54 protein-coding genes (2 of these 54 cut by a window edge) are annotated in these 57,671 nt (G+C 51.4%); 5 read left to right on the top strand and 49 right to left on the bottom strand.

The window, feature by feature from the left end; translation table 11 throughout:
* The 10 genes from ACFOLF_RS01535 to pdhA form a co-directional block, all read right to left on the bottom strand.
* A protein-coding gene (locus ACFOLF_RS01535; RefSeq protein WP_210040613.1) for a glucosaminidase domain-containing protein crosses the window boundary here: on the bottom strand, positions 1 to 842 show its 5' portion. 289 nt of this gene lie to the left of the window's left edge; only the first 842 of its 1,131 coding nucleotides appear in the window; the start codon lies at positions 840 to 842; its stop codon lies off the left edge, out of view.
* A 47-nt stretch (positions 843 to 889) separates the two neighbouring features.
* A complete protein-coding gene (locus ACFOLF_RS01540) occupies positions 890 to 1,210 on the bottom strand; it encodes a hypothetical protein (RefSeq protein ID WP_210040611.1) in 321 nt (106 codons plus the stop codon).
* A gap of 305 nt (positions 1,211 to 1,515) precedes the next feature.
* Complete coding sequence (locus ACFOLF_RS01545) at positions 1,516 to 3,003, bottom strand: glutamate synthase subunit beta (RefSeq protein ID WP_210040609.1); 1,488 nt, start codon at positions 3,001 to 3,003, stop codon at positions 1,516 to 1,518.
* Between the two features lie 371 nt (positions 3,004 to 3,374).
* The gene (locus tag ACFOLF_RS01550; protein ID WP_210040607.1) at positions 3,375 to 3,881 is read right to left on the bottom strand and encodes a dihydrofolate reductase; all 507 of its coding nucleotides are present in this window, start codon (positions 3,879 to 3,881) and stop codon (positions 3,375 to 3,377) included.
* 21 nt (positions 3,882 to 3,902) lie between these two features.
* On the bottom strand, positions 3,903 to 4,697 hold the full coding sequence (thyA, locus tag ACFOLF_RS01555) for a thymidylate synthase (RefSeq protein WP_379113859.1): 795 nt from the start codon (positions 4,695 to 4,697) through the stop codon (positions 3,903 to 3,905).
* A 49-nt stretch (positions 4,698 to 4,746) separates the two neighbouring features.
* Positions 4,747 to 5,235, bottom strand: coding sequence for an acyl-CoA thioesterase (locus ACFOLF_RS01560; RefSeq protein WP_210040603.1), 489 nt, complete (start codon positions 5,233 to 5,235; stop codon positions 4,747 to 4,749).
* A gap of 283 nt (positions 5,236 to 5,518) precedes the next feature.
* Positions 5,519 to 6,940, bottom strand: a complete 1,422-nt coding sequence (gene lpdA / locus ACFOLF_RS01565) for a dihydrolipoyl dehydrogenase (protein ID WP_210040601.1) — start codon at positions 6,938 to 6,940, stop codon at positions 5,519 to 5,521.
* A 3-nt stretch (positions 6,941 to 6,943) separates the two neighbouring features.
* Positions 6,944 to 8,299: a dihydrolipoamide acetyltransferase family protein gene (locus ACFOLF_RS01570; RefSeq protein WP_210040599.1), complete on the bottom strand. Its 1,356-nt coding sequence runs from the start codon at positions 8,297 to 8,299 to the stop codon at positions 6,944 to 6,946.
* A gap of 69 nt (positions 8,300 to 8,368) precedes the next feature.
* Positions 8,369 to 9,346, bottom strand: coding sequence for an alpha-ketoacid dehydrogenase subunit beta (locus ACFOLF_RS01575; RefSeq protein ID WP_210040597.1), 978 nt, complete (start codon positions 9,344 to 9,346; stop codon positions 8,369 to 8,371).
* Between the two features lie 136 nt (positions 9,347 to 9,482).
* Positions 9,483 to 10,547: a pyruvate dehydrogenase (acetyl-transferring) E1 component subunit alpha gene (gene pdhA, locus ACFOLF_RS01580; RefSeq protein ID WP_210040595.1), complete on the bottom strand. Its 1,065-nt coding sequence runs from the start codon at positions 10,545 to 10,547 to the stop codon at positions 9,483 to 9,485.
* A 319-nt stretch (positions 10,548 to 10,866) separates the two neighbouring features.
* Here pdhA and ACFOLF_RS01585 point away from each other — a divergent pair, with 319 nt between their 5' ends.
* Positions 10,867 to 11,604 (top strand): alpha/beta hydrolase, encoded by a 738-nt coding sequence (locus tag ACFOLF_RS01585; protein WP_210040593.1) that lies wholly within the window; start codon positions 10,867 to 10,869, stop codon positions 11,602 to 11,604.
* A 67-nt stretch (positions 11,605 to 11,671) separates the two neighbouring features.
* Here the strand turns inward: ACFOLF_RS01585 and ACFOLF_RS01590 are convergent, their stop codons facing one another.
* On the bottom strand, positions 11,672 to 12,154 hold the full coding sequence (locus tag ACFOLF_RS01590; RefSeq protein WP_210040591.1) for a low molecular weight protein-tyrosine-phosphatase: 483 nt from the start codon (positions 12,152 to 12,154) through the stop codon (positions 11,672 to 11,674).
* Complete coding sequence (locus ACFOLF_RS01595) at positions 12,151 to 12,840, bottom strand: trimeric intracellular cation channel family protein (RefSeq protein WP_210041007.1); 690 nt, start codon at positions 12,838 to 12,840, stop codon at positions 12,151 to 12,153. Before ACFOLF_RS01595 ends, ACFOLF_RS01590 begins: the two co-directional genes overlap by 4 nt.
* A 230-nt stretch (positions 12,841 to 13,070) precedes the next feature.
* Here ACFOLF_RS01595 and ACFOLF_RS01600 point away from each other — a divergent pair, with 230 nt between their 5' ends.
* On the top strand, positions 13,071 to 13,712 hold the full coding sequence (locus ACFOLF_RS01600; protein WP_210040589.1) for a thiamine diphosphokinase: 642 nt from the start codon (positions 13,071 to 13,073) through the stop codon (positions 13,710 to 13,712).
* Positions 13,713 to 13,729: 17 nt separating this feature from the next.
* On the opposite strand, the gene ACFOLF_RS01605 is transcribed toward ACFOLF_RS01600, so the two are convergent.
* The 4 genes from ACFOLF_RS01605 to ACFOLF_RS01620 form a co-directional block, all read right to left on the bottom strand.
* On the bottom strand, positions 13,730 to 15,694 hold the full coding sequence (locus ACFOLF_RS01605) for an endonuclease MutS2 (protein ID WP_210040587.1): 1,965 nt from the start codon (positions 15,692 to 15,694) through the stop codon (positions 13,730 to 13,732).
* A gap of 585 nt (positions 15,695 to 16,279) precedes the next feature.
* Positions 16,280 to 17,068 (bottom strand): MBL fold metallo-hydrolase, encoded by a 789-nt coding sequence (locus tag ACFOLF_RS01610; protein ID WP_379113861.1) that lies wholly within the window; start codon positions 17,066 to 17,068, stop codon positions 16,280 to 16,282.
* Positions 17,069 to 17,133: 65 nt separating this feature from the next.
* Positions 17,134 to 17,802, bottom strand: coding sequence for a GNAT family N-acetyltransferase (locus tag ACFOLF_RS01615; RefSeq protein WP_210040585.1), 669 nt, complete (start codon positions 17,800 to 17,802; stop codon positions 17,134 to 17,136).
* A gap of 18 nt (positions 17,803 to 17,820) precedes the next feature.
* Positions 17,821 to 18,492 (bottom strand): GNAT family N-acetyltransferase, encoded by a 672-nt coding sequence (locus tag ACFOLF_RS01620; protein ID WP_210040583.1) that lies wholly within the window; start codon positions 18,490 to 18,492, stop codon positions 17,821 to 17,823.
* A gap of 171 nt (positions 18,493 to 18,663) precedes the next feature.
* Between ACFOLF_RS01620 and ACFOLF_RS01625 the strand changes: the two genes are divergently transcribed.
* Entirely contained in the window at positions 18,664 to 19,152 is a 489-nt protein-coding gene (locus ACFOLF_RS01625) for a C40 family peptidase (RefSeq protein WP_210040581.1), read from the top strand.
* Between the two features lie 104 nt (positions 19,153 to 19,256).
* Here the strand turns inward: ACFOLF_RS01625 and ACFOLF_RS01630 are convergent, their stop codons facing one another.
* The 15 genes from ACFOLF_RS01630 to metH form a co-directional block, all read right to left on the bottom strand.
* A complete protein-coding gene (locus ACFOLF_RS01630) occupies positions 19,257 to 20,612 on the bottom strand; it encodes a HAMP domain-containing sensor histidine kinase (RefSeq protein ID WP_210040579.1) in 1,356 nt (451 codons plus the stop codon).
* The gene (locus tag ACFOLF_RS01635; protein WP_210040577.1) at positions 20,609 to 21,307 is read right to left on the bottom strand and encodes a response regulator transcription factor; all 699 of its coding nucleotides are present in this window, start codon (positions 21,305 to 21,307) and stop codon (positions 20,609 to 20,611) included. The genes ACFOLF_RS01630 and ACFOLF_RS01635 overlap by 4 nt, the downstream gene beginning before the upstream one ends.
* Positions 21,308 to 21,520: 213 nt before the next feature.
* A complete protein-coding gene (locus ACFOLF_RS01640; RefSeq protein WP_210040575.1) occupies positions 21,521 to 23,083 on the bottom strand; it encodes an ABC-F family ATP-binding cassette domain-containing protein in 1,563 nt (520 codons plus the stop codon).
* Between the two features lie 163 nt (positions 23,084 to 23,246).
* Positions 23,247 to 24,848, bottom strand: a complete 1,602-nt coding sequence (locus ACFOLF_RS01645) for a serine/threonine-protein kinase (protein ID WP_210040573.1) — start codon at positions 24,846 to 24,848, stop codon at positions 23,247 to 23,249.
* A gap of 238 nt (positions 24,849 to 25,086) precedes the next feature.
* Positions 25,087 to 26,103, bottom strand: coding sequence for an SAM-dependent methyltransferase (locus ACFOLF_RS01650; protein WP_379113863.1), 1,017 nt, complete (start codon positions 26,101 to 26,103; stop codon positions 25,087 to 25,089).
* A complete protein-coding gene (locus tag ACFOLF_RS01655; RefSeq protein ID WP_210040571.1) occupies positions 26,100 to 26,888 on the bottom strand; it encodes an ABC transporter ATP-binding protein in 789 nt (262 codons plus the stop codon). Before ACFOLF_RS01655 ends, ACFOLF_RS01650 begins: the two co-directional genes overlap by 4 nt.
* Positions 26,889 to 26,906: 18 nt before the next feature.
* Positions 26,907 to 27,212, bottom strand: a complete 306-nt coding sequence (locus ACFOLF_RS01660) for a cyclic-phosphate processing receiver domain-containing protein (RefSeq protein WP_210040569.1) — start codon at positions 27,210 to 27,212, stop codon at positions 26,907 to 26,909.
* Positions 27,209 to 28,045, bottom strand: a complete 837-nt coding sequence (locus ACFOLF_RS01665) for a deoxyribonuclease IV (RefSeq protein ID WP_210040567.1) — start codon at positions 28,043 to 28,045, stop codon at positions 27,209 to 27,211. The genes ACFOLF_RS01660 and ACFOLF_RS01665 overlap by 4 nt, the downstream gene beginning before the upstream one ends.
* Before the next feature lie 4 nt (positions 28,046 to 28,049).
* The gene (locus ACFOLF_RS01670) at positions 28,050 to 28,865 is read right to left on the bottom strand and encodes an Fpg/Nei family DNA glycosylase (protein WP_210040565.1); all 816 of its coding nucleotides are present in this window, start codon (positions 28,863 to 28,865) and stop codon (positions 28,050 to 28,052) included.
* Between the two features lie 31 nt (positions 28,866 to 28,896).
* A complete protein-coding gene (locus tag ACFOLF_RS01675; RefSeq protein WP_210040563.1) occupies positions 28,897 to 29,709 on the bottom strand; it encodes a TIGR01457 family HAD-type hydrolase in 813 nt (270 codons plus the stop codon).
* Entirely contained in the window at positions 29,710 to 30,801 is a 1,092-nt protein-coding gene (locus tag ACFOLF_RS01680) for a Gfo/Idh/MocA family protein (RefSeq protein ID WP_210040561.1), read from the bottom strand.
* Positions 30,798 to 32,288, bottom strand: a complete 1,491-nt coding sequence (locus tag ACFOLF_RS01685; protein WP_210040559.1) for a ribonuclease H-like domain-containing protein — start codon at positions 32,286 to 32,288, stop codon at positions 30,798 to 30,800. The genes ACFOLF_RS01680 and ACFOLF_RS01685 overlap by 4 nt, the downstream gene beginning before the upstream one ends.
* Positions 32,285 to 34,570 (bottom strand): DEAD/DEAH box helicase, encoded by a 2,286-nt coding sequence (locus ACFOLF_RS01690; protein ID WP_210040557.1) that lies wholly within the window; start codon positions 34,568 to 34,570, stop codon positions 32,285 to 32,287. The genes ACFOLF_RS01685 and ACFOLF_RS01690 overlap by 4 nt, the downstream gene beginning before the upstream one ends.
* Positions 34,571 to 34,803: 233 nt before the next feature.
* Positions 34,804 to 35,751 (bottom strand): ribonuclease Z, encoded by a 948-nt coding sequence (gene rnz / locus ACFOLF_RS01695; protein ID WP_210040555.1) that lies wholly within the window; start codon positions 35,749 to 35,751, stop codon positions 34,804 to 34,806.
* A gap of 295 nt (positions 35,752 to 36,046) precedes the next feature.
* Entirely contained in the window at positions 36,047 to 39,487 is a 3,441-nt protein-coding gene (metH, locus tag ACFOLF_RS01700) for a methionine synthase (protein WP_210040553.1), read from the bottom strand.
* Between the two features lie 188 nt (positions 39,488 to 39,675).
* On the opposite strand from metH, the gene ACFOLF_RS01705 reads away from it, so the two are divergent.
* Positions 39,676 to 40,218 carry a 1,2-dihydroxy-3-keto-5-methylthiopentene dioxygenase gene (locus tag ACFOLF_RS01705; RefSeq protein ID WP_210040551.1) on the top strand — a complete coding sequence of 181 codons (543 nt, stop codon included), beginning with the start codon at positions 39,676 to 39,678 and terminating at the stop codon, positions 40,216 to 40,218.
* A gap of 98 nt (positions 40,219 to 40,316) precedes the next feature.
* Here the strand turns inward: ACFOLF_RS01705 and ACFOLF_RS01710 are convergent, their stop codons facing one another.
* The 6 genes from ACFOLF_RS01710 to ACFOLF_RS01735 all read right to left on the bottom strand — a co-directional run bounded on the left by ACFOLF_RS01710 (position 40,317) and on the right by ACFOLF_RS01735 (position 43,920).
* Positions 40,317 to 41,102, bottom strand: coding sequence for an HAD family hydrolase (locus ACFOLF_RS01710; RefSeq protein WP_210040549.1), 786 nt, complete (start codon positions 41,100 to 41,102; stop codon positions 40,317 to 40,319).
* A 24-nt stretch (positions 41,103 to 41,126) separates the two neighbouring features.
* Entirely contained in the window at positions 41,127 to 41,645 is a 519-nt protein-coding gene (locus ACFOLF_RS01715; RefSeq protein WP_210040547.1) for a hypothetical protein, read from the bottom strand.
* Positions 41,646 to 41,779: 134 nt separating this feature from the next.
* Positions 41,780 to 42,130: a glyoxalase superfamily protein gene (locus ACFOLF_RS01720; RefSeq protein ID WP_210040545.1), complete on the bottom strand. Its 351-nt coding sequence runs from the start codon at positions 42,128 to 42,130 to the stop codon at positions 41,780 to 41,782.
* A gap of 56 nt (positions 42,131 to 42,186) precedes the next feature.
* A complete protein-coding gene (locus ACFOLF_RS01725; protein WP_210040543.1) occupies positions 42,187 to 43,173 on the bottom strand; it encodes an aldo/keto reductase in 987 nt (328 codons plus the stop codon).
* A 56-nt stretch (positions 43,174 to 43,229) separates the two neighbouring features.
* On the bottom strand, positions 43,230 to 43,421 hold the full coding sequence (locus ACFOLF_RS01730; RefSeq protein WP_379113865.1) for a DUF896 domain-containing protein: 192 nt from the start codon (positions 43,419 to 43,421) through the stop codon (positions 43,230 to 43,232).
* Between the two features lie 121 nt (positions 43,422 to 43,542).
* The gene (locus tag ACFOLF_RS01735; RefSeq protein WP_210040541.1) at positions 43,543 to 43,920 is read right to left on the bottom strand and encodes a LysM peptidoglycan-binding domain-containing protein; all 378 of its coding nucleotides are present in this window, start codon (positions 43,918 to 43,920) and stop codon (positions 43,543 to 43,545) included.
* 189 nt (positions 43,921 to 44,109) lie between these two features.
* Here ACFOLF_RS01735 and lexA point away from each other — a divergent pair, with 189 nt between their 5' ends.
* A complete protein-coding gene (gene lexA, locus ACFOLF_RS01740) occupies positions 44,110 to 44,730 on the top strand; it encodes a transcriptional repressor LexA (RefSeq protein WP_210040539.1) in 621 nt (206 codons plus the stop codon).
* 111 nt (positions 44,731 to 44,841) lie between these two features.
* Here lexA and cdaS read toward each other — a convergent pair whose 3' ends face one another.
* The 12 genes from cdaS to miaA form a co-directional block, all read right to left on the bottom strand.
* Positions 44,842 to 45,471, bottom strand: coding sequence for a sporulation-specific diadenylate cyclase CdaS (gene cdaS / locus ACFOLF_RS01745; protein WP_210040537.1), 630 nt, complete (start codon positions 45,469 to 45,471; stop codon positions 44,842 to 44,844).
* Between the two features lie 152 nt (positions 45,472 to 45,623).
* Complete coding sequence (locus ACFOLF_RS01750; protein WP_210040535.1) at positions 45,624 to 45,995, bottom strand: hypothetical protein; 372 nt, start codon at positions 45,993 to 45,995, stop codon at positions 45,624 to 45,626.
* 268 nt (positions 45,996 to 46,263) lie between these two features.
* Positions 46,264 to 47,592 (bottom strand): type I glutamate--ammonia ligase, encoded by a 1,329-nt coding sequence (gene glnA / locus ACFOLF_RS01755; RefSeq protein WP_210040533.1) that lies wholly within the window; start codon positions 47,590 to 47,592, stop codon positions 46,264 to 46,266.
* 34 nt (positions 47,593 to 47,626) lie between these two features.
* Positions 47,627 to 48,037: a MerR family transcriptional regulator gene (locus ACFOLF_RS01760; RefSeq protein ID WP_210040531.1), complete on the bottom strand. Its 411-nt coding sequence runs from the start codon at positions 48,035 to 48,037 to the stop codon at positions 47,627 to 47,629.
* 61 nt (positions 48,038 to 48,098) lie between these two features.
* A complete protein-coding gene (locus ACFOLF_RS01765) occupies positions 48,099 to 49,409 on the bottom strand; it encodes a methionine gamma-lyase family protein (protein WP_210040529.1) in 1,311 nt (436 codons plus the stop codon).
* 29 nt (positions 49,410 to 49,438) lie between these two features.
* Positions 49,439 to 50,728: a GTPase HflX gene (gene hflX, locus ACFOLF_RS01770; RefSeq protein ID WP_210040526.1), complete on the bottom strand. Its 1,290-nt coding sequence runs from the start codon at positions 50,726 to 50,728 to the stop codon at positions 49,439 to 49,441.
* 25 nt (positions 50,729 to 50,753) lie between these two features.
* Positions 50,754 to 51,740 (bottom strand): AAA family ATPase, encoded by a 987-nt coding sequence (locus ACFOLF_RS01775; protein ID WP_210040524.1) that lies wholly within the window; start codon positions 51,738 to 51,740, stop codon positions 50,754 to 50,756.
* A gap of 168 nt (positions 51,741 to 51,908) precedes the next feature.
* Positions 51,909 to 52,577, bottom strand: a complete 669-nt coding sequence (locus ACFOLF_RS01780; protein ID WP_379219391.1) for a YdcF family protein — start codon at positions 52,575 to 52,577, stop codon at positions 51,909 to 51,911.
* An 11-nt stretch (positions 52,578 to 52,588) separates the two neighbouring features.
* A complete protein-coding gene (locus tag ACFOLF_RS01785; RefSeq protein ID WP_210040522.1) occupies positions 52,589 to 53,146 on the bottom strand; it encodes a DUF402 domain-containing protein in 558 nt (185 codons plus the stop codon).
* A gap of 376 nt (positions 53,147 to 53,522) precedes the next feature.
* Positions 53,523 to 56,282: a transglycosylase domain-containing protein gene (locus tag ACFOLF_RS01790; RefSeq protein ID WP_210040520.1), complete on the bottom strand. Its 2,760-nt coding sequence runs from the start codon at positions 56,280 to 56,282 to the stop codon at positions 53,523 to 53,525.
* A 265-nt stretch (positions 56,283 to 56,547) separates the two neighbouring features.
* On the bottom strand, positions 56,548 to 56,790 hold the full coding sequence (gene hfq / locus ACFOLF_RS01795) for an RNA chaperone Hfq (protein ID WP_210040518.1): 243 nt from the start codon (positions 56,788 to 56,790) through the stop codon (positions 56,548 to 56,550).
* 18 nt (positions 56,791 to 56,808) lie between these two features.
* Positions 56,809 to 57,671, bottom strand: the 3' portion of a protein-coding gene (gene miaA / locus ACFOLF_RS01800; RefSeq protein ID WP_210040516.1) for a tRNA (adenosine(37)-N6)-dimethylallyltransferase MiaA. 124 nt of this gene lie beyond the right edge of the window; only the last 863 of its 987 coding nucleotides appear in the window; its start codon lies beyond the right edge, outside the window; it ends in the stop codon at positions 56,809 to 56,811.

A 57,671-nucleotide genomic window follows, 5' to 3' on the forward strand; every position in this document is an offset into this window, starting at 1 on the left:
AAAAGCAGCAGCGGATGAATGTTATTCTCCCTGGCTGCCGACATAATGGCATCATAATAGGGCTGCTCCGCAAGCAGAGAAGATTTGTTGTGCAGATATTGTTTCAATCGGCTCTCATTCAGTTCCGTATAGCGCAGTTCAGCGGGCAAACTATTGCTTGCCGGAACTTCCACAGATCTTGCCGGCTGTATGTCTGCTTTCTGCTGCGGCTTGTCCGGCGCTGCAGCCGGCTGCAGCAGGATTCCCCCATAAATCAGGCTGGACATGACCAGAAGCGCCGACAGAAGAGCGTAGAGCATCGCTTTGACCCTGGGCGGCTTCACAGCCGCAGGCAGATGGACAATATCTCCTGCACGCTCTTGCTCCAGCCCGGTCGAGGGACTCCGCTCCTGAAGGAGCAGAGCTTGATTGGCAAAAAGCGACCAAGCCGAAGCTTCCTCTCCTGCAGCGGCTTCTGTCGCCTGCGCAGCCGTGATCAGCAGCTTGTTGAACGGCTCAAGCGGCAGTGAGCATGCCAACCTTTGCTGGGTCCACATATGCAGCGGTTCATACACCGCCCTGTCCGCCAGATTCAAGGCCAGACAGCTTTGAAAGACATGCTCCGGCCCTACAGGCTTCTGCTGCCTGGCTACTACTTGAAGAAGCAGCTCCGCTGTCAGCTTCAGCTTGATTTCTTCGGCAAAATCCGGAAGCTGGCGCATGACAATACGCTGCATTGCATCTGCTACGATTTCCGCCCGGCGCTCGGTCGGCAAATCCGCGTATTTATGCTGTACATAATGGCGAATACTCGATATCTCTGACTTCGTAAGCACACTTGCCGCATTGGATGACATCATCATTCCCCCATGCTTGGCTTATTGGTCTCTCGATTTTATCACAACTTCCTTTATTTGGGGACGGCGGATTCCAATATCGCTTTCTGCACGTCCTCTTGTTCGATGTAGGCTTGTATTTGCTCCTTCTCATCGATTGTAAACTGGAATTCACAATCACAGCCCTCATCCAGAGGCACGATTTGTATAATTGTGCCATTCGTTGTGCAGATGACCAGCGCAGTCAGCTGCGTGATTTCCTCCGGACACGGTGTTGCCGGGGATAACACAAGTCCGAGCTCGATATCGACCCACTGCTCGTCACGCCGTTCAATACGCGGCTCAAACGCCAGAATTTGCAGCTGCGTCACCCGTTCCGACCCATATTGAATCATCGTTTCCCACACTCCATTCCAAGAAAATCGAATTCTTTCCGATATCGTAAGAAGAAACGGCTTCGTCGTCCTTTGGCGGCAAAGTTAGTTTCTTCCCTCAAACCTTATAGAAATTTATAGGCATGAAACTTATAAATTCTATAAGGTCAAGAAGAAACGGCTTCGCCGTCCTTTGGCGGCACAACAAGTTTCTTCCCTCAGAAATATAAGCAAAAGTAGAGGTCAAATTGTATACTTTCTTATATTTAAATAAAAGCGCCCGAAGGCGCTCTTATCGGTAAAACATTATTAATAGCCGCAGCTGCTTATGGCAGCATTGTCGTTCCCATCAGGAAACGGTCAACCTCACGGGCAGCCTCTCGGCCTTCATTGATCGCCCAGACGACCAGACTTTGTCCGCGACGCATATCGCCGGCAGCGAATACTTTGTCAACACTTGTGCTGTAATCGCCATAAGCTGCTTTGACATTGGAGCGGCGGTCCTGTGCAAGACCCAATTGATCAATAATCGTTGTTTCCGGTCCTTCGAAACCGACTGCGATCATAACCAGATCAGCCGGCCATACTTGCTCGGTGCCGGGAATTTCCTTGTAAATCCGGCGTCCGGACTCATCGACAGTACGTTCGATCTGGACGGTGTGCAGCTCCTTCACATTCCCGTACTCATCGCCTACGAATTTCGTGGTCAGGACGGAGAATGCACGCGGATCCTTGCCAAACAATGCGCGCGCTTCTTCCTGTGCATAATCGAGCGTATATACATTCGGAAATTGCGGCCAAGGATTTTTCACAGGATCACGCTCAAGCGGCGCTTTGGATACGGTACCGAATTGAGTGATGGACTTGCAGCCATGACGAAGCGCCGTTGCCACGCAGTCTGTTCCTGTATCGCCGCCGCCGATCACAATAACATTCTTGCCTTTGGCGGAAACGTAGTTGCCATCCTCCAGATTGGAATCTAGATAGCTTTTGATCGTACCGTTCAAATAATCCATGGCTTTATGAATGCCTTTCAAGTGACGGCCTTCAATGTCAACCTCACGGGCTTTTGTAGCGCCGCCGCATAATACAACGGCATCAAATTCGTCCATGAGCTGCTGGGAGGAAATATCGGTGCCGATTTCAGTATTCGTAACGAACTGGACACCTTCGGCTTCAAGCAAATCCACCCGGCGTTGAACGACTCCTTTGTCCAGCTTCATCGTCGGAATGCCATATACCAGCAATCCGCCAATACGATCGGCACGCTCATACACGGTTACCGTGTGACCCGCTTTATTCAATTGGGCTGCGCATGCCATTCCGGCCGGACCCGAACCAACCACAGCAATTTTCTTCGAGGTGCGCACTTTGGGAGGTTGAGGAACAACCCAGCCTTCCTCGAAGCCTTTATCGATGATGGCTTGCTCAATGGACTTGATGGTTACTGCATCGCCAATCAGGCCTACTGTACAGGAACCTTCGCAAGGAGCAGGACATACACGCCCCGTGAACTCCGGAAAATTATTTGTTTTATGCAAACGGTCAAGCGCTTCACGCCACAAACCGCGGTAGATCAGATTGTTCCACTCGGGGATGAGATTATTTACAGGACAGCCTGAAGCGCCGCCCGGGAGCTCAATGCCCGTATGACAGTACGGAGTGCCGCAATCCATGCAGCGCGCACCCTGCGTACGAAGCTGATCTTCATTGAAGTGCTTATGAAATTCTTCCCAATCCTTGATGCGCTCCAGCGGATCGCGATCTGCAGGCAGCTCGCGCTTGTAATCCATAAATCCAGTAGGTGTAGACATATCGCTTATCCTCCATCTCTTTATCCCCTTGCAGTAAGAAGAACCGGCAGGCTTCTTCAAGGCATGCCCGGATCTCTTCCCCCCTGAAAATATAAGCCAGGCATACAGGAACGTATCCGGATATCCTCTCTTATACCGTATTGAATATCAGAATGAAAGCAGATGCCTTAAGTAACGCAGCTGCGGATATTTATTCACTCTTATCCTAAAAATATATCGGGATTTCAGTCAACATTCAATATCAAACTTTCCCATTCACATGGGACTTATTTATCATATCGTAGCAATTGGCACCCATACGTTAAATGGATTTTCCGTACAATCATTTGCACTAAATGACAGAATGTTCGTCATATAACGAAAGCAGGATATCAGGAACGCGGCGTTTTTCGGATATAGGTGCGGATGCAGAAATCATAGGCATTCTTCTCATCCCTCTGAAACGGCTCACTGCCCGTCAGTTCCCATTCCACCTCATTAATGGCTGGAAAATAAGCATCTCCCTCAACCTCAGCGTCCACTTCAGTGAGAAGCAGCTTGTCCGCATATGGTAGAAACAACTTGTACACTTCTGCGCCGCCCATGATCACAAGCTCCTCGCCGGAATTTGCATTGTAGCGTGTCATAGCTTCCTGAGCGGTATGAACAACCTCACAGCCGTCATGCGAAAAACCGCTGCTTCGTGTGAGTATAACATTAAGCCGGTTCTTGAGGGGCCTGCTGCCTAGCGATTCAAAGGTCTTGCGCCCCATCAACACGGTTCTTCCTGTCGTGGAACGCCTAAAATGAGCGCTCTCGGCAGGCAGGCGCCAAGGCATGGCATTGCCGATGCCAATTACCCGGTTATGCGCCATGGCGGCGATCATCGTAATAGACATACTGATTCAAGCCGCTCCTTCCTATATGGCAACTTCCGCTTTGATTGTCGGATGGTGCTGATAATTCGCAATTTCAAAATCCTCATACGTGTAATCGAATATCGAATCCGGCTTGCGTTTGATAATCAACTGCGGCAGGGGCAGCGGCTCACGGGTCAACTGCAGCTTAACCTGCTCGATGTGATTGCTGTATATGTGAACATCGCCGCCGGAATATATAAAATCCCCTACGCCCAAATCACATTGCTGTGCGATCATGTGCGTTAACAGCGCGTATTGTGCAATATTAAAAGGCAGCCCGAGGAACGTATCCGAGGAGCGCATGGTCAGCATGCAGGAGAGCTTGCCGTCAGCCACATAAAACTGAAAGACAAAATGGCAGGGCGGCAGCTTCATATGCTCGATCTCCGCTACATTCCATGCACTGACAATATGCCGGCGTGAATCGGGATTACGCTTGATGGATTCCACCACCTGGGCAATTTGATCAATTTTCCGGCCGTCCGGCGTTTCCCAGGCACGCCACTGCGAGCCATACACGGGACCAAGATCACCATTCTCATCCGCCCATTCATTCCAGATACGGACGCCATTCTCCTGCAAATAGCGAACATTCGTCTCGCCCTTCAGAAACCACAGCAGCTCATAGATAATGGATTTCACATGCATACGCTTCGTTGTCACGAGCGGAAACCCTTTATTTAAATCGAACCGGATCTGCCGGCCGAACACCGATGTCGTTCCCGTTCCGGTCCGGTCTTCTTTCACCGTTCCGTGATCCAGTACATCCTGCAATAAATCCAAATAAGCTCTCAAAGCAGATTTATCCCCCTTCTGCATTTGTGTCATCCTTCTATTTTAGCATTTATTGAGGGTTCTGTCTTTCCCGTTTTCTCTGCATCCTAAGATCGTAACGCCCTGGAGCAGAAGCATGCAGCGCCTTTTCTTCATCCGTCTCCGGTATGACAACCGGCACTCCGGTTGGTTTTCCGGTCTCATCCAGAGCAACAAAAGAGAAAAATGCGGTGACTGCCGTTTTCCGCTCGCCCGTGTACACATTCTCCGTCTGGACCTTCACGAAAACCTCCATCGAGCTTTTATGCGTCCAGGTTATGAATGCCTCGACTTCAATCACTTCCCCGACCCGGATCGGCGCTACAAAATCAAGGCTGTCCGTTGAAGCGGTGACGACCGGCTTGCGGGCATGGCGCATACTTGTAATAGCTGCGATTTTGTCCATATACTCCATGACCTTGCCGCCGAACATGGTGCCGTGATAGTTCGTATCCGATGGAAAAATCAACTGCATCATTGTCGACCTTGATTCACTTGACAGTTTGCTTGCTTCACTCATAAAGCCGCCTCCGGAATAGGATTGTTCCAATAGTTTCGATCAGAAAATGGCTCAAGCCGTACGATACCGCCGAGTACGATACTTCCATTGAAATATATGCAGCGTATCATGAAGAAACGACTGCATCCATATTTTGTAATATAACTAAATTTATCCCCAATAAATCATAGAAATTTAACGATGTAAAATATTATACATTTCTATAAGTTGAACAAAAGAGGCCACGCGCTCGTGCAGCGGCTCGTGACCTCTTCTTTATATGCTATAAAACTGCTCAAGAATATTATTTCTTGCTCGCAATGGCATGAATCGGATGTCCCAGTGCCAGTTCGACAGCGTCGAGAACAATTTCACCCAGTGTCGGATGCGCATGAATCGTGAGTGCGATGTCTTCAAGCGTTGCGCCCATTTCAATGGCAAGACCAAGCTCAGCAATCATATTGGAAGCTTCCACACCGGCGATTTGCGCGCCAAGCACAAGCTCGTTGTCCGCATCGGCAATGATTTTGACAAAGCCTTCTTTCACGCCGAGCGACAATGCGCGTCCATTGATGTTGAACGGGAATTTGCCGACTTTCACGTTGTGGCCTTTTTCTTTGGCTTCCTTCTCGGTGTATCCTACGCTGGAAAGCTCAGGATCGGAGAAGACAACAAGCGGAATGCATTTGTAATCAACGGCGCTTGCTTGTCCCGCGATCGCTTCAGCCGCAACACGGCCTTCATACATGGCTTTGTGGGCAAGCGCCGGTCCTGCAGTGATATCGCCGATCGCATAGATGTGCGGAATGCTGGTGCGGCACTGCTCATCAATCTCAATCAGACCGCGGTCGGTCATTTTAAGGTTGATCAGATCAAGGCCAAGCTCTCCATCCGTGTTTGGACGGCGTCCAACCGTAACGAGCAGATAATCAGCCGTTACTTGCTTTTCTTCTCCGCCGACGGTGTACGTAACCGTTACGTCCTTGTCGGTTTGTTCCGCGCCTTTGGCCTGAGCGCCAGTTACGATTTCCGCATTGGCACCCTTCAATTTCTTCGCAACAAGCGAAGACATGTCAGTATCAAAGCCAGGCAGAATGGTTTCGGTACCCTCGATAATCGTTACCTTCGTTCCGAAGCGCGCATACATTTGGCTGAGCTCGATTCCGATGTAGCCGCCGCCGATTACAACGAGGCTTTTCGGAATTTCCGGCAAAGACAAGGCGCCGGTCGAGGATACGATACGTCCGCCGTAAGGGAATGCTTTGAGCTCGATAGGACGGGAGCCTGTCGCGATAATGCAGTTCTTGAAACGGTAGCGCGGAGCTTCGTTATCATTAAACACGCGGGCTTCTGTTTCATTGATGAACATAACCTCGCCGTTGAAATATTCGATCTTGTTGGCTTTAAGCAAGGAAGCAACGCCGCCGGTTAATTTCTTGACGACACTGTTTTTGAATTCCTGTACTTTGCTCCATTCCACTTTGACGTCCGAAGCGGTAATTCCGAATTCCGAAGCATGACCGATGGAATCGTATTGATGGGATGCGGAGATCAGTGCCTTGGAAGGAATACATCCGACGTTCAGGCATACGCCGCCCACATATTCTTTATCCACAACAAGCACGTTTTGTCCAAGCTGGGCGGCACGTATAGCCGCGACGTAACCGCCAGGACCTGCACCGACGACTAACAAATCAATATCTAGTGAAGCGTCACCTACTACCATGGGTTATACCTCCATTACAAGCAATTGGGGATCGGCGAGCAGCTGCTTGATGTAATTCAAGAAATTCTGAGCTGTCGCGCCGTCAATGAGCCGATGATCAAAACTGAGTGATAGAGCCATAACCGATGCCGCGACGATTTCGCCGTTTTTGACAACCGGTTTTTCAGAAATGCGGCCTGTGCCAAGAATAGCCACTTCCGGGAAGTTAATCACCGGCGTGAAGAACATGCCGCCTGCAGAGCCAATGTTGGTGATGGAGATTGTGCCGCCTTTCATCTCTTGAGCGGCAAGCTTGCCGTCGCGGGCGCGACCGGCGAGTTCCTTGATCTCATCGGCGATCATCCACACGTTCTTGCGGTCAGCATCATGGATGACAGGTACGACAAGGCCGTTGTCCGTATCCGTCGCGATGCCGATATTATAATATTTCTTAAAGACAATTTCCTGCGCTTCTTCGTCCAGCATGGAATTCAGCTGCGGGAACTGACGGCAAGCAGCGACAAGCGCCTTGACGATGAAAGGAAGATAGGTCAGCTTGACGCCCTTCTTCTCTGCAACCGGCTTAGCTTTCGTACGCAGTGCGACAAGCTCTGTAACATCAACCTCATCCATCAACGTTACATGCGGAGCTGTATAGACGGATTTGGCCATGGCTCCTGCAATGATTTTGCGGATGCCTCTAAACGGAATGCGCTCTTCGATGCGATCGCCGGCCGGAACGGCTGCCGCTTGCGGCTTGGATGCCGCTGCGCCTTGAGCTGCTGTTGTTTCCTGCGCGCCTGCTTGCTGGCCTGCAGCCGGCTTGCCCCCGCCTGCCGCGAAAGCTTCAACATCTTCACGGGTGATACGGCCATTCTTGCCGGAGCCGGAAATATCACCGATGGCAGCGCCCTTCTCACGGGCGAACTTGCGTACGCTTGGCGTAGCCAGAACGAGACTGTTTGCAGCTTTTGCCGGCTTGGCAGGCTCGCCTGATTTGGCAGTTTCTGCTGCTTCCGGAGCCGCGTCCTTGGCAGTCTCGGAAGCGCTCGTGTCCGGAAGCTCGGTTTTCGCAGGCTCTTTGGCAGCTGCGGTATCCTGACTTTCCGTTTCCCGCTCTTCCTGATGAGGCAGCTCGCCTTCCGCATCAATGATTGCAACGACATCGCCGACATGGCATACTTGCCCGTCCTTCACGAGAACTTCAAGCACTTTGCCGTTAACCGGGCAAGGAACCTCCACGATTGCTTTATCGTTCTGCACTTCCATTATGATATCTTCGTCTGTTACCGTGTCGCCGGCTTTAATATGCATCTTGACGATTTCGCCTTCATGCAGCCCTTCGCCCAGCTCCGGGAACCGATACTCAAATTTCGCCACGTCCCGTGACCTCCTTCCAGGTCTTCACGACCTGCTTGTCTGTTTAATCTGGATTATGGGATAAGACAATTAAAAGTTTCTCACGTCGTTAACCGCCTTGATAATGCGTTCAGGCGTAGGAAGCCAGGTCTTCTCAATTTGTGCGAATGGATAAACCGTATCCGGCCCGGCGACACGCAGGACCGGGGCTTCCAAATGAAGAATCGCTTTTTCATTGATTTGGGCAATGATTTCCGCAGCGGCTCCGGACGTTTTTTGCGCTTCCTGAACAACGATAGCGCGGTTGGTTTTTTGAATCGAAGCCACGATGGTATCAATATCAAGCGGCATTAAGGTTCTCAGATCGATAACCTCCGCCTGAACGCCATCCTTCTCCAGCTGCTCAGCTGCTTTAACCGCCGTATGAACCATTGCTCCGTAAGCGATAATGGTCACGTCGCTGCCTTCACGCACGATGTTGGCCTTGCCAATCGGAACGGTATATGCGTCTTCAGGCACATCTTGGCGGAAAGCATGATACAGGTTCAAGTGCTCCATGAAGAATACAGGATCATTGTCGCGAATGGCCGAGACCAGCAGGCCTTTAGCGTCATAAGGGTTGGAAGGTACAATAACCTTAATGCCCGGCGTTTGAATCGCGATGCCCTCCAGAGAATCGGTATGCAGCTCAGCAGCGCTGACGCCGCCGCCAAAAGGGGTACGGAATACGATTGGCGCGTTGTAGCGGCCGCCTGAGCGGTAACGCATACGTGCCGCCTGGACTAGCATTTGGTCAAGCGCTTCATAGATAAAACCGACGAACTGGATTTCCGCTACCGGACGAAAGCCTTGAATGCCCATCCCGACCGCCATGCCGGCAATTGCGGATTCAGCAAGAGGGGTATCGAATACACGGTCTTCGCCGAATTCGCCCTGCAGGCCTTCCGTCGCACGGAAAACGCCGCCGACCTTCCCGACATCCTCTCCGAATACAAGCACATTCGGATCATTTCTCAATTCGACGCGCATCGCGTCGCGAATCGCTTCTTTCATATTCATTTGCGCCATCGCTGAAGTTTCCTCCTAAGAGTTTTTCTGTGATACATCTCGCATATTCATCCTTGTGGAGCAGAAAGACTCACTTCGAAAGCATACACTGAGTTTTTCTGTGATCCTCTTGCAAATCTATATTTACAATTCCTTATTAAAAATCCACTTTTTGCTCTTCCAGATGCTGCGGAGTGTTTTCAAACATCGAATCGATCAAGCCGTTGACAGTCATTTTCTCCGTTGCTTCGGCTTTTTTGATATTCTCGTTGACTGCAGCTTTGGCTTCTTCCTTGACGCGGGCTGTTTCTTCCTCCGACCACAGACCTTTTTGCTCCAGGTATTTACCGAAGCGTACGAGCGGATCCTTCAGACTCCATTCGCCCTCTTCTTCCTTGGTGCGGTATTTGGACGTATCATCAGCCATGGAATGCGGGCGGTAACGGTAAGTCAGCAGCTCGATCAATGTCGCGCCTTCGCCATTGCGGCCCCGTTCAGCTGCTTCTGATACGGCTTTGTAAACAGCCAGAACATCCATCCCGTCTACTTGAACGCCTTTGATGCCGGCAGCCAATGCTTTGTGGGCAATGGAGTGCGCTGCAGTTTGTTTCTCAAATGGTGTCGTGATCGCATAGCCGTTGTTCTGAACGACATAAATGACCGGAAGCTTGAATACGCCGGCAAAGTTCATGCCTTCATAGAAATCGCCTTCCGAAGAACCGCCATCGCCTGTATACGTAATGGCAACGCGCTTCTCATTGCGTTTCTTGAATGCCATTGCTACTCCGGTGGCATGCAGAATTTGAGCGCCGATAATGATTTGGGGCATCAGCACATTGACGCCTTCCGGAATCTGACCTCCGTGCTGATGACCGCGGGAATACAGGAATGCCTGATAAAGCGGCAAACCATGCCATACGATCTGCGGCATGTCACGATAGCCGGGGCAAACAAAATCCTCTTTGTTCAAAGCATATTCGCTGCCGATCATGGATGCCTCTTGTCCGGATACCGGTGCGTAGAAGCCCAAACGGCCTTGTCTGCCGAGATTAACCGCACGCTCATCCCAAGTGCGAGTGAATACCATACGGTACATAATTTCTTTCAGCTGATCGTCGGACAGCTCGGGCAGGTAATCTTTGTTAACGATTTCACCATCTGGCGATAATACGGATAGCGGTTGAACCGGTTCTGTCTGAACTTCATAAGGAACCTTACTCATATCGTTCACCTCAGTTAAATATTTGATAAACCGTGAGTCTCTGTTATAGAATGATTATAACCCTGTTTAAGCTGGATGGTCAAAGTATAAAATAGATAAAACCTTCTATTTTTCTAAGTTTCGGACTATTTACTCATGTCATTGTATATGTAACAGATTGAATTTTCTACTGGTACAGAATAGTACACTATCATCAAAAACAGAGCCCGAATGATCATTCCGGCACTAAGGGAGCTTGAACGTTATTCCGTGGATCTCACTTCCTTTTGTTTACCCACAACGATGACAATCCATGCAATTCGAGAGGAGTTATTTATTTATGACGGATCAACGCTATTTAAAAAGAACGATTGTAAAAGAGGTTGTCAGCAGCCAGCACCTGCCGGAGGGGTCACGGGAACTGCGCGTTTATCTGCCGCCGGGTTATAACGAGCTGTTGTCCTATCCGGTCGTCTATTGCCAGGACGGCGAAGACTTTTTCAATTTCGGCAGAATCGCCACACTTGCCAACCAGCTCATTCTCGATGAGGGAGTAGAGCCATTCCTCATTGTCGGCGTGGATGTGGACAAGCAGAAGCGCACGGCGGAATATTCACCCGATGGTGAGCTTTATGACGGATATGTCGCTTTCTTCGCCGAGGAGCTGATTCCTTTTATCGAGGACAAGTACCCTGCTCGCAGGGAGCCCTCGCACCGGATTCTGGCAGGAGACTCGCTCGGAGGTACGGTGTCCCTTCATATTGCGCTCGCTTATCCGGAGCTGTTCCATCAGGTTATTTCGTTCTCGGGGGCTTATTACCCTGAATCCCGGTCCATAGCTTCCCAAGAAATCGATCTGAAGCGGCTGACTCTCTATATGATTGTAGGTTTGCAGGAGACCGATTACCAGACTGACAGAGGCATCTATAACTTCGTGGAAATCAACCGGGAGATGAAGCAGGTCCTGGAGGAAAGAGGGGCCCGTATTCACTATGGTGAACATGAAGGGCGGCATGTGTGGGGTTTCTGGCAGAAATATATTCCGGAAGCGCTGCACACCTTCCTGCGCAGCGAATGATTTTTTATAAAATAAAGACCGCAGCTGTGTGGCCGATTCGTAAATCGGACAACAGCTGCGGTCTTTTTTACACCTGCGTTAACTTTTCTTCCTTTATCCGCTCCAGCAGGCGGGCGCAGCCCAGCGCAACCAGCTCATAAACCTCATCAAAATTACCTGTATAGTACGGATCCGGAACATCGCATGTTTTGCGGTCCGGCAGCAGATCCATAAATTTGAACACCTTGGAGTGGCCATCCGATCTGCTTCCGAATAATTGTCTCACATCGCGCTCATTATTATTGTCCATGCATACGATATAATCATTATTGCTGTAATCATCCAGTCTTACCTGCCTTGCGCGAATGCCTTCGTATGAGATCCCATACCGGTCCAATAGCCCCCTTGTTCCCTCGTGAGGGGGTTTTCCCAAATGCCAGTCCCCGGTACCTGCGGAATCAACGGCGATAACACCTTCCAGCCCAGCCTGAACCAATTGATGGCGAAAAACGGCTTCTGCCATGGGCGACCGGCATATATTGCCTAAACATACGAATAATACGGAAATCATAGATGACCTTCTTTCTCCTTGTTGTCCTTTGCTTCCGCGGCCCGTTCTTCCTGAAGCTCCTCGGCGTAAACAGATTGAGCCAGTACAAATTTAAGTGACCGGCGCGGAAGTCTCCATCTGTAGTGTACCGATAACATTCTGAAAACAATCACGATCACGAAAAGAAACAGCAGATCCAGAGTGGTAGTAAACCAGCCCAGTCCAATTGCCGCCCCTGCCGCCATTGCCCATACCGCATAAATTTCATCTCTGAGCACAAGCGGCTTCCGGCCGGCAAGCACATCGCGGATCATCCCCCCGCCAATTCCCGTAAGCATGGCGGCTACGATTACCGCACTGAGCGGATGCTTCCCGGTTGCGTACAGCGCCCCTTGAATGGCGAAGGCCGACAGCCCGATCGCATCGAAAAACGCTTCGCTGCGTTTCCAGTGCTTGATCCATTTGACGGGCAGAATAAAAGCGATTGTCATGGCTATGACAGCTGTTTTCAGCAGCATTCCCTGTGTCCACAGCATCGTTACCGGCACATCAATGAGCAAATTCCGGATGACGCCTCCGCCAAATGCGGTCACCAAGCCAAGCACATAGACGCCAAGGATGTCGTATTCCTCTTCCATGGCCACAATGGCTCCGCTGACTGCAAAGGCGATCGTACCGATAATGCTGAACACTGTGAAAATGTCCATGTTGAGTTGATAATTCACGTCATACTGCCTCCGATTGCCAACACGGCAGCCAAAGCATTCACCAAAGCGAATGCCTCTTCGCCAGGAGTGACTCGTTTTAATCCTCTCTCATTTTATCCGCGGTCAGCTCAATCGGCAATAGCCATTTGATATTTTTAATACTGGTCAATCTTGGTGCAGCCCGGGTATACTGACAAAAGAATTATTTTGGAGAGGAACGATCCATAGCCGTGCAAATTAATCGCATTCTTATTTTCACCGGAGGCACCCTTGACTTGTGGGCGCTTGATCATATCCAGCATAATGATTATATCATTGGCGCCGATGCCGGTGCGCTTTTTCTCATTACACATGGGATAAAACCCAATATTTCACTGGGCGATTTTGACTCCGTGACCGCAGAGCAGCTGGAGAGGATTCAGGCTGAGAGCGGCGAAACCCTGCCTTGCGACCCCATCGACAAAAATTATACGGATACCGAGCTCGCCTGGAATCTTGCGGTAAGCAAGCGTCCCCGACAGATTATTTTGCTTGGCGCGCTCGGTACCCGTTTTGACCATACCCTTGCCAATGTCCATCTTCTGCGCTTGGCCCACAGTGCGAATATAGACGCTGTCATTATTGATAAACACAATCGTATTTCTTTAACCTCAGATGAGAAGATAATACTGGCCAAGGAATATCCGTATGTGTCCCTGCTCCCGCTCACCGCTGAGGTAACAGGCATCACGCTGACCGGCTTCCAATATCCGCTTTATGAAGCCACCCTGGAAATTGGACAGTCGCTTGGAATCAGCAATGCCATGACCGGCGAGCAGGCCGTCATACGGATCAGAGAAGGGCTGCTGCTCGTTATTGAAAGCCGTGACTGAGAACGGCGGGCGTATGCTTACGACTTTGGTTCATCTGGAGGAGTCACGATCTTCAGTCCTGGGACATATTTGCGGCTCATGGTTTTTCTCGTTTTACGGTTTCCCTTGGAATCAAACACAATATCCATATCATATTCACTGCCCGGATAGAGCTGATTCCCGGATATATATAAAGATAATCGTTTGTGATTAAAGGTCAATTTATTCTTCTGCACCTGAACCACTACGTCTCCGCGCTCATCAGCCGGCTTGTAGACTATCCCTGTTCGCTTCAAGGGGCTGATCCAAACGCAGTCACCTACCGCAAATGGCTGCTTGGCGTCCTCGCCGGCATTGATTTCGTTTGTGGCGCTCTTCTTGGGCTCAATGACCGGGAAAAAGTTTGTCTCCTCCGTTTTTGCTTCTTCTTTGATTTCCACATCTGCTGATTCCGAATGCTGAACCATTCCCGTCCGATAGGCGGCGGCTCTCTCTTCAGCCCTGCTCACCACCCGCTCCGGCAGGCCATATCGTCTGGCTATGGCAAACGCATAGCTGTCGCCGGCCTCCCCAATCTCGAGCTTATACAACGGCTTCAGTGTGTTCGCATCGAATGCCATCCGCGCATTGGTACAGCCTTGCGTACGGGCGGCAAAACGCTTGATTTCATTGAAATGCGTCGTTGCGGCAACCAGCGAATGCTTGGCCAGAAATTCCTCCAATACGGCAATGGATAACGCGATCCCCTCATCCGGGTTAGTGCCGGCAGCCAGCTCATCGAGGAGGATCAGTGTACGCCCGTTTGCGGTCATGAGCATTTCGCGCAGGCTTTCCATATGGGCGGAGAAGGTGCTGAGCGACTGCTCTATACTTTGTCCATCGCCCACATCGGCCATGATATGAGCAAAGACGCCAAATTCGCAGCCCTTCCCGGCCGGAATCATTAAGCCTGCCTGGACCATCAATGTGAGCAGCCCGATCGTCTTAAGCGTAACCGTCTTGCCTCCTGTATTCGGCCCAGTGATGATGATCTGTCTGAAATCCCTGCCAATCTCCACGTTCAGCGGAATACAATCCGTTCCGAGCAGAGGATGTCTGGCATCTGTCAGCTTGACGGAAGGCCGATCCGTGAGCGTTGGCGCAACGCCTTCATAAGACCGCGACAGCTTTGCCCTGGCGAAAATAAAATCAAGCGACGCCATGGCCTCGACATTCCACCGCAAGCGGTCCGTCTCCTGTTCGGCCAGCTCCGATAGTCCGGATAATATCACTGTCCGCTCGCGCTCCTCCGCACTCTTCCACATTTGCCACTCCGCCTGCAGATCCGCCACGTCAACCGGTTCGACAAAAAGTGTCTGTCCGCTTGCTGATTCATCCCACACCGTTCCAGGCACCTGCTTGCGCAAATCCCGCTTGACAGCAATGACATAATGGCCGTTGCGCTTGCTCACGATCTGCTCCTGCAGAGCGTTCTTATATTTGCCCAGGGAATGGTCCAGCTTGCGCCGGGTTCGCTCTTCCGCAGCCTCAAGATGCCGGCGGATATCGGCAAGTCCCGGACTTGCCTGATCTGTCAGCAATCCATGCCTGATGCATCGCTCCAGCTCCTTGCGAAGCTCAGGACAGTCATGCATGGAGTCGGCATAACCGCTAATTGTCGGTGCGGCATCACGCTTGGCATCCATGTACCTTTTCATCTGGGAGACTGCTGTAAGCCACAGCGCCAGCTGCCCCAGCTCAAGCTCGGAGTAGATCTTGCCTTTACCCAGCAAAGCCATAAACGGCACCATTCCCTCCATGGCTGAGAGTGGAACGCTCGCTCCTGCAGCAAGCAGTCCTGCTGCTTCCCCCGTCTCGCGGAGCCACGACCGGACCTGAGCAGGATTTGTGCTAGGGATATGACGCTGTGCAAGCTCCCTCCCCGAATCGGATACTGTGTAGTGGATCAATTTGTCTTTCATTTTGTTGAATTCCAGTTTGTTCATACTCGTCTCGTTCATCATTGCAGGATACCTCCTATTGGATAGTGTGAAAAAGTGAATAAAAAAAACAGGAACAGAACGCATCCGCGTTCCATTCCTGTTTGTGGTGAACGGCTGTACGAATAAAGCAAGCCCTCCTGGCTTCCTGCTGCATCACTGGAAACAGGAGCATCGGCTTAAGCTTATCGTGACAATGAAAAAGCGTGCTCATAAAGAGCACGCTGATTCGCCGTTTAAGCAGGCGGAAATCGTCATGTTCTTAACTCATGGCGATACCCCACTTAACAAGCATTCAAGAACGAACAAACCTGCCTTTTGATCCGGCACGCCCATTCATGCTCAAAGCTTACTAACTGATAACTGAGCAATTCCATCTGTTATTGCTAACAGTTACAGTTGCTGCTAACCAAGCAATCGAATACACGATTGCTAACGGTTACAGTTGCTGCAGCCGAGTCATCGAATACTCGATTCCTAACGGTTGCAGTGTGAGGTATCAATATCCAATTACGAGTTAAGAATCCCGACCGTCATTAAAATTTCCCCCTGCTATTTGAGATTAGCTTTATCATAACTTCCAGAAATGTGTCCGTCAAGCGCATAAGCCTATCCCTGAAGCGTCAATTTGAGCCCGGTAGTGGCATAGGAAACATGATCAGGCAGGCCATAGTCACGCCTTAAATCGATATCGTGTGACATATGGGTGAAAATCGCCTGCTTCGCTTTCCAATCCCTTACAAGCTCGAGCGCTTCCGTCACATCATAGACCGACCTCGAATCAAACGGAAAGGGCTCGTGATAAAAGCTAGTTCCCAGGACCAGCAGATCCAGATTTTGCAGCGGTATGACCTGTTCATCTGTAAGAGCGATGGCATCTGAGCAATACGCCCAGGACGTACCGCTTCTTCCATGCGTGAACCGGAAGGCATAGGCGTAGCCATTTTTGCCATGATTGATTTTCCAGCAGTCCACATCCCAGGAGCCGAATTGGAGCCGTGCCGTAATCGGCCGGAAATCTATATTACGTTGAATCCAGGGGAAACGCTGGTTGATCTCGGCAATCACATCCTCCATCGCATAAGCTTCTCCGCGATAGTTTAACCATCGGCACATGTCCGCCCATTCCGCTAAACCGCCGATATGGTCGAAATGAGCATGCGTAATCAGAATGCGGTCTATGCGCTTCAAGCCGGCCGATTCCATCTGAACCCGCCAATCCGGTCCGCAGTCAATCAGCATCGTGCCGTATTCAGAATCATCCAGATGGACAAGAGAACGATATCTGCGATTTAGTCCGCCCTCCCGGCGGGCTTCGTCGCACACCTCACAGCTGCAATACACGCGAGGGACACCCATGGAATCCCCCGTCCCCCAGAAAGTAATGGTTGTAGACAACGATCGTTTCCTCCTTAGTCACTGCTGGAACGTTAGCTTACTTAAGACCGATGGTTCGTTTGGAATCAGAATACTTTCAGGGCAATGGTTTCATGCTTCTTAAGGCCTTCGATCATTTCATGCCAAGATTCCGGTTTATCCGGAAGCGCGGAATAATAAGTGGTGAGAAAATCAGCGACCAACGAAGAAGGCAGAACATTCAAATCCTCGTCTTTTGGCAAAAAACAAAGATCCAATCCGCCAACCGCTTCCCCGTTCTCCTGCCAGGAAGGATGGAGATAAGAAAAATCAAGCCTCTTGTAGCCGATATGTGAGAGTACTTCGCGGCGAATATGCGGATTCATCGGCGCTACGCCGCCAAAATGATAGTCTACAGTCTGCGGATTGTAAATTTCGGCGAACATCCCGATCGGCTCTGTGCCGCTCCCCCTGGCAAGCTGGGCAATATGCTTCTCCCGGCTGCGCAGCAGAAAGCGACCAATCCCCAGATTCGCCCGACCAATGATCGTAAAGTCCGTCATCGCTACGCGCATATCGGGATAATAACGGTACTCGGTAGCTCCTACCACATCTTCACCGTCTACGGCGACATACACGTGAATGCCGCCATCCTGAAGCGGTCCCTCCCATTTTTCAAAAGCGTAAACCTCTTCCGGCGGGAACACCACCTGCATGAGCTGATGCATCTTAACAAATAACGGATCTTTGATTGATTGCACGCGAACATAGTCCATCTACGATCACTCCATTCTTCATGATTTATGGGACATGAACGGATTACGCCACTCCATAAGCGCCGCATAATGGCAGGATTCCTCATCCTCGAGGTAATTCTCCATGATGCCCACAGGAAGACGCCCGCAGCGCAGCAGGAAGGAAATCACAGGATCACTGCGAACGCCCGCTGCCACATCTGTCAAATATTGTTCAGCGGACTTCTCAGCGGACACCACATGATAGCCAGGCATGCGGCCGCCGCCCAGCAGCCTTTTCAACTTCAAATGAACGACAACCTCATAAAGAGACTGCATCAGCCATTTGCCTATCCCTGTTTTTCTATAGTTAGGGATAACTCCCAGATCAACCACATACAGGGTATCGCCAAAAGAGTCATGGTTGCGAATGTAGCCGCTGTCCGTGATGGACTCCCAGCTGTGACTGCCTGACAAGGATGCGTCCTGAAGCAGCAGCGAGGTCATTGAACCGATTAACTGGCCGTCCGCCTCCGCACATATCGCTCCTTCGGGAAAACGAGTTACATGCTCTCTAAGCTGCTCTTCATTCCACCACAGGTCCGAAGGAAACGGAGGAGGAAAACAAGCCTTCTGGATAGCGATCATGCCGTCTGTGTCATCCAGCGTATAATTGCGGATCACGACTTTTACCGGACGCCCCGAAGCAAATACGATCAATTCTTTATACATGGCCTCTCCCCCATATATATTAAGGAATTCTAATGATTTTTTAATAAATTCACTGCAACCTTTGGTAACTCTATCCTTTTTCTCTCAATGGTAAAAATTGAGATGTTTTTCATCTGCTATAGTAAGCAAGTGACTTTCAACCAGAGAGATTCGAGAGGTGCAACCAACAAAATGATAAAAGCTATTCTGTTTCGCAAATTGGCTGTCGTAGGTATCAGTGCAGTTATAGGTATTTCTTCTCTGGCAGCGGGTCATGTCCCCAAAGCAGAGGCGGCAACGGCTTCCACCGGAAGCAAAGTAATCAAATTGGGCGACAATTACTTGGGCGTCAAATATAAACTGGGCGCTGCCAGCGGAATCAGCACTGCATTCGATTGTTCATCCTTCACCCAATATGTATTCAAGAAAGTCGGCATTACACTGCCCCGCACTTCATCGGCCCAATCCAAAAAAGGAACATATGTTGCGCGCAAGAACTTGAAAGTTGGCGATCTTGTTTTCTTCTCCACTCCCAGCTCCGGTAAAAAAGTGGGACATGCGGCTATATACGCCGGCAACAACAAAGTACTTCATACATACGGCACCGGAGGCGTGAAATTTACAAGTCTCAGCAATTCCTACTGGAACTCCCATTATGTAACCGCTAGACGCGTTCTTTAGCTCTACTGCAGTACGTACAAGTGAAAAATACTGCCGGTCAAAACGGGAACGGCTTCGCATTCAGCACATTGAATTTGCGAGGCGGTTGTCGCTTAAAGACCGGCTTATTTTTTTTGCGGTAAAATAATGGTAATCGTGGTCCCCTGCTCATGCTTGCTGGAGACGTCGATTTGACCGTCGTGCAGCTCTACAATCCGCTTGGCAATGGATAGCCCGAGTCCGACTCCGCCGGTGGAACGGCTTCTTGCTCCATCCACCCGGAAGAAGCGTTCAAATAAATATGGCATTTCATCCTCGGGTATACCGATCCCTTTGTCGGAAACCGCGATGCGGACGGAGGATTTGGTTAACGTGAAGGTTATGTCTATCGGCTCTTTGCTGTATTTGATGGCATTGTCCAGCAGGATGACCATCAGCTGACGGACTTTCTCCTTATCCGCAGTAATCCTAAGCTCCGGCTTGGGCGAATGCACGCGTATCAGGCGCTGGAAGGTCATATACAGCATATCGGCCGTTTCATCGGCCAGCTGGACCACATTGAAGGTCTCCATGTTCAGCCAGGCCTCCTGCTCCGCCTGTGCCAGCATCAGCATGGATTTTGTCAGGTTTTGCAGCCGCTGCGATTCTTTGCTGATCGCTTCAATCGCTTCGTCGCGGATTTTCTCGTCGTCCCTTCCCCACCGCTTCAGCATGTTTGCATAGCTGCTGATCACCGTAATCGGGGTTTTCAATTCATGGGAGGCATCCGCCACAAACTGCTTCTGATGCTCGAAAGTCCGGTCCAGCCGGTTAATCATCTGGTTAAAGGCTCTGGCAAGCTGCAGCAGCTCCGCCGATTGATCCTTCTGATTCAGTTCAATCAGACGAAGCTTGCCGCTGCGGTCGATCTCCCGCATCGTCTGGACCATATGCTGGATCGGCGAAGTCAGCCTGGAGGTAAACCAGTAGGTCCCCAATATAGCAAACAAAACCGCACCGATGCTGGTAATCGAAAGTGCGATAACCAGAACCTGCAGGTAGCTGTCCAACAATGTAAGCTTGCGGTAAAGCTCGAGTGTCCCGATCACCTGAGTTTCCTGGTAAAGCGGAACCTTCATATACAGCGCTCTGCGCCCATCGATAAAAATCATGCCGGTGTCATGCTGTGTGGTAAACACCGGCTTCAAATCCAAAAGCTGCGGGTCGGAGCCCTGTACATTAATGACCTTGCCCTGCGGGTCGACAATGCGGATCAATTCGCTTACATTGTAATAGTCCCGCAGAAGATCATATTCCTTCAGTCTCAGCGGGTCGTTGATCCGCTTGTCCTCCAGCAGAATATTCACTTTGTTCGTCAGCAGCTGATCTTCACTGCGCATCGATATCTTGATTACAAACAGATAGACGAAAATGTTAAACAAAATCAGGATGAAAATTAACCAGAAAATCGTAAAGAATGTGAACCTTCTCCGTAAGGTCATGCGTCCGGCTCCTTAAGCATATAACCTACCCCGCGGACCGTATGAATCAGCTTATGCCGGTAGCCTTTATCGATTTTCTGGCGCAGATATCGGATATACACGTCGACAAGGTTGGTCTCTCCGATGAAATCATATCCCCAAACCTCGGACAGGATGTCCTCCCGCGATTTCTCTTCATTCTTATGCTCGGCCAAATAAACCAGCAGCTCGAACTCCCGCGGCGTCAGTTCAATCGGGATATCTTTGCGGAAGACCTTCCTGGAGCGCAGCTCAATGGAAAGATCCGCAGTCTTGAGAATATCCGGACTTTCCGTCTCCTTCGGCTGCTGCTGAAATATGCGAAGTAAATTACGAACCCGCGCAAGCAATTCCTCCATTGCAAACGGCTTCGTAATATAGTCATTGGCGCCATGCTCGAAGCCGCTGACCTTATCCGGTATCGTGTCCCGTGCGGTCAGCAGGATGATCGGTATCGGATTGCCCGCGTTCCGCAGACGGCGCAATACCTCAATGCCGTTGAGCTCCGGCAGCATGACATCCAGCAGGACCAGGTCCCACTCATTCGATTCCGCTTGTGTTATTCCGCTCCTGCCGTCTGCGGCACGGCCTACGGAATAGCCTTCGTGCTCAAGCTCAAGCTGCAGAATGCGGGCGATGCCATCTTCATCTTCTATAACAAGGATGCGTTCGTTCATCTGGTTGTCCTCCTACTTCTTTGCGATCAATTAGAGGCCATTATTTCCCCTATCATAATGAAGCAAAGCGTTGAATGCAAGTGGGAGTCCATGGTGACCGCAAGCAGCAGTTTACTTGTATATGCAGCGAACAGCATCGCCGGCCGGAGAGCTTCCTGGAATGGAAGGTCCGAAACATTGATTTATCATCATCAAATTGTGGATATTAGAAAATTATCGTTGACTGCTGCTCTGCATGGACCATGCCTCGACATCCCACACCTTTGTGACCCAATCCTCATAGAATTCCGGTTCATGAGAGACCAGGATGATCGTGCCTTTGAATGCTTTAAGGGCCCGTTTGAGCTCTTCTTTGGCTACTACGTCCAAATGGTTGGTTGGCTCATCAAATGCGATCCAGTTGCTCTCGCGCATCATCAGCTTGCACAGGCGGACTTTCGCCTGCTCGCCGCCGCTAAGATGACTCAGCGCCCGTGTAATATGCTCATTCTTCAGTCCGCAGCGGGCCAGCGCGCCCCGTACTTCGCTCTGGGTCATATGGGAAAACTCGTTCCAGACATCATCCAGCGGAGTCAGGCTAGGCGCTTTGGCCTCCTGTTCAAAATAAGCGGGAAACAGGAAATCCCCGCGGTAGGTCTTCCCGTCAAGCGGTGGAATGACCCCAAGTATCGTCTTGAGAAGCGTGGACTTGCCGACGCCGTTGCAGCCGACAATCGCAATCTTGTCTCCTCGCTCAATCAGCATGTTCATCTCCGGCAGCAGCGGCTTGGAGTATCCGATGGCAAGTCCTGTCGCCTCAAATACGGTTTTGCCGCTTGAACGGGATTCCTTGAAGCTGAAGGTCGGTTTCATGGCTTCATCAGGACGGTCGATCCGGTCTATGCGGTCAAGCTGCTTCTCGCGGCTTTTAGCCCGTCCGCTTGTGGAAGCTCGCGCTTTATTGCGTTGAATGAAATCTTCCTGCTTCTTGATGTATTCCTGCTGCTTCTCATAAGCATCTATATGCTGCGCTTTATTCAGATCCGCCATCTGCAGAAACTTCTCGTAGTTCGCCGTGTAGCGGGTGAGCTTGGCAAACTCAAGATGGTAAATGATATTGACGACTTCATTCATAAAGCCCGTTTCGTGGGATATGAGCACAAAGGCGTACGGGTAGTTCTTCAAATAATTCGTCAACCAGGTAATATGCTCTTCGTCCAAATAGTTCGTAGGCTCATCCAATAATAAGACCGTCGGTTTCTCCAGCAGCAGCTTGGCAAGGAGCACCTTCGTACGCTGGCCCCCGCTTAATGAGGAAACGTCGCGGTCCAGACCTATGGCATTCAGCCCCAGACCGTTTGCCATTTCCTCCACCTTGACATCCAGCAGGTAGAAATCGCCGATTTCCAGCTCCTCCTGAATCTCGCCCATCCGGACAAGCAGCTCTTCCAATTTGTCCGCGTCCGCGTCCGCCATTTGAGCGGCGATTTCATTGAGCTCCTTCTCGAGCTCCAGCAGCGGGAGATATGCGTCCTTCAGCACATCGCGAATGGTTTTGCCCGGCGTCAGCTGGGTGTGCTGATCCAGGTAGCCGTAACGCACCCGCGGCGTCCATTCCACTTTGCCGCTATCCTTCAGCAGCTTGCCTGTCAAAATATTCATCATGGTTGATTTGCCGGTACCATTGGCGCCGACAAGTCCGACATGCTCTCCTGCGAGCAAACGGAAGGAAACGTTTCTGAATAAGGTGCGGTCACCAAAATTATGGGATAAATCTTCAACTGTCAGTAAACTCATGTTCATGTGCTCCGTTTCTGTATGGTCGTTTAACGATCGGCATGCTTCCCGCATCCGTAGAAATAAGCACTGAGCCAAATTGCGGCATTAGTGCATTAACCGGCAGAATATCCATACCGCTCGCGTACCATTGTATCACAGGAGCTTGTCAATTGTGTCAACTTCAAGCAAAAAGGTTGCTTATAAAGGGCTGAAAGGCCTTCTCAAGCGCTTTCATCCAAGCCTTGCGGGCGGTTGCCCACCCACCGCTCCACATCAGCTCTGCCCATGCTTCAGCCGGCAGCAGCGGGATGGATATTGCAGGCTTGCCTGGAATCATCGACAGCCACTCTGTGCGGTAATTGAATTTCATATCCTTGTTGGCGATCCACTTCGTCGCAAAACCCTGCTTATCGCGCTCGAAGCATAGGACTTGCGCCGCCTTAATCCGCGAAGGCGTCCATTTGAAGGGAAGAGGGTCCACCACGAACAATAATATATCGGCGCTCAGAAGCTGCTCCTCCGCTTCCCGCTCAGTCCATTTGCTGGATACATCGGTTATGACCACTGACTGGTTGAGAGATTCCATCATCAATCTGTATTTCAGCGCATCATCCGCACTCTCCCGGGGAAGCTCAGGAAGAAGCGTGTGCCAGACGATATGATTCTCGCTGCTTGTTCGCGTCCGCGTAAAGCGTGAATCCAGCGGCCTGTCCGAATCGGGGATGGATGAGGCTGCCTCCAAATTCAACAAGGCATGCCATTCAGGCTCAAGCAGCGGATGCTCCACCGCCGCACAGTCTATACCATGCTGCTGCATCAAACGGGCAAGCGTGATGGACGTGAAGGTGGATCCGGCACCGGGTGACAACGAGGCAACGGTAATATGCACGACAGCTTTGTCTGCTTTAAGACTATACCGCTGTCCAGCGCGAGCAGACGGTCCATGAATACTTATGGCCTGCGCGCCGGCCCTGCCGTTCTTCAGGCAGTCTTCCAGTGCGCTCCTAGCTTCGAGCATGGAGGGATAACGGCAGTTGGGCCGCGGATCGACCATCTGACCGATCACACCCCGGACCGAAGCTGAGATATGCGCAAGCATACCGCTTCCCGTCATTCCGCTGCTTTGCAGTTTTGTCCCTCCGCTGAGGAGATAGAACAACAGCGCTCCAAGCCCGAACACATCCGTTCGCGCATCGCTTTGCCTCTCCCCTTCCTGCTCCGGAGCTGCGAAGCCAGGCGTTCCCAGCTTGACTGTGTCGTGCTCCTGACCGGATTTATACCTTCTGGCGATTCCGAAATCAATCAGACGCACGTATCCGCTATGGTCAAGCATCACATTGGTCGGCTTGAGGTCGCGGTGAATAATAGGCGGATTTTGCATATGCAGATAATGAAGGGCGTCACTAAGCTGAATGCCTGTCTCGAGCGCATCTACTTCAGACATAATCCCCGTTCTGCTGCTTCTTAAACGCGATTGCAGCGTTTCGCCGTCAATATAATCCATGACCAGTATTTCCCTCCCCTCATCAGGAGGGTAATAATCGACGATCAGCGGAAGTCGCGGATGATTGAGCCTCATCAATAGGGCAGCCTCTTCAGCGCTGTACAAACCATCCGCAGTAGGAGGCTTATTCACTTTCAGGGCGCGCAGCTTTCCCTGCAGCCGGAGATCTTCTGCCGCATACACATCCCCCATCCCTCCCTGGCCGATCAATCCTGCAATCCGATACCGCTCCCCGATTACAGCTCCAATTTCGTACCCGTAATTCCCTTCCATGTCCATCTTCCGGTCCTCCCGCTGCTATCATTTATACAAACCCACCTAACTAAAAAACAAGAAACAAGAAGAAACAGCTTCCTCCATTCCCTGGCGGCAAAAGCAACGCTTCTCCATTTGGACCTTAAAGACACCAACAGGAGCAAGCTTGATTGGTATAAGATCAAAAAAAGCACCCCGAAAATACAGACTCTTGGTCTGTACGATCGGGATGCTTTCCCAAACATTAGCATATAGGTTTTGTTTACCGTTTAATCAAGTATAACGTAATTTCATCACGGTTGTGAAACAATTGTTTTGCTTTGATCAGCACGAATGCGGACTCCAGCTTGGCAATAACGTCACGGATCGTTTGAAGCGGTTTTTTGTGCATCAGCTTGAGGGTAATGATCGCTGTTGCACCAGGTGAAAGGGCATCGATCTGCTCCAGCACCAGCTTCGCCATTTGCATGGGGCTCCAGCTCATGTCGCAGACCAGCAAATCAAATGTTTCCGGGTTGAACTTCACATCCGAAGCATTTTTCTTCAAATAGGTCAGCCGGTGATAGCTGGCCAGTGAAGGATGCAGATCGGCGGGATCGACAGAAGTGACACGAAGACCGCGGTCAAGCAGCAAATGGGTCCACCCTCCAGGGGCCGCACCGATGTCGAGAGCTTCGCCATATTCGGCAAAATCAAGCTTGAAGGTCCGCTCCGCTTCCAGCAGCTTGAACTTTGCCCTGGAGATCTGGCCATCTTCACGCTGAAATCGGATTGCTCCGCCCGGCCAGTCCGACAGCTGCTCCTCGGGTGTGCCCCAGCCGACATAGAACTCCTCCGGACCCGCATAAATGGAAAGAATCAAATCCGGCGACTGCATTGCCGGCTCGCTGCCAAGCTCAGTCAGCACCGCATCCAGCACAGCCTTCGTATCGGCTGCCGAATAAATAAAAGGCGTACGCTCGGCACGCCGCAGATGCACGGCAGCAGAGCGGCCTTCACAGCGAATGCGCGCACTGCGCACCAGATCGGACAGAGCCTCCAGATCATCGGCATTCCCATGAATGGGAAGCGCACGATCGATCGGCTGGATATGGCGCAGAAAAATCGGCTCCTTGGCTTGCAATACGGCCAATACCTCTTCACGGCTTTGCGGGAGCTCCATGCGAAAAATCTCCCCGGCAGCCAGCTGGGTAAATTTAATCCCATCAAATAAACGCCGCAGCTCTTCCATTGCATAACTGGCAAAGCCATGATTAGCCGTTCCGATCCACTGCGTCAACGCTCCATTCCTCCCTGCCTTGCGACAGCCCGAATCCACGGCCTGCCATCTACCCACTCCACTTCAACCGGCCAGTCATAAGCCTGACTAAGCGCCTCCGCGCTCAACACCAGTTCTTTGGGACCCGCTGCCGTCAGCCGTCCTTCATGCAGAAGGGCAACATGGGTGAACAACGGGATAATCTCCTCCAGATGATGGGTCACATAAACCACCATCAACCCCCGGTCGCTCAATCTGCCCAGATCAACCAGAAGCTTCTCCCGTTCATGCAGATCAAGACCCGCACACGGCTCGTCCATAATGAGAAGCTTGGGATTCGACATCAGAGACCGCGCAAGGAGTATTTTTTTGCGTTCCCCTTGGGATAGCGTTCCAAGCGGCTGATAGGCCATATGGCCGAGCCCTACTTCTTCAACAAGGCGTATCGCCTTCAGGCGGACTTCCTCATCAATAGCCTGATAGAAACGCAAAAATGCGTATTCTCCTGTTGCAACAATTTCCCAAACCGGATCGGTTAGCGATAGCTTCTCGATAACGGATTGGCTGATATATCCGATTTCCTTGCGCACCTCACGCACGTCGCAAGCGCCGTAACGGTTGCCCAACACATCGACCGTACCGGAGGATGGAAACATATAACCGGTCATCATTTCCATCAGCGTCGTTTTGCCCGAGCCATTGCGCCCCAGAATAACCCAGTGCTGGCCTTTTTCCATATGTAAATTAACACCGGTCAAGATATCACGCTCTTCACGGCGCAGTGTTATTTCATTCAAATGAATCATTTCGTATTCCCCCTGTTATTACACCAGCATTGGTCCATTATGAATTACAATATGGGATGGCGCATGCTGAAGCAGTAATTCCATCATCTGCGCTCGGCCTGCGGGACTGGATGTATGAAAATAAATCGCAAGCGGGTATCGGCCGCTCTCCACGATGTACCTGGCTACTTCAAGGCCTGTGGGCTGACCCCATCCAAGATCGTAGTCAAGCGATAGAATATTCACTTCTTCATGCCCCAGAAGCTGCTTGCAATCCTCGGCATTTTTGACAAGTGTGAAGCCCGCCGGACAAGCCCGGTAATCATCGAGATACACATTAATCATCGGCTTCCTCCCATACTCCGAACAAGCCTGAGCTGTTCCATGTGTGTACCGTCCGCGCCAGACGGCGTCTCCAAAATAAAGGGGATCTGTGCAAGTGCAGGGTGGTTGAGCAGCCATCTGAAGCCTGCTTCGGCGATGTACCCTTCGCCGATAACCGCATGGCGATCACGCTTCTCGCCGGAAGGGTATACCGAATCATTCAAATGGATGGCAATCAGATGCGGGAGAACGCCAAGCTGCCCCGCCTTCTCCATCCATGGCGCATCTGGGCTTCCATTCCACACTCCGCTCGCAAACAAATGACAGGTATCGAGGCAAAAGCCGATTTTCTCCTTATCGGCACATAAGCTTCGCACCTGGGCAAGCTCCTCAATCGTCGTTCCCATAAACGTATGGTCGCCCGCCTGATTCTCGATGAGCAGCTTTGCACGGCCGCTCCATTGCGTCGTTACACTGCTTAAAGTATGAACGGCATTGCGGTAACCTTCCAGAGGCTCCTTGCCCTTATATACTCCAAAATGAACCACCACGCCAAGCGATCCGCACGCCTCCGCAATGTCCAGGTCATTCAGCAGCGACAGGACCGTACGCTTACGCTGGTCCTCGCTCTCCGCTGCCACATTCGTGGGATAAGGAGTATGGCCAACGGAGACGATCCCCTGCTTCCGGCAAAATTCCGCACAGCGGGCGCCATCGCTGGCATCAAATGCCTTGATGCTCAAGCTTCTCGGGTTTTTCGGAAAATATTGAAAGGCATTGGCCCCCAGCGCTGCCGCGCGCTTGGCCGCTTCAAGGTAACCGCCTCTTGTCGACACATGAGAACCGGCGAGCATAGGCTTACCGGTCCTTTTGGCAGGATGGGCAATAAAACATTTTGCGGGAGTTGATCTCCCCCTGCTCAATCGTCCCATCGCACCGAACGCACGGCTCCCCGCCACGATCATACACAAGGCAGTGGTCGTTGTAGCCGCCGGTTAATGTATCGTCAGCCGTCAATGGCATTTCCATATATCCGCCGAGGGAGGCAGCATTCAGCAGCACTTTATGCATGGAATGGTACAGATTCTCCCAGGTTGCCGGCTCCAGATCGGATATGTGGGCGTCTGGACGGACAGCGGCGTCGAATACGATTTCGTCGGCATAGCAATTGCCAATACCGGAGACGACCTGTTGATTCACAAGTGCGGTCTTCAGCGATCCTCTTTTTCCGGCAAAACGTTTCTTGAACTGCTCGAGCGTCAATCGTTTATCCAGCGGGTCCGGTCCTAATTTGGCCAGATGAGCTTCCACTTCCTTGACCTTGTATAGGTGGATATAACCGAGCCGGAGACCGATAAAACATAATTCTCCGTTCGGAAATTCTAGCGCCACCTGGACACTGCGGTCCGGACGCTCTGCCGGCGGTCCAAAATGAATCAGGCCTCCCAGCATCAAATGAAGCAGCAGCCGCTTGCCGTTGTCCAGATGAAACAGGAGCATTTTGCCCCTTCGCTCGACAAACAGCACCGTTGCGCCAACCAGCTCCTGGGTAAAAACCTCAACGGGCACATTGATTGATTTCTCGCGGGTGACTTCAACTTTCGTAATCGGCTGCCCCGAGATGCGTTCAGCGAGCATTTTACGATAGTTTTCCATTTCCGGCCATTCAGGCATCGGGTTCTCTTCCTTTCTCATATGCGGTGCTTTAGGATTCTAGTTTGTCAGAAATGTAAGCCATTAGGGTATGTAAGTCTTCAATTACAGCTCCAGCTTCACAGCCGGCTGCTTGCAGAAGCGCAGCGTAATTCTCCTGAGTGGCAAGTCCCGTGAGAACCAGAATGGTCGGGCAGCCGGCAGCATGACCAGCCGCGATATCCGTTGCCGGGTTATCTCCAATCACCCAGGTCTCTTCGGCTGAAAGCGCCAATCGCTCCAACGCCACATTCATTAATACATCGGACGGCTTGCCGATAAGCACTGGCTCAATTCCTGTCGCAGTTCTCAGCATGGCTGCGATCGTGCCGGCACCCGGCAGCAGCTCGCCATCAGAAGGAAGCAGCACATCCGGATTAGTCAGCACGTAGCCGGCTCCGCTCCGGATATGACGGACTGCCGCAGACAGTCGGGCATAAGTAAGCTTGCGGTCGATTCCCTGAACCACAAAATCCGGATTCTCCTCCACAACCTGCAGACCTGCCTCGGCAGCAGCCGACTGAAGACCCTCTTCTCCAAGCACAAATACACGCGCGCCCTGCCGCCGCTCCGCAATATAAGATGCAGCCGCCTGGGCAGAGGTGCATACCTCGGAGGATTCTGCAGGAATTCCCATGCCGGTCAGACGGCTGGCAACCACATCAGGCGCTGCTGTTGAATTGTTGGTCACAAAAAGATAAGGAACCTGATTTTCACGCAGCATGCGAATGAGAGCATCAGCGCCTTCAATCATCTTCTGGCCGTTATAGAGAGTTCCATCCAGATCAATCAGAAAACCCCGCATGGAGCTTACCGCGCCGGGCATTCAGGTCAACCCCTTATTCTCGGCAAGTACCCGATCTATCCAGTATTCCGCACGCACGCCATCCTCAATCGTCGGAGCCAGACCATTCCAGTTATCTTCTCCGGCATAACGCCGGATAAAATGATGAAGCGCGGCAAAATGGGTATCAACAGAGATGCCCATGGTCGCTTTTTCATCCGGAAGCAGACTTAAGGAATCAGGTGCAGGCAAAGCGGAACGGCTGCCGCTGAGCAAATGAACGACGGGGACGGAATCGCGCTCCAGATCGCAGGTGATGGAGCCCTTCGTGCCGACGATCTGAATATCATAGGCATCGGATCCAAGAGCAATGCGCGATACCTCCGCCGTTCCGCTTACCCCCGAGGCTGTCGAATACGTCATCATGGCCCAGTCATCCACATCCACGGTCACAATTTCGCCGGTGTCCGCGCTTGGACGCTTCTGGACATAAGTATTCGTTCGGCCGCTTACATCCGTAAGCTCGCCAAACCAGTGATGCAGCAGATCTATCACATGCACGCCAAGATCGCTGATGGCGCCGCCGCCGGACATCCCGCTCTGCAGACGCCAGCTTACAGGGCGCTCCGGATTCAGATAGCCCGAGCGGCGGTAGGATATTTTGCATTGCAGCACATTGCCGATAATCTCCTCCGACAGCCAGTGTTTGATCCGCATGACGGCAGGATGATAACGAAACGTAAAGGCGAGCTGCTGCCTGAGATCCGGCTTCCCTTTCACTTCAGTGAGCAGTGCCCGGGACCGGCTGTAGGATTCTGTTACCGGTTTCTCGCAGTAGATGGATTTGCCGCCCTTGAGGGCAGTCAAAACATCGTCGTAATGGTTCGCATTAGGCGTACAAATATCAAAGATGTCCACTCTATCGTCAGCCGCCGCTTCGGCAGAGGATGCAGTCACATGGCGGAACCCAATGGCTTGCGCCTGGGCAAGGTGGAGATCAGGACGTCTGGTTACCAGTGTATCGAGCACCGGTATCAGCGGCGGGTTCTTGATTATAGGCATCGCACGAAGTGCGGTCATATGCGTTTTTGCGATATTTCCAAAGCCAAGCATGGCAAATCGCAGTTCTTTCATCCGTAAAGCCTCCCTGTCTTATTCCTGAGCCGTTCAATACGTTTGCGGATATTGTCGATCTCGGCGCGGCGTTTCGCGTCCAACCGCAGTCCCGAATACCGGTGCTGAACCAGCGATAAAGCCTCTTCGGCCAGAATCAGCGCTTCATCAAGCTGCCTGGTCTTATGCTCGAAGTACATGGCAAGCTCGATATGGGCATTCCAATCCGGCCAATCGGAGCGCCGAGACCCTTGTACAGCCTTCTGCCACAATAACACAGCACGCGGCCAATTTCCACATTTCTTGTCACGCTCTGCCAGCATGCACAGACAGGATGCGGGAGTATGCGATTCCTCTGAAAGCCGGACATACAGCTCTTCGGCATGCTGCAAAGCTCCCATTTTCTCAAGCCATAAGCCCGTTCGGAGAATCTCCTCCGGCTCGGTTGGATGTACAACGTATGTTCCGATCCGCCCTTCCAGGAGATGGCCGAAGCGGATAGCAAGACAAGTCAGGGAAAGCATATCCGATTCATTATGAAGAAACACGCCAAGCAGAGGCTGCGGATCTGCATCAGCGAGGAATTGAAAATAAATGGCCGGGGCCTGAGAACCTGGAACATCGTCCGTCCGCTGTATGCCGAGCCGCTCTTCTTCGACATGGCTTAGCCTGCAAGATACCAGGGTGTTTCGCCAGATGCTCCGTGACGGGTGAAGCAAATCGATATGCACAGGCTCCCATTTGAAGTGACGGTAACCGTTCAGGATAAATCTGTTCTGCAGAACAGGCCAGTCGAACGTCCGCCCGTTGTAGGTGACCAGGTGGGTGAAGCGCGGCAGCAGCTCCTGCAAATAAGCCAGCATCGCCCGCTCTTCAGCAGGATGGCGAATCAGCATTTGTTCAACGACATAAGCTCCCGCTTCCATGTAACCGAGTCCGACCATAAAAGGCACATTTCCCGCTCCGACTCCAAGACCGGTCGTCTCCAGATCGAGAAACAGGAGCCTTTCCGGATCCACAAAGGACGGCTCTGCGCCGCCAAGCGGTATCGTCCCTGGCTTGCCCGCCTTCGCTGCAGCCCTTGATTCCCGCTTGACTTTCACACTGTCAGCCAGCCGTTCAAAAGCGCTCAGACCTGCAGCCGTGTCCTGCAGCTCCGATAAATGGTGCAAACCATGACGATGGGATAAGGGGTAACGGACCTTGCGGATCAGGAAGAAACCCTCTGATGACTCCTGGAGCACGACACCTATACCATCCCAATCGCCCGTGAGCGAATCGGTAGCGAGTGAATCGTCATCAGACGCAGAAGACTGCTCGTCTAATTCCCCTTGATGGATGGCAGTCGAATCCGGCTGCGCCGTGTGTGCTGGTTCCCATAATTCAGCCGCTATTTCCCGATTATTTTCTTCAGATGAGCCGGCGCCCGCTTCATCGCCGCCGGCAATCGAAGCTCCGGCTGCAGCGGTGCCTCTAAGCCGCATGATCCGATCCCGAAGTCCGCTCATGAGCGGACTCCCGTTTCTTCAATCAAATCCAGCGCCAGCGATTTGCCGAGCAAGCCGACCTCCTCGATCGGTCCAACGCAGGCTGGACAGCCGCTAATACAGGTACAGGAGCGGATAAGCGACTTGGCATGCTGGAGCAGTTCGTCATGAACCTCATACAATCGCTCGCTCAGCCCGATACCGCCGGGATAGCGGTCATAGAAATAGATGGTGGGTCTTTTGGTATGTACGGCCTTGACCTGCGGCACGACGCGAATATCGAGCGGGTCGCACATCAGATATAGCGGAGCCAAATGAACCAGCACATTGGCAAGGCCCAGCAGCGCCTGCTGCATGACATTGCTGCTCTTGCGCGCAGCGGCTTCTTCACTGAAGGAGAACCAGTATCCGCTCGTATGAAGCTCCTCCTCTGGCAAATGGATCGGTCCGGAGCCGATGTTCTCATGGGTGCGCAGACGGATTTTTTTGAATATGGTCGCTTTGGCGTTGATCGTAACCTCCCCGTACTGGCGCAGCAGCTCTCCGTTTTGCCGCTCTTTGTCAACATGGAGCACCTTCAGCTCCACCGCCATATTGGCGTCGGTATAATAGTCGACATCAATTTCGCGTACAAAAGCCTTCTTCTCCGGATAATCCAGCTTCTCCACCTGGTACTGGACACCCTCATGAATGTATATGGCTTCCTCATGAATAAGCGTAGGCGCACTGAAACGATCCACCTCGCCAAGCACGCGGCTGCCATTGGTCATATCGATAATGATAAAATTCTCCAGAGCCGCTGACCGGAGCGATATGCCATGTGCCGGGAACGACTGCTCCATCCAGTACCACCGGTCCTTCACCCGGTGCAGCACCTTCTCCTCCGTCAGAAATTCAAGCATATGCTCGAGCGGCTCTTCCCCGAATTTCTCTCCGGCTTCGAACGGCAGCTCATAGGCAGCGCATTTGACATGATCAATCAATATCAACAAATTATCGGGATGAATGAGTGCCCGCTCCGGCGGCCGGTTGAAGAAAAAATCCGGATTCTGAATCATATATTGATCCAGCGGATTGCTGCTTGCCACGAGGAAGGTTACCGACGTGCCCTGCCGTCTGCCTGCGCGACCGGATTGCTGCCATGTACTGGCGATCGTCCCGGGATAGCCGTTCATGACACAGGCCTGCAGCTGCCCGATGTCGATGCCAAGCTCCAGCGCGTTGGTGCTGACAACGCCGCGGATCTCGCCGCTGCGCAGCCCGTGTTCGATCTCTCTCCTGAGCTTGGGCAAATAGCCTCCGCGATATCCTCTGATGGTCTTGGGGCCGAGCTCATCCTTTACGAGTTCCTGCAAATATGTCAGCAGAAGCTCGACTCTTACCCGGCTGCGCGCAAACACGATGGTCTGCACACCCTGACGCAGCAATGAGGCGGCCAGCTTGCGCGATTCCAGCACGCTGCTGCGGCGGATGCCAAGCTGTTTATTCACGATAGGCGGATTGTAGCAGATAAAATGCTTCTCCCCCATCGGCGCACCGTTGTTGTTAACCAGCCGCACACGCTCCCCGATCAAACGCTCGGCATGCTCGCCAGGGTTATCGATCGTCGCCGAGGCGCAGATAAACTGCGGATTTGAGCCATAAAACCGGCATATCCGCTTCAAGCGCCGGATCACATTCGATACATGGCTCCCGAATACACCGCGGTAGGAATGCAGCTCATCAATTACAATATATTTGACATTTTCAAACAATTTCACCCATTTGGTATGATGTGGCAGTATGGCCGAATGAAGCATATCCGGATTCGTGACCACGATATGTCCGGCATTGCGAATGACCTGTCTGACAGTCGGCGGCGTATCGCCATCATAGGTATGTGTCTTCAAATCCACATCCATCGCCGCTGCCAGCTCCTGAAGCTCAGCCACCTGATCCTGCGCCAAGGCCTTTGTTGGAAACAGGTACAGCGCTCTGCCGCTGTCATTCTCAAGCAGCGACTGCAGCACCGGCAGGTTATAGCATAAGGTCTTGCCGGATGCCGTCGGCGTGACCGTAACGACGTTCTGACCATCGCGCACCGCATGGTACGCCTCGGCCTGATGAACAAACAGCTGGCTGATCCCCCGCCCGGCCAGCGCTTCCGCAAGCTTGGGATGAATATCCGCCGGCATGGCAGTCGACCGCGCTTCCTTGGGCGGTATGGTATGCCAATGCGTCACATTATCCATGATTTCCGGTTGCTGCGTGAGCAGCTGCAGCCATTCGTCCAAGCTTGAAGCCTTCCCCGTCCACCGGTTCATGTGGAGTTCCCCCTTTGTGTTTCTTAAATATGAATCTATGAAAATGTAAAATTACACGGACATTCCTTATTTAGTATGATAAAAAATTACTCGGTCTTCGCAGAACGTAATTCATGCCATCTCTTATATTGTACAGAATGCATGTTCGGTCCGCAATCGCAAATGACAAAGAACCGCCCTATCCCCGAGCGGGTTGAAGGGCGGCTCTATGGAATGCCGGAACCAGGAAATTTTTATGCTAGCCGGCCATTCGTATCAGGTCTTGGCACAAGAATTTCCAGATAGTCGTAAGCGGCAGCAGAGGCTGGAAATATCGACTGGGCGTCGGCAATCAGCCCTTCGACAGCCTCGTCGTCGAAGCGGGAGCTGAAATGAGTCAGCACCAGCTTCCTGGCCCCTGCCCGGGAAGCGATCTGTGCGGCCTGAACCACTGTAGAGTGTCCATATGCCGCAGCTTTCTCTTCCATTCCAGCTGCGAATGTGGCTTCATGCACGAGCAGGTCAGCCCCTTCTGCCAGATGTACCGCATTTTCACAAGGCCGCGTGTCCCCAAGTATCGTGATGATTCTTCCAGGAAGGCTCGCGCCGACCACATCCGAGGAGCGGATCACTTCTCCATTCTCAAGCGTAATATCCTCACCATTCTTGAGTCTTCCGTACAGGGGACCGGGAGGAACGCCCAATTGAGTCAATTTCGCGATATCCAGATGCCCCTGCTGTGCCAGCTCCGTTATACGGTAACCGTAAGAAGGGAGACGATGCTCCAGCTCTTCCGTTTCGACCGAGAACCTTTCATCCTCCGCTACCAGCCCTGCCTCAGCTATCTCAATGATGTCCAGCTCATATTCAAGATGAACGCCGCTATGCTCGAAGACACTTTCCAGATATGCGCGCAGCCCGCTCGGCCCATAGATTTGCAACGGCCCCGCCCCATCAAAATAGGAGCGGCTGGTAAGAAGTCCGGGCAGCCCGTAGATATGATCCCCATGCAGATGGGTAATCAGAATACGCTCCAGACGGTTGAGCTTGAGCTTGCTCCCGAGCAAACGGTGCTGGGTGCCTTCTCCGCAATCAATGAGCCAAAACCCGTTTGAAGGTTCAGGGAGCTTGAGCGCTATCGATGTGACATTGCGTGCCTTGGTCGGTCTTCCTGCGCTTGTTCCCAGAAATACGATCTGCATAGCTGCTTTCCTCCTAGTCCTCTGGCAAGAAGAAACTGCCCCCGTCCATTTCACGGCTGAAGCAAGTTCCTTCCCAATTGAACTTATAGAAAAATTTATTTGGTTCGTGAAGATATAAATCCTATAAGTTTAACAATACCCTTAGCAGGACCGGTATAATACCGTTCTGCCAAGGGTATTTCTTGGGAAGCCGGGGATACTGCTCTGACCAGCTGCGACTCATTCGCATTTCACTTCGTAATGAGACTTTCGGCAGAGCAGTATCCATTCATATCCAGCCTTCATCCATTACGATTTACAGCTTTTCGACGTTAAAATACTGCGCTTCCGGATGGGCGAATACCATGGCGGAAACGGACGCCTCCGGCTCCATCATAAAGCCTTCCGTCAACTCGACCCCTATATCCTGCGGTTTCATCAGGTCGAACAGCGGCTCCTGGTCCTCCAGGTTCGGGCATGCCGGGTAGCCGAACGAAACACGAATCCCTTGATAACGCGCCCCATGGCGCTGCTTCATCGTGAAATCATGCGGATCCGGGAAGCCCCATGTATCGCGCATCATATGATGTACGCGCTCGGCAAGCCCTTCCGCCACTTCAAGCGCAACGGATTGGTAAGCATGGGAACGCAGATAATCGCCGTTGTCCTTGAGCTGACCGGCCAATTCGCGCACCCCTTCACCGGCGGTCACGACGAGAAAGCCGACATAATCCATAATACCGCTGTCCACCGATTTCAGGAAATCCGCCAGACAGAGAAACGGCGCCACCTGCTGGCGCGGGAACGAGAAGCGTTTGATTTCACGGCCAGGCTCCGCAGGGTCATAGATAATAATATCGTTGCCGGACGACTGTGCCGGGAAGAACCGGTACATGCCATGGGCATGAAGAGTCCCTTTTGCGGCGGCTTCCATCAGAATGGAATCGACCGTTTCCTTCAGCTGGACCGCTTTGCTGTTCTTCTCCGCCAGCAGCTGCTCTACACTGCCCTTGAGGCCCAAATGATGGCCCAGCAGCATCTGCATGTTCACATAAGGAACAATCTGCGGAATCGGGACATTACGAAGCACATGACGATCCAGATCCGGCGGAATGAAAACCGGTTTGTCTGTCGACACGTTGGAGCGGGTTGCCCGCGTAAGCTCCGGCAGCGGCTTCTTGACTTCTTCCTCGACGCTTCCGGCTGCCTTGAATGCGGCGAGATCGTCCTCATAAGCCTGCCTGAATTCCGGATTCATCAATTTATTGGCGATGTCCAGACCATCCATGGCATCCTTCGCATACAGCACGAGTCCGTCATATTCCGGGCTGATCCGCGTTCTAGTGAACTTGCGGGTCAATGCCGCGCCTCCGACAAGGATCGGGGCATCAATACCGGCATTTCGCATATCCTGAGCGGTAATCACCATCTGCTGGGCGGATTTGACAAGCAGGCCGGATAATCCGATGGCATCCGCTTTTTCATTCCGGTAAGCTTCGATCAGCTTCTCCGGCGGCACCTTTATGCCAAGGTTTATGATTTTGTACCCGTTATTGGACAAAATGATCTCAACCAGATTCTTCCCGATATCGTGGACGTCGCCTTTAACGGTAGCCAAAATGATCTTGCCCTTGACTGCCGTTTCATTCTTCTCCATATGCGGCTCCAGATGGGCAACCGAGGCTTTCATCACTTCGGCGCTTTGCAGCACCTCGGCCACGATGAGCTCATTGTTGTTGAACAGCCGCCCAACCTCTTCCATCCCTTTCATCAAAGGACCGTTGATCACTTCAAGCGGCGAATATTTGCTCAGCGCCTCATCCAGATCAGGAATCAGCCCTTCCTTCGTTCCCTCCACCACATACGAGCCCAGTCGCTCCTCAAGCGGCAAGCTCGACAATTTTTCTTTCTTTTCCACCTTCTTGTTGCGGAAAGCGGCCACAAATTCGGCTAATGTATCATCGTTCGTATTATAAATTAATTCCTCCGCCAATCGGCGCTCTTCTTCCGGAATGGACGCGTAGCGCTCCAGCTTCTCTGTGTTCACAATGGCGTAGTCCAGGCCCGCTTTGGTGGAATGATACAGATAAACAGAGTTGAGCACCTCGCGGCCCGCATCGGGAAGACCAAAGGAAATATTGCTCAAGCCCAGAATAGTCTTGGCTTTGGGGAATTTCTCCTTGATCATTTTGATCCCTTCAAGCGTCTCCACAGCGGAACCGATATACTGCGGATCACCGGAACCAACAGGGAACATATTCGGATCAAAAATAATATCCTCAGGGTTCATCCCGTATTTGTTGACCAGCAGGTCGTAGGAGCGTGCCGCCACCTCCATCTTGGCTTCGCGGGATACGGCTTGTCCGCGCTCATCTATTAATATACAGACGACCGATGCGCCGTAACGGTGAATCAGCGGCAGGATTTTTTCAAACTTGGTTTCGCCGTCCTCCAGGTTAATGGAGTTAATGATCGCTTTACCCTGGGAATACTTGAGCCCAAGCTCGATAATATGATCATAGGTGGAGTCGAGCATAAGCGGAACCTTGACTTTCTTGACTACCTCCGGCAGAAACATGTTGACCGCGTAGGCCTCATCGATATCCGTGTCCTGGAGATTGATGTCAATGACATGCGCTCCGCCTTTCACCTGAGCCCGTGCCACCTCCGACGCTTCTTCAAACTTGGCCTCCTTGATCAGCCGTTTGAATTTGCGCGAGCCGGAAATGTTCGTCCGCTCGCCGATCATAATCGGGCGGTTGTCTTCTTCAACAAAGACCGTCTCAATGCCGGACAAGGCAGCAGGATGATTGCCCATCTGCTGGCGCGGCGTATAATTGGCAAGCGTCTCCGCCATCGCTTTGATGTGGGCAGGCGTGGTTCCACAGCAGCCGCCGGCGATATTAAGCCAGCCCTGCTCGGCAAAAGCAGCGATCTTCCCTGCCAGCGAGGTTGGCGATTCGTGATACAGGCCGTTCTCATCAGGCAGTCCCGCATTGGGGTAACAGCTTACCGCAGAGTGTGAGATCTCCGACAGCGAACGGATATGATCGCGCATAAACTCCGGACCTGTCGCGCAGTTCAGACCGATCGAAATCGGATTCAAATGCTCCAGAGATATATAGAAGGATTCAATATTTTGTCCAGCAAGCGTCGTCCCCATGGGCTCAATCGTCCCGGAAATCATAATCGGCAGCGTGATGCCTGTGGTTTCAAACGCCTTGCTGATGCCGATTGTTCCTGCCTTTACGTTCAATGTATCCTGTGAGGTTTCGAGCAGAAGAGCGTCTACTTTACCCTCAATAAGGGCTACCGCCTGCTCGTAATAAGTGTCCACCAGACCATCGAAAGTCACCCCGCCTGTGACAGAAAGCGTCTTCGTCGTTGGCCCCATGGCCCCGGCAACAAAACGCGGCCTTTCCGGCGTGGAAAACTTGTCTGCCGCTTGACGCGCTATGGCTGCAGCAGCGAGATTGATTTCCCGCGATTTCTCCGGAATATCATATTCGGCCAGAACCACTCCCGTTGCGCCGAAAGTATTCGTCTCCAGAATGTCGGCGCCTGCTTCCAGATAAGCCTCATGTATGGAAATGATTACATCCGGACGAGTCAGAACGAGCATTTCATTACAGCCGTCCAGCTCTTCGCCACCGAAATCCTCTGGACCCAGATCCTCCTGCTGAATCATCGTTCCCATTGCACCGTCGAGAATGAGAATGCGTTTTTGCAGCATTTGTTGTATAGTTGGTTTTGTCATCGATGCACTTCCCTTCCGCAACTGCAGACCTTCCCAAGCAATAGCAAAGCGAAGGCGCAGCGAAAAATCATTAACTTTTAGTTTATCAGATTCACAACCTGCTGAAAAGGTGTTGTCGACAGTCTTGGCGTTTTGTTTTATAATTAATCTTATCGGAATTAACATCTATAGGAAAGAGGGATTACAACATGGCTGAAATTCGTATCCGCAACACAGAAGAGCGTATTTCGGGCGAAGCAAACGTCCGTGAATTTTTGGAAAAACAAGAAGTCTTGTATGAACACTGGAACCCGGAGAAACTGCCTGCCGAGTTACATCAGAAATTCATTCTGACGGATGAGGAGAAACAGCAGATTCTATCCACTTTCGATGCAGAAATCAACGACCTGGCTGCCCGCCGCGGCTACCGGACCTGGGACATTATCGCGCTCTCGGATGCGACACCCAACCTCGACGAACTGCTGAAGAAATTCGAGCAGGTTCACACCCATACGGAAGATGAAGTACGGGCTATCACGGCTGGGCGCGGCATCTTCATCATCAAGGGCAGCGACGATGTGGGCTATTTCGATGTTGAACTCGAAGCGGGAGACGTTATTTCCGTTCCCGAGCATAAACCGCATTTTTTCACCTTGATGGATAACCGCCAGATCGTTGCCGTGCGCCTCTTTGTCGAGACCGAGGGCTGGATTGCTCATCCGTTCGCCGATGAATCCTTCCAGAAGGCTTAATGCCCTGACCATTCATAGTCATATAAATAGACCCGCTTCCTGTGATACACGCTTGAATGTGTATCACAGGAAAGCGGGTCTTTATGATTCCAATATCTTTATACAAGCAGAGGCAGCAGTTCCTCCAGATGTTTGATCTCATGTGAAGGGATAATGTCGTCGCTGCGTTTCACGCCATGGCGGTTGATCCAAACCGAGGTCATGCCAACCGTATTTGCACCGAGTATGTCCGTGGTCAGCTTGTCGCCCACCATGATTCCATCCGCCGGTTCGATCCCCAACGATTCAAGTGCATGCTGAAAAATCGGCGCAGCCGGCTTCCCCTGACCAAATTCTCCGGAAATGATGATATGATCAAAATAAGGCGCAAGCTCCGGTACGCCTGCCAGCTTCTCCCGCTGCAAATCAGGAGAGCCATTGGTGAGCAGCAGCAGCTTGTATTGGCCTTTGAGCTTATCCAGCACGCGGAAGGTTTCTTCATAGATCAGCGGGCGCTTGCGGCGCTCTGCGGGAAACATCTCCGCAAGCTCAGCTCCCAGCTGCTCATCAAGGATTCCCAGAGCCTTCAGCCCTCGAGTCCACGCTTCACGCCGGTAAGCGGGAGCCAGCTGCTGCAGCTTTCTGAACTCCTCCTGCTCGCCTTCAAGAAAATTCGCCCACAATCCCTCAAAGGGATTGATCCCGATCATTTTTGTAAAGGCATAGGTCTCATAGGATTCGTACAAAGCCCGGGCTTCGCGCCGGACAGCTTCCTCCAAATCATGTAGATTGACGCCAGTCTTATCCGCCGCCGCCTGACAAGTAGCTGCGAAAGCTTCGCTTACACTCCGGTCATCCCATAACAGCGTATCATCCAAATCAAATAGTACCGCTTTTTTGCCCATGACGAATTTCCCCACTCCAGTTCTTTATTTCTCCGCAAACGGAATATTGTTGGCTGCTGCAAAGGTCCGGAGCCGTTCGGTCATTTCATCCGTCGGATAACGGTTGAATAATCGCGAGAATACCCAGCTTCCGCCTTTGGGCTGCTCGATAATAACGGAGCCCTTCTGTACGCTGATTCCTTTGATTGAGCTTAAGTAAAGCGTGCGGTCACCGGCAAAGCGCCGCGATCGAACAAAGTCTTTTCCGATTGCCAAATAAGGACGCCGCAATATAAACAGCAGCGCCAGAAAGATATAACAGCCGATCGTGATCCAGAACATGTTTCCGGAATCCTTGTAAGTGCCCTGTGCAATGCTGATCGAGGCGTAGACTGCCGTGAAGACCAGAAGAAAGGCGGGCATTAAAAGACTGCGCCCTTTATATGTATCAATCGGACTGCTCGCTGTCTTGCTTGCCATCAGAGGCGCCATGCCCTGCTTCTTGCGCTGTTTGTTAAGTTGACTCTGGTTCTTCTGAACCTTTCGTTCCCAGGATCTTGACAATTACGTTCCTCCTAAAAGTTTTGCGAAGCAAAACTTGCATCGTAAGCAATTTCTTGAATTTTACACCCGTCTGCTGCGTGTATTTGTGCCATTCCTGTTCCATCCATTCGCCTGAATGAATGACATGCATCAAATTAAATATGAGCAAGAATGTTGACAAGTTGGCCGAACGGATCGCGGACATAGAAACGACGTACGCCCCAGGGCTCATCAGCCGGACCATACTCGATCGTAAATCCGGCTCTGTTCATGCGTTCGAATGCAGCATCGACATCATCGACCTCAATGGACAAATTAGGCGTAGGCGTGTTGGAACCCCCATGCTGGGCGAAGCTAATTTGAATGCCCATTTGCTCATCAGAACCATAGGTTCCAATCCATCCATGATCCATCAACAAATCGAGGCCGAGAACATCCTGGTAAAAGCTTTTGGCAGCTGCAATATTCCTGGTATCTACGTTGGCGACAATTCGTTTAACCTTCATTGCGCCCCCCAATCACAAGACTTTGTGCAAAACATTCTCATTCTCTTGAAAAAGAGTTAAAAAGGCCGGGCGAATTTGGCGATGAAACGATTCGGATACTCGGAAGGAAGCGAGCTAACTTCATCCAGCCGATTCCATATTTCACTTGGCATTGTCCAGCCCACAGCCCCCATATTTTCCGAGAACTGTTCCAATGTGCTGGCTCCGAATATCGGCGATGTGATACCTTTTCTTTGCAGCAGCCAGGCGAGAGCGATTTGTGCAGGCGTCTTGTCCAGTTCATGAGCGGCTGCCCGGACGGCATCCAGGATGGCAAAGTTACGTTCCGTGGCGCGCAGACCCCATGAACTTTCTCCAACCTTTGACGTCAATCTTCCCGATGTAGGCTCTTCCCTGGAATAACGTCCCGTCAGAAATCCTCCACCAAGCGGAGCCCAGGGAATAACGCCGACGTTCTCCTCCAGACAAAGCGACATCATTTCCCGATCCATCTCACGGCTGACCAGACTATACTGCGGTTGAATGGAAATAAACCGGACATAGCGGTTGGCATCGCTGACGGCAAGGGATTTCATCAGCTGCCAGGCAAAAAAATTGGAGCATCCGATATAACGGACCTTGCCCGAAGTGACCAGATCGTCGAGAGCGCGAAGCGTCTCATCTATAGGAGTCAGATGATCCCATACATGAACCTGATACAAATCGATATAGTCAGTCTGCAGACGCTGCAGGCTTTCTTCGACGCTTTGCATAATATGCTTGCGCGAGACGCCCGCCCCGTTGGGATGGTCAGCGGTATTCATCCGCACTTTCGTTGCCAGCACAACCTCTGACCGAAAATCCTTGATCGCTTCGCCTACGATCTCCTCCGATCGGCCGGAAACATAGACATTCGCCGTATCCAGAAAATTGCCGCCCTGCTCCATAAACTGATGGATCATGCGAATGGAATCGCCTTGACTTGTTGTATTTCCAAAACTCATCGTCCCTAAACAAAGCTCCGAAACGGCAAGTCCACTGCGTCCAAGCAGCTTGATTTGCATCGTTATAACCCCACCCTGCTTATTATTTGGTGAAACCGGGCTAGTCGCAAGCAGTTTTATTGCTTGCCGCCGCTTTCTTCCTCATCTTCCACAAATTTAATCGTTTCGATTTGGTTCTTGAAATTTTGCTTGAAGTTCTCCAGATATTTCTGACGCAGAGCATCGCGCTCGATTGTTTCCTCCGGAGTTAATCCGACTGCTTTATTTTTTCGTGACAACTCATTAATCCTTGCAATAAGCTCTTCCAAACCGATACGCTCCTCTCATGATGCTGTAAACATTCACCCTTTACTTTGACATTTTTAATCCTCTATTGTCAAGAAAATACGACCTTTGTCCTGTAGATGGAAATAAAAAAAGCGGACTGCATCAGTCCGCTGGTATAATCAATGTTTGTCCGGCCATAAGTGTGCTGGAAGTCAGGTTGTTCCGTTCCTTCAAGTCATAAATGATTCGCCGGATATCTTCGCCTTCCTTACGCAGATCCCCTGCTATTTCCCAAAGTGTCTGGCCCTCACTGATCGAGATGACTTTCTCGCCCGCAGCGGGCTCCGCTGGATGCTCGCTCGTTGCACTTCCCTGCATTATAGAAAAACCAACGAATAAGAGCGAGAAAAACAATATTGCCGCTATCATCCGCATCACCAGCTTCTTTGACCTGCTTTTATCTGATGCAGATTTCACGTAACCTTTATCAGCTTTATTCTCTGAATTCATAGAAGAGTAAGAAGATATTGTTATCATCATTTCCCAGCACCCCAAACGTTTGTTCTGTTTTCGATAAACCAATATTAACACGAACACCCGTTTGCAGTCAACTGTTTTCGGAACATTTGTTCCCCATAAAATACGAACTCTTGTTTCTCGAACTTATGTTTGTACGAACTCCGGTTCTGTGTTATAATTTGACACAAATGAACCTTTGGAGTGATTCTGGTGTCGAAACTATCGAACCGCCAACAGGCGATTCTGGAATTCATCAAGACGGAGGTGCGGGAGAAGGGATATCCCCCATCCGTCCGGGAAATCGGTGAAGCTGTAGGACTTGCTTCCAGTTCAACCGTACACGGACATTTGGACCGTCTGGAGAAGAAAGGCTTAATCCGCCGTGACCCGACGAAACCGAGAGCGATTGAGATATTGGATCAAGCGGACAATGAGATTCCTTTTCCAATCGCAATCACCAAAGTTCCCATTGTGGGCAAGGTTACTGCAGGGGTGCCAATTACAGCTACCGAGAACATTGAGGATTACTATCCTCTCCCTTCAAGCAAAGTCGGTGATCATAATGTCTTCATACTTAACGTAATGGGAGAGAGCATGATTGACGCAGGCATTCAGGACGGCGATTATGTCATTGTGCGGCAGCAGCAATCCGCTATCAACGGCGACATCGTGGTTGCGATGACGGAGGATGACGAGGCGACGGTGAAAACCTTTTATCGTGAACGCGATCATATCCGGCTGCAGCCGGAGAATCCGACAATGGAGCCGATTCGGCTTCGCAATGTAACGATTTTAGGTAAAGTTATCGGACTTTTCCGCGATATTCACTAAGTGACTTCTTATGAAGCAGAGACTGGCGTTGCCTTGAGGGCATCGCCAGTCTCTTTTTTGTTTTACATATTGGGTACCATCGGGATTACCTCAAGGAACTCAAAAATACATTTAGACCGTCGTTGGCATGACCATTGTCTTTATTGGATGGAGTTTTCCCTTGTAGACAAAGGACGCATCCCCGCTTTCTTCGGATACAACCAGTACAAGCGCATCTGTTATTTCGGTCAGTCCGATCGCGGCGCGATGCCGCATTCCAAATTTCTTGTCCACATTCGATGCATTGGATACAGGCAGGACATTGGCGGCGGAAATAATTTGATCGGACTTGATGAGAACGGCCCCGTCATGCAGCGGATTACCCGGATAAAAGATCGCCTCCAGCAGGGAATAGCTCAATTTGGCCACAAGCGCAACCCCGGAATGGATGATGGCATCCAGGTTATCATTTCTCTCGATGACAATCAAAGCCCCGTGCCGGCGCTCCATAAGATTCTGAATGCAGATGGAAAGATCCAAATAGTTGGATGTAAATGAGGATAAATAACATTGCAGATAGAATGAAGCGGCCAGGGATTCAACTTCTTTAAAAGTTCTGCCAATATTATCAAAGTCACTCAAAAGACAGTGATTTTCAGCATCAATTTGATCCAGAATACGCTGTGATTCATTGACAATAAGGTGGATATGCTGTTTCAGCCGTTCCTTTAAAGGAGTCTCATCGCAATTGCCCTGCCCCATTTCATACACCCCGCACACTTTAATTTTTTACCGCCCAAACCCGTCCATGGTACTTTAGTATTGACGAGAAGCTTCAATTTAATTATGACATTCAACGAACAAATACCCGCCAGCCGAAGCTCGCGGGGAATGGATACCAGTTCAGGGGCAAGCTATAAAGCACCGGAGCTTTGGACTATTTTCAACGCTTTGTCATAATCCTTCTCCCCAATGACAACAGTCAATAAAATATCATACCCCGTCACTCTGTTCTCCGGTCCTCCAGAACTGTAACCGCTCGCGCTGACATTTGCTGCAGCCAGAATGCCTGCATCCGGCTCTCCAACATCCTCTCCAAGAGTCAAATAGCCAAGTCCCGGAATACTGCTGGTAACCGGGTTTCCAGAGCGGTTAATCCCATCTCCGGGATACCCGTCGATCCGTTCAATCGAACCATCTGCAATCGAAAGAGCCTGAAGCTGCTTCAAAGCTTTTTCCGCTTGCTCCGGACTCTTGAAATAGGCAAGGATGCTTTTTTCTGCCACATTGATAACTCCTTTTCGTCCTGCTGAAATTGTTCATATTCTCATGCTGAAGGCACTTCTTTGAGTTATTAGTCTTAACCAGACAAGCGGGATATTATTACACCTCATTCCAGCGGAAAGGCGAACAGGATTTGTTTCGAGTATAAAACGATCAAGAGGCATTTTGGGGGCACTATGGGGGATGCTGTCCCGAGTGAGCTGTCATTTATCTATATACCCCCAAAGAAAAAAATCCCTCAACGCTAATAGCGCCAAGGGATTTCCGGTTTTAGTACAGAGTCAAATATTGATCGCGTTCCCACTGATGAACCTGTGTGCGGTACATGTCCCACTCAATTTCTTTCAGTTCAAAGAAATGAGCAAGTGCATGATCGCCAAGCGCGTCACAGATAATGTCATCGCGCAGCATTTCATCGAGCGCTTCCTTGAGACTCTCAGGCAAGCTTTGAATACCTTCGTCGATACGCTCTTCCTCCGTCATAATGTAGACATTACGATCGGTTGGAGCAGGCAGCGGAAGTTTGCTTTTGATACCATCCAAACCGGCTCTGAGCATAACCGCCAGTGCCAGATAAGGGTTGGCAGCGGGATCCGGATTTCTCACTTCAATACGGGTGCTGAGACCTCGCGATGCCGGAATACGAATCATCGGACTGCGGTTGCTTGCGGACCATGCTACATAATTTGGCGCCTCGTAGCCTGGAACCAGCCGCTTGTAGGAATTGACTGTCGGGTTCGTGATAGCTGCGAATGCGCGGGCATGACGGAGAACACCAGCCATGTAATAACGGGCATCCTGACTTAACCCGACTCTGTCGTTCTCGTCGTAGAACGCATTTTCCTTACCTTTGAACAGGGATTGGTGGCAGTGCATTCCCGAACCATTTACGCCAAACAGCGGTTTAGGCATAAAGGAAGCATGCAATCCATGCTGACGGGCGATGGTCTTAACAACGAGTTTGAACGTTTGGATCTGGTCAGCCGCTTTAATGGCATTGGCATATTTGAAATCAATCTCATGCTGCCCCGGCGCGACTTCATGATGGGAAGCTTCAATTTCAAAGCCCATTTCTTCCAAAGTAAGTACGATCTCGCGACGGCAGTTCTCGCCCAGATCCATCGGCGCAAGGTCGAAATATCCGCCCTGGTCGTTTAATTCGGTGGTAGGTTCACCTTTGTCGTCGGTTTTGAACAGGAAGAACTCCGGCTCTGGCCCAACGTTCATTGCGGAATAGCCCAATTCTGCAGCCTCTTTCAGCGCCCGTTTCAGGATGCCGCGGGGATCTCCGGCGAAAGGTGTTCCGTCAGGCATATAGATGTCGCAGATTAATCGGGCAATACGATCTTCAGCAACCCAGGGAAAAATCACCCAAGTATCCAGATCGGGGTATAAGTACATATCGGATTCCTCAATACGGACATAACCTTCAATGGAGGAACCGTCAAACATCATTTTATTATCAAGGGCTTTTTCCAGTTGGCTTACAGGAATTTCCACGTTCTTGATCGTTCCCAGAAGATCGGTAAATTGCAGTCGGATAAATCGAACATTCTCTTCTTTGGTCGCACGCAGGATGTCCTCTCTGGTGTAGCTCACTCAATCATCTCCTCTTCGAATAGTAGTTCGTATTTTACTTTTTGTTATAGAATCGAGACAGTTGGCCTTGAATCATGGAGGCTTTGCCCGGCCTCTTCTCCAGCAGCTGCTGCTTCAGCAGACGATGCAGCTGTGCGTCTGACAATTCACGACGCTTCACCTCAGATTGCTCACTCAGGACGGTCGCTTCCTCCGACTCCTTGGAAACGGGATTCATGACCTGCTTGATACCGGCAATGTTGACGCCCTTCTCAATGAGTGATTTGATTTCCAGCAGCCTTTCCACATCATTGAACGAAAATAACCGCTGGTTTCCTCCCGTACGTGCGGGAATAATCAGCTCATGCTGCTCGTAATAACGAATTTGCCGAGCAGTCAGATCGGTTAGTTTCATGACGATTCCGATTGGAAAAAGCGCCATATTTCTACGTATATCGTCAGCCATGTCACATCAACCTTCCAGTATCCGAGATATGCCCCTATTGTACCCCTCTCCCAAAAATCTGTCAAGATGTGTGAGGTTTAATTACAATTAACTCTCGTTCTGCAAGAGTCAACAAGGCCTTCAAAACACCGTATTTGACATGGGCATACGTAAGCCCGCCCTGCATGTAAGCAATGAATGGCTCACGAATCGGAGCGTCTGCCGACAGCTCCAAGCTTCCCCCCTGCATGAACGTTCCCGCTGCCATAATGACGGGATATTCGTAGCCCGGCATGTCCCATGGCTCGGGAACTACATGGGAATCTACCGCAGCAGCGCGCTGAATCCCCTGGACGAATGCGATGAGCTGTTCCGTGTTTGTAAAACGCACCGCCTGAATGAGATCAGTGCGTCTGGCGTCCCACGATGGATTGGTCTCAAAGCCGATACGCTCGAACATGACAGCCGCAAACGCGCTGCCTCTCAATGCTTGTCCAACCAGATGCGGCGCCAGAAACAAACCCTGGAACATGGCGCGCAGCGTACCGAGCGTTGCGCCGACTTCCCCGCCGATTCCCGGCGCTGTCAACCGGTAAGCCGTTTTCTCGACCGCATCCTTCGTTCCGGCCACATAACCGCCTGTAGGAGCCAATCCTCCTCCCGGATTCTTGATCAGCGAGCCTGCGAGCAAATCCACTCCAACTTCCGTCGGCTCCAGTTCTTCTGTAAATTCTCCATAGCAATTATCGACAAACACAAGAAGCTCCGGCTTAATCGCCTTTACCCGTTTCACCATCTCGGCTATTTCAGCCACCGTGAAGGAGGAACGCCATTCGTATCCGCGGGAGCGTTGAATCCCGATTACTTTGGTTTTCCCGGAAATGCTAGCGGTGACCCGTTCCCAATCAATGGAGCCATCTGCGGTCAAATCCACCTCCGCATACCGGATTCCAAAATCCTGAAGAGAGCCCGTCCCGTCTCCCAGTTTGCCGATCACCTTATGCAGCGTGTCATACGGTCTTCCCGTTATGTACAGCAGCTCATCACCCGGCCGCAGAAGTCCGAACAAGGCGCAGCTGATCGTATGCGTGCCTGAGACAAAATGCGGACGCACCAGCGCCGCCTCTGCCCCGAAAACATCGGCATACACCAGATCAAGCACTTCACGTCCGCGGTCATTATAGCCATACCCTGTAGATCCATTGAAATGAAAGTCGCTGACGCGGTGTTTTTGAAAAGCCTTAATGACCTTCCATTGATTCCGCTCGGCAATTTTGTCCATCCTGCGAAACACGGGAGCAGCTTGGTCCTCGGCGGCATCCGCCCACTGCTCAAGTGTTCTCCAGTCCTTATTCTCCTGCTCAACCAATTGTTTTGTCGCTCCCCTGATCATATCCGTGCTGTCAGGCTCTTGAAGAACCTCTACTGTTCGGAATAGGCTTCCAGCTTGTACCCATGCACTTCATAATCCTGTTTATTTAATTCAACAGTCAGTCTGAGCAAATCGCCGTCCACTTCCTGCTTCGTAACTTCTCCTGTCCGGTAAGCTAAAGCGATCAGATCGCCGCGTTCCGCCGGAAGCACAAATGTCCGCGTGTCTCCCGTCATATTCTCCTGGATGGCTTCGCGCAAACGAAGCAGATCATCGGCAGAGAATGCACTGATTTCCAGAGCATCCAGCCCCTTGGTGGGCAGCATCCCCAACTCATCGCGGTTGTATTTGTCAATTTTGTTGAAAATCGTCAGCTGCGGCTTTCCTGCTGCACCCAGGTCCGTAAGGATCTTGTCCACCACAGCCATCTGTTCGTCCCGCATGGGGGATGAGCTGTCGACGACATGCAGCACAAGATCCGCCTCGAGCACCTCTTCAAGCGTGGCCCGGAAGGCCGCGATCAGGTCATGGGGCAGATTCTGAATAAAGCCGACAGTGTCGGTCAGCACTACTTCTTTGCCGCTTGGCAGCTCCAAGCTGCGCGAGGTCGGATCAAGCGTGGCAAACAACTGATCCTCCACATACACATCCGCCTTGGTCAATTCGCGAAGCAGCGTGGACTTTCCCGCATTGGTGTAGCCCACCAAGGCAACCTGCTGGACGCCTGACTTGCGGCGGCGTTCCCGGTGCAGGTTCCGATGGCGGACAAGCTCATCCAGCACAGACTTCAAATCATTGATTCGATCGCGTATATGCCGGCGGTCCGTCTCCAGCTTCGTTTCACCGGGACCTCTCGTGCCAATTCCCCCGCCCAGACGCGACAGATTCTTGCCTTGCCCGGACAAACGCGGCAGCAGATAGCTTAGCTGAGCAAGCTCCACCTGGATAATTCCCTCGCGGGTTTTGGCGCGCTGGGCGAAGATATCCAGAATCAGCTGGGTTCGGTCAATGATTTTCAGATCAAGCGCCGCTTCCAGGTTTCTCACCTGCGCCCCGGACAGCTCCTGGTCAAAAATCACTGTAGTCGCGCCAAGCTCCTCTGCTACAGCCCTGAGCTCCTCCACTTTCCCTTTGCCGATAAACCACTTCGGGTCTCTTGTTTCCTTGTTCTGCGTCATGGTGGAGAGCACGTCACTTCCAGCCGTCTCCGCCAGGCTCACAAGCTCCTGAAGGGACAGCTCGGGATCGGCGTCCCCTCTCTTTACCTCGGAAGTAACCAGACTGACAAGTATGACGCGGTCGCGCAGCTCATTGTCTGTATCATATGTTGTTTGTCTCATATCAAGCGCCTACCCTTTCCGGCCTTTATTTCTGTTCCCATTTCAAGTCCTCGGGCCTGATAGCCATTAATTCCATTTTACTTGGCGAACCGCTCGGATACTGATTCAACAATCTCACCGCTTGATAACGAAAAGCCTTCTCGATCGAATTGCGGACATAACGGGCATTGCTGAACGAATACAGGGAAGCCGTCTTCTCCTGCATAAGATGCTGCCGAAGCTTGAAGAGCGATTGTGGCATTAAGGTATAGTCCCGCTGGGCGGCCATCAGCTCAGCGATTTGGATCAGCTGATCGATGGAATAATCAGGAAAATCAATTTGGATCGGAAAACGTGACGGCAGGCCTGGATTGGTCATCAGAAAATCCTCAATTTCCAGAGGGTAACCGGCCAGAATCAGCACAAACTGATTGCGGTGATCCTCCATGGCTTTGACAAGCGTATCGATGGCTTCCTTGCCAAAATCCTTTTCTCCGCCCCGGGCCAGACTGTACGCCTCGTCTACAAAAAGCACGCCGCCCAGAGCCTTCCGCACGAGATCACGCGTTTTTTGTGCCGTGTGGCCAATATATTCGCCAACCAGATCAGCCCGCTCCACTTCAATCAAATGTCCTTTTGTAAGCACGCCCATTTTGTTCATTAGTTTGGCTATGATGCGGGCAATGGTTGTTTTTCCCGTTCCGGGATTGCCTTTGAATATCATATGATAAACATGCGATCCCCCGGACAAGCCTACGTCAGAGCGCATTCTGCTGATTTGAAGCAGCGCAAAAATTTCATAAACCAGCAGCTTGACATTCTCAAGTCCCACCATAGGATCGAGCTCGCGTTGAATCTCGGCGTACGGGTCGTTGGCAGGAATAGCTTTAAGGGCAGATGCGGCAGGTTCCGTCTCCAGCGTCTGGGCGGAGCTTGCAGACGCGTTAGGCTCCTGGCCGCGCAGCACGACATTGATTTGTCTTGAGGGCCTGGAAGCACCGGACTGCCCTGAAGATACGACACGTTCGTTCATCTATACGATCACCCATCCTTCGCATCCACATAATCGGTCATCATGCGTGCGAGAGGATACAAGGACCGCTTAAAGCTCGCATGCGCCGCTTGATCCATTGTATTCTAGCGAAACCAGCCATATTAACAGTTTCCAAAGACAAGGTCGGGAATGATGTTTAAATGGTGTTTAGAAGGGTGTATCCGGAGACTGAAGACCGAAGCGCAGCAGCAGAGAATCCAGCTTCCACTTGGTGAATGCCAACAATTCACGCGACTGGTTCTTCGCGACGGAAAGCACCTGCGATTTGAAGCCCACTACCACTGCATCAGAATAGCCAACATATTTGGCAATGTCAGCTGCCCTCGCAGAATGATAATCATGCGTAACGATGAGCAGGCTGTCCCAGCCCTTCCCTTCGGCAAGCGGTTTGCTGAACAGTAAATTCTCATAGGTGCTTCTTGCATCCTTCTCAAGGATCAACCGGCCAGCCGGGACTCCTTTTGCGACCAGGTAGTTTTTCATACCTTCCGCTTCCGTAATCGTCGATCCGTTATGGTCATGTCCGCCGGTTAATATAAATTGCTTCGTTATGCCCTGCTTGTACAAGGTTAGCGCATAATCAAGCCGCTCCTTTAGTCCAGGGCTCGGAACATTATCCCACAACGCCGCTCCAAGCACGATCGCAGCATCGGCATTGGGGATCGGCTTTGGCATTTCATAGCTGTTGATGAGCCAGAACAAGTAACCGAACCAGAACGCAGCAAATGCCGCCACCCAAACAGCGATTCGCAAAATAATTCTGATCATGCGGAATTTTTTGCGGGATCGCTTTTTGGCGCGCGGCTTTGACTTCACAACTTGGGCACTCAAGACTCGCTCACTTCGCCGCTCTGCATGACGAGCGCTTTGCGGTGCTTCAGGCTGAGTGTGAAATATCGGAATCGTCCGCTCCGGATGGTGGACAGTACCTTCCCGGCAGTTTTGCGGGCGAGAGCGGCATCCTTATTCGTCACCACTCCCTGCTGCAAAGCCTCTTCAAGTTCGTCCTCGTCGAGCAGAAAAACTTCTCCGCTGGGCAGAACGACAACATCCAGATACAAATCATCGAACCAGGGAACCTGCTGGTCCGTCAGTCCCTGTGTTTTGCAGATATCGATATACCATTGAACGACACGGTTCTTGTCATCAAACATCGTGGTGACGACGAAATGCTCGCCGCGGGGAAAATGCTGCATCCATAGATACCCGCGGTCTGCCAAACAAAGTTTTCGTCCGTTATATTCTTTCCACAGCGGCTCACGCAATTCGTGAATGCGGTATAACGTCACCATTCCTTTAAACTCATCGCCGTCCATATTCATGCTGGTATAGCTTCTGCGGAGAATGCGGCGCCAGTTGGCTCGGTCAGAAAATTTTCGTTTCATACGGAACGACCTTTCCGTTAGGATCACTTAAAGAATTAGGCATCTGCAAAAGAATAGACAGCTCTGAGAAGAAACAAACACCCGCTCCTTGCAGCGGCATGCCGTTCAATTCCCAACTGAAGTATCATAAAAGGTCAAGTGTAAATTCCAACCATTTATAATATTTCAAAAAAAGCTTACCATAACTTCTCAACCATCTCCAGCAGACTTGATAAATAACTCATTTTTGGTTTAAGCAAGGCAGCCGCATATGCAAGGGACTTTCCTGCCCTTATTATATGGCGGGAGGTAACATCTGTTGCTCAACAATAGGTTCTATATAGAACTATTGTGCCTCAATGCGGTGTTACTAAACCAGAAATGTAAAGGTTGCTATTTATCCTGCAGCGTTTGGATCGGTGACGCCCTCTCCTCCATCAGGAGGAATAATACCGTCCGTCCCTTCAACTGCGCCCTGATTCCCGTTTCCCCCGAGATTTAAGCCGTCAAATGTTTGCTGCCCCTCCGTTCCGCTGCCGTCGTCCGGCACATTGCTGTCAGGCGGGTTTCCGTTACCTGGATTCATCGTTCCATTATCCGGATTCTGTCCGGCATTGCCGGGGATTTCCGGATTACCGCTGCCTGGATTGCCGTTGCCGGGTCCGTTATTCCCTGGACCGCCATCGTTGCCCGGATTGCCGGTGCCCGAATCGCCATTGCCCGGATTATCGGTGCCGTTACCATTGCCATTGCCGGGTCCGCCATTGCCGTTGTTGCCGGTGCCATCATCCGGGATGCCGATACCGCCATTGCCATTACCTCCATTACCCGGATTGCCATTGCCCGGATTGGATGGATCTATGGGATCGGTTGGCGCATTGGGATCAAGGGGAGGAACCGGTTCATCCGTACCCGGGGGATTCAGCTCCTCCGGCGGTATCTCCACCTTCACCGTTGCCGATGGCGCGCTCTCCAGCTCTTCCTTGGCATTATAAACCGTCACATAATACTCATAGGAAAGTCCAGGGGCAACGCTCATATCATTATTTCCGGCCGCTTCCATCGTGTCCATCAAGCGTGTGAACTGCGGCTCATTGGCTTCTTTGCGATAGATACGGTACGTATTATCCGCGCCATCCAGCGCATCCCAGGATAAGGTGACCGTTACGCTTGCCGGATCGTATACCGCATTCAGGTTCTGAACGGTTGTCGGCGGTTTCGGCTCATCTACCTGAATATCCGGCGGTTTCTTAAAGTCGTTTACCGGCATCCCTTTCATCGCCGGCTCCATGACTTTTGCGAATAAAGCGGCTGATTGTCCGCTGCTTTGCTTCAGCAGATGCTGTTTATCCGTTTTGTCATAGCCCATCCATACAACGGCCGTCCATTCCGCAGTAAAACCGGAGAACCAGGCATCGCGGTTATAGCCGGAGCTGTAATTGGGAATGCCATGCTGTGTAGTACCGGTTTTGCCCGCTACAGGACGGTCAATTCTGGCTCCTGTTCCCGTTCCGCCTTTCTCCAGGACGCCCTGCATAATATCCGTCATGTAATAAGCGGTTTCCTTCTTCATTACCTGCTTCGCTGCCGGCGGATCATACTCATAAACGGTCTCGTCATTCGTATCTACAATCTTCTGTACCGTATGAGGATCAACGGATTTGCCATCATTGGCAAAGGCGCTGTATGCCGCCGCCATCTGAAGCGGCGTCACGCCATTCGTGAGCCCGCCAAGTCCAATCGCCAGATTGCGGTCTTTCTCCTCATCGAGATGAAAGCCCAGCTTGTCGGCAAAATCAAGCCCTGTCTTCACGCCAATCTCATTGAGCAGCCATACCGCAGACGCGTTGCGGGATTCCTTGATGGACTGCCGGATGCTGATCGGTCCGATATATTTGTTCCCATTGGAGTCGCTTGGGCAGTAATCGCCGTAGCATTTCTTCTCATCCAGCACAGTCGACCATGGGAACCAGTCCCCAGAATCGATTGCCGGCCCATAGACGGTAATCGGCTTGAAGCCCGACCCCGGCTGACGCGGCACATTAACACGGTTCAAGCCTTTCTTCTCATAATCGCGGCCTCCGACGAGACCCTGAATGTTCCCGTTGCGGTGATCGACAATAACCATCGCACCCTGCACCTGCTGATCATCCACGCTTTTCTCAAAATTATCCGGATCTGCGAATTCTTTTTCCATAATGGATTGCGCAGTCGTGTTGAGCGTCGTGTAGATTTTATAACCGCCCTGGCGCAGCTCCTCTTCGGTCAAACCTGATTTATCCTCTGCCTCACTGACCACAAAATCAATAAAAGCGGGATATTTCTGGCTGTTGGCCGTCGCGGTGTTCGGATTATATACTTTCGCATTTGCCTCATCCATTTGTTCCTTGGTGATATAGTGTTGATCATACATCAACTGGAGCACGACGGACCGGCGCTCCTTGGAACGCTCGGGATCGCTGATTGGATTATAATTGCTCGGCGCTTTCGGAATGCCGGCCAAGGTCGCAATCTCCCACAGCTCCAGCTTGTCTAGCGGCTTGTTGAAATAAACCTTCGCAGCCGCCTTGACGCCGTAAGCGGTTTTGCCAAAAAAGATACGGTTCAAATACATCGTTAATATTTCATCTTTCGTTTTCTTATGCTCAAGTGCAACGGCAATGGAAGCCTCCGTCGCTTTCCGGAAGAACGTTTTATCCTGCGTTAAAAACAGGTTTTTGGCCAATTGCTGCGTAATCGTGCTTCCGCCCTCGGCCGCGCTTCGTGATACAACGTCTTTTACCAGCGCCCGGCCGATTGACCATAAATCGATACCGGAATGTTCTTCGAAACGCCGGTCCTCAGTTGCAATAAACGCATCTCTCATCATTTCGGGAATTTCAGCAAATTCCACATTTTCGCGATTTTCCCTGTACAGCTTGGTCACTCCCTGGCCGTTCGCATCATAAATGATCGAAGCCTCGGGCATCTCGAATTTATCCTGGTTGTCCGCGAGAATCCGTTCTCCGTTCAAAATAACTAACAAGTATGCAATAATCCCGCAAATAATGGCGACAGCGCCGGTAAAAAACAACCAGACTGCAGCCTTCTTGCCCGAAAATTTTTTCTTTGCTTTTTTCTTTACCGGTTTCTTCTTGGTGCGCGGTGCATCAGCCATAGCCCGGTTCCCCTCCTGCTCGCAGCGAGTGATCTCTCGCTTTATGTGTATACGTCTATAGTGCTTAACTACCGCAAAAGCAATCCATCCTGGAGCAGATTTACCCAAGCTGCAGCAAGCGTACTCATCGGCGGCCGCAAATAAACGAATATTGGGCCATAAACGAAAAGAACAACCCTGCACGTGGGCGGGTTGCTCTGTCGTGCCGCTATCCAATTAAACGAAACCCGTTTAGAAAAAGTTTCAAAACGGGTTGGTTGAAGGCTTATGCCTCGTTGTTCGTGTCCTGCTGGACCAATGATACATTGCGCTGTGGGGTAAACGTGGAAATCGCATGCTTGTACACCATCTGCTGGCGTCCTTCACTATCGATGACGATGGTGAAATTGTCGAATGCTTTGATGACTCCGCGAATCTGGAACCCATTGGTCAAATATACCGTAACCGGGACGCTGTCTTTACGCAATTGGTTCAGAAACGTATCCTGAATGTTGATTGATTTGTTCATTATCCGTTACCCCCATCATTAAAAAGATTGGTTAGAAGTATATTCAAGCTCGCCCCTAAACTTTCCTGCTATTATATCATGAATTGCAAGCAAATTCTTGTGAAAATTTTCAGATGAATCGATCCAGTGGATATCCTTCATTCTTCGAAACCAGGAGAGCTGGCGTTTGGCATACCGGCGCGTATCCCTTTTGAGCAGAACGATTGCTTCCTCCAGCGACAAATGGCCTTCAAGGTAGAGGGCGATTTCCTTGTAGCCCAATCCCTGCATGGAGACTGCGCCGGGCTTGACGCCCTGCTGCAGAAGGCCTCTCATTTCGTCGACCAGCCCATCGGCAATCATCGCGTCCACTCTTTCGTTGATGCGGGCGTAGAGCATTGCACGGTCCATGGTAAGCCCGAGGAAGCACAATTCGTAAGGCGAGATCCTCTTCTGACCCTCCAGCTGTGCGGAATGAGTGATTCCCGTCAGATGAAGGACCTCCAGGGCGCGTATGATGCGGCGCTGATCATGGGGATGCAGCCGCCCGGCGGACTCGGGATCGACAGCCCGGAGCCGCGCATGAAGCGCCTCGGCGCCATGGCTCAAGGCATAATTCGCCTGCTCCTCCCGGAAAGCTTCATCCGACCCGCTGTCGGCAAATTCATAGCCGTATGCGACGGATTCCACATATAGGCCAGTTCCCCCGACGATAAACGGAAGCTTCCCGCGGCTCGTAATATCCCGGATCAAATCCGCGCAGCGATCCTGAAACTCAGCCACGGAGAACGGATAATCGGGATCGCAAATATCAATCAAGTGATGAGGTATGCCTTCACGTTCTTCTTCCTTGATTTTGGCCGTCCCAATATCCATCCCTCGGTATACCTGCATGGAGTCTC

Source organism: Paenibacillus sepulcri (genome assembly GCF_042647105.1).
GTDB classification, from domain to species: domain Bacteria; phylum Bacillota; class Bacilli; order Paenibacillales; family Paenibacillaceae; genus Paenibacillus_Z; species Paenibacillus_Z sepulcri.

Coding starts and splice junctions, on each gene's coding strand:
- ACFOLF_RS01625 (WP_210040581.1), top strand. CDS start 18,664: ATGATAAAAGCTATTCTGTTTCGCAAATTGGCTGTCGTAGGTATCAGT.
- ACFOLF_RS01590 (WP_210040591.1), bottom strand. CDS start 12,154: ATGATTTCCGTATTATTCGTATGTTTAGGCAATATATGCCGGTCGCCC.
- ACFOLF_RS01640 (WP_210040575.1), bottom strand. CDS start 23,083: ATGAGTTTACTGACAGTTGAAGATTTATCCCATAATTTTGGTGACCGC.
- hfq (WP_210040518.1), bottom strand. CDS start 56,790: ATGAACAAATCAATCAACATTCAGGATACGTTTCTGAACCAATTGCGT.
- ACFOLF_RS01630 (WP_210040579.1), bottom strand. CDS start 20,612: ATGACCTTACGGAGAAGGTTCACATTCTTTACGATTTTCTGGTTAATT.
- ACFOLF_RS01585 (WP_210040593.1), top strand. CDS start 10,867: ATGACGGATCAACGCTATTTAAAAAGAACGATTGTAAAAGAGGTTGTC.
- ACFOLF_RS01720 (WP_210040545.1), bottom strand. CDS start 42,130: ATGAAGGTTAAACGAATTGTCGCCAACGTAGATACCAGGAATATTGCA.
- ACFOLF_RS01765 (WP_210040529.1), bottom strand. CDS start 49,409: ATGATCAGGGGAGCGACAAAACAATTGGTTGAGCAGGAGAATAAGGAC.
- ACFOLF_RS01605 (WP_210040587.1), bottom strand. CDS start 15,694: ATGATGAACGAGACGAGTATGAACAAACTGGAATTCAACAAAATGAAA.
- ACFOLF_RS01680 (WP_210040561.1), bottom strand. CDS start 30,801: ATGAAAGAACTGCGATTTGCCATGCTTGGCTTTGGAAATATCGCAAAA.
- ACFOLF_RS01710 (WP_210040549.1), bottom strand. CDS start 41,102: ATGGGCAAAAAAGCGGTACTATTTGATTTGGATGATACGCTGTTATGG.
- ACFOLF_RS01550 (WP_210040607.1), bottom strand. CDS start 3,881: ATGTCTATTACGATGATCGCCGCCATGGCGCATAACCGGGTAATTGGC.
- ACFOLF_RS01540 (WP_210040611.1), bottom strand. CDS start 1,210: ATGATTCAATATGGGTCGGAACGGGTGACGCAGCTGCAAATTCTGGCG.
- ACFOLF_RS01725 (WP_210040543.1), bottom strand. CDS start 43,173: ATGCAAATCAAGCTGCTTGGACGCAGTGGACTTGCCGTTTCGGAGCTT.
- ACFOLF_RS01595 (WP_210041007.1), bottom strand. CDS start 12,840: ATGGACATTTTCACAGTGTTCAGCATTATCGGTACGATCGCCTTTGCA.
- ACFOLF_RS01545 (WP_210040609.1), bottom strand. CDS start 3,003: ATGTCTACACCTACTGGATTTATGGATTACAAGCGCGAGCTGCCTGCA.
- ACFOLF_RS01620 (WP_210040583.1), bottom strand. CDS start 18,492: ATGTATAAAGAATTGATCGTATTTGCTTCGGGGCGTCCGGTAAAAGTC.
- ACFOLF_RS01665 (WP_210040567.1), bottom strand. CDS start 28,045: ATGCTCGCCGGTTCTCATGTGTCGACAAGAGGCGGTTACCTTGAAGCG.
- hflX (WP_210040526.1), bottom strand. CDS start 50,728: ATGAGACAAACAACATATGATACAGACAATGAGCTGCGCGACCGCGTC.
- pdhA (WP_210040595.1), bottom strand. CDS start 10,547: ATGAGTAAGGTTCCTTATGAAGTTCAGACAGAACCGGTTCAACCGCTA.
- ACFOLF_RS01615 (WP_210040585.1), bottom strand. CDS start 17,802: ATGGACTATGTTCGCGTGCAATCAATCAAAGATCCGTTATTTGTTAAG.
- lpdA (WP_210040601.1), bottom strand. CDS start 6,940: ATGGTAGTAGGTGACGCTTCACTAGATATTGATTTGTTAGTCGTCGGT.
- ACFOLF_RS01790 (WP_210040520.1), bottom strand. CDS start 56,282: ATGGCTGATGCACCGCGCACCAAGAAGAAACCGGTAAAGAAAAAAGCA.
- ACFOLF_RS01735 (WP_210040541.1), bottom strand. CDS start 43,920: ATGATGATAACAATATCTTCTTACTCTTCTATGAATTCAGAGAATAAA.
- metH (WP_210040553.1), bottom strand. CDS start 39,487: ATGACAAAACCAACTATACAACAAATGCTGCAAAAACGCATTCTCATT.
- ACFOLF_RS01635 (WP_210040577.1), bottom strand. CDS start 21,307: ATGAACGAACGCATCCTTGTTATAGAAGATGAAGATGGCATCGCCCGC.
- ACFOLF_RS01655 (WP_210040571.1), bottom strand. CDS start 26,888: ATGATTCATTTGAATGAAATAACACTGCGCCGTGAAGAGCGTGATATC.
- rnz (WP_210040555.1), bottom strand. CDS start 35,751: ATGCAGATCGTATTTCTGGGAACAAGCGCAGGAAGACCGACCAAGGCA.
- ACFOLF_RS01645 (WP_210040573.1), bottom strand. CDS start 24,848: ATGGACATGGAAGGGAATTACGGGTACGAAATTGGAGCTGTAATCGGG.
- ACFOLF_RS01690 (WP_210040557.1), bottom strand. CDS start 34,570: ATGAACCGGTGGACGGGGAAGGCTTCAAGCTTGGACGAATGGCTGCAG.
- ACFOLF_RS01575 (WP_210040597.1), bottom strand. CDS start 9,346: ATGGCGCAAATGAATATGAAAGAAGCGATTCGCGACGCGATGCGCGTC.
- ACFOLF_RS01675 (WP_210040563.1), bottom strand. CDS start 29,709: ATGCCCGGCGCGGTAAGCTCCATGCGGGGTTTTCTGATTGATCTGGAT.
- ACFOLF_RS01660 (WP_210040569.1), bottom strand. CDS start 27,212: ATGATTAATGTGTATCTCGATGATTACCGGGCTTGTCCGGCGGGCTTC.
- ACFOLF_RS01560 (WP_210040603.1), bottom strand. CDS start 5,235: ATGAGTGAAGCAAGCAAACTGTCAAGTGAATCAAGGTCGACAATGATG.
- ACFOLF_RS01775 (WP_210040524.1), bottom strand. CDS start 51,740: ATGAACGAACGTGTCGTATCTTCAGGGCAGTCCGGTGCTTCCAGGCCC.
- ACFOLF_RS01760 (WP_210040531.1), bottom strand. CDS start 48,037: ATGGCTGACGATATACGTAGAAATATGGCGCTTTTTCCAATCGGAATC.
- ACFOLF_RS01670 (WP_210040565.1), bottom strand. CDS start 28,865: ATGCCTGAATGGCCGGAAATGGAAAACTATCGTAAAATGCTCGCTGAA.
- ACFOLF_RS01685 (WP_210040559.1), bottom strand. CDS start 32,288: ATGAGCGGACTTCGGGATCGGATCATGCGGCTTAGAGGCACCGCTGCA.
- ACFOLF_RS01705 (WP_210040551.1), top strand. CDS start 39,676: ATGGCTGAAATTCGTATCCGCAACACAGAAGAGCGTATTTCGGGCGAA.
- cdaS (WP_210040537.1), bottom strand. CDS start 45,471: ATGGGGCAGGGCAATTGCGATGAGACTCCTTTAAAGGAACGGCTGAAA.
- ACFOLF_RS01785 (WP_210040522.1), bottom strand. CDS start 53,146: ATGAAACGAAAATTTTCTGACCGAGCCAACTGGCGCCGCATTCTCCGC.